The sequence below is a fragment of the Lentzea alba genome (genome assembly GCF_047445655.1).
Classification (GTDB): Bacteria; Actinomycetota; Actinomycetes; order Mycobacteriales; family Pseudonocardiaceae; genus Lentzea; species Lentzea alba_A.
In genome coordinates, this window is the sequence record NZ_JAJAEG010000047.1 from 1 (window position 1) to 56265 (window position 56265).

Genomic DNA, 56265 nt, shown 5'->3' on the forward strand with positions numbered 1-56265 from the left:
TCAGAGCCCTATGGCGCCGTGCGTGCCGTGTCGCTCGATGCGCGCGTATGCCGTGTCGCGCGTTGCGCACGCACCACACACACGACACCGGCCGGGTACCCCCAATTTCAAGCTTAGGCGCCAGGTCTGACAGTGGACTGGGAGTTGCGTTTTCACCCGAACGAGCCGTTCTTTGGAATTGGTTCAACGCCTAGCGTGCAGGGCCATGACCGCGATCATTTCCACCGCGTACAGCCGGGATCTGGGCGACGAACTGCGCAAGACAAGGGAGGCCAGCACGACGCTGGGCTGCCGCGACATGGCCGTCCAGCTGGGGTGGGACCCCAGCAAGGTGTCGAACATCGAGAACGGCAAGGCCCGCGCCTCAGACGTCGACCTCGCCCAGTACCTGGCGACGTGCGGCAAGAACCTCGACTACCTCCAGGAGTTCGGCAACCGGTACCGCCACGCGTTCGACCTGTACTTCGCTCAGGTACCGGGCAACCTGCGCACGCTCGCCATGGTCGAGTCGATGGCCACGAAGATGTCGATCTACGAGATCTTGTCCGTGCCAGGCCTTCTGCAGACGGAGTCATACGCTCGCGCGTTGTTCGTGGAGACCGGGTGCGAGTCGCTGGAGAACATCGAGAAGGGTGTCGAGCGCCGCATGGCGCGGCAGAGCATCTGGCGACGGCCGTACCGGCCAGACTGCGTGTTCTACGTGCATGAACTTGCATTGCAGATGCAGGTCGGTGACGCCAAGGTCATGGAAGACCAGTACCTGCGCCTGCTCTTCAACGCGCACGTCGTGCGAGTCGTACCGGCGAGCGTCAGGGGAGTCGCGTTCCACTCGAAGTGCACGCTGTTCGAGTTCGGCAAGGCTTCACCCCTCGCCTACACGGAGACCGATCTGGCCAAGGTCTTCGCACAGGACAGCTTGGCCGTCACGTGGAGCAAGAAGCTCTTCGAGCGGTTGGATGCGGTGGCCTTGGATGAGGAACAATCGAAGAACAAGCTGGCGGCCTATGTCAGCGGACTTCGAGAGGATCCTCATGACCAGCGATCGGACCTGGCGTAAGAGCTCCTACAGCGGTGGCACGACCGACAGCGACTGTGTGGAGGTCTCCCTGGCTCACGACGCGCTGGTTCGGGACTCGAAGAACGCGAGTGGGGACGTCCTCGCGTTCTCAGCCCCGGCCTGGCACGACCTGATCAGCTGGCTTGGCTCTCGCTGAGGCTTCCTGTTTGGCGATCCGCAGCAACGCCCCGGACGTGCCTATCAGCAGGAACGTCAACCCGGTGGCCACGCTGAAGCTCAGCGAGTCGAACGTCGCCGCACCGAGCGCCGAGGTCAGCATCGCGCCCACCAGGCACACCGCGATCCCGCGGATGTCCTCGTCCTTGGACAGCGCGCGGGCCCGCAGCGCCGCGAAGATCCCGCCGATGAACAGCAGCACGAACGCCAGCAGGCCGAGGTAGCCGTTCTCGATCATCGTCAGCAGGTACTGGTTGTCGAGGATCGTGTACTTGGACGGCAGGAACGTGCCGAACCCGCGGCCCAGCCACGGGTGTTTGGCGATCTCCAGCCAGGCGCCGTCGTAGTCCTTGGTGCGGCCCTGGAACGACGGGTCGTCCTCGATGTTGGAGAACATCGACGTCACCGTGCCGAAGAGGCCCGGGACGACGGCCGAGGCGCCGCCGAGGAACACCGCACCCACGCCGAGCAGCGGCAGGCCGCGTTTGCGCGGGAGCAGGACGCCGAGCACGATGCCCGTCACCACCAGGCCGATGATCGCCGTGCGGGACAGCGACAGGATCGACATCAGGCTCAGCAGCGACAGCGCCGCCCACCAGCGGCCCTGCGGTTCGCCGCGGTCCTTCGCCTGGAACACGAAGTGCGCGGCGAACGGCACGCCCAGCACGCAGACCAGGCCGAACTCGATGGGGTGGTTCACCGTGCCGGCCGGGCGGAAGAAGATCGACCGCGACTCCAGCGCCGAGTAGCCGTTGTCCTGAACACGCAGGCCGGGCAGCGTCACGTACGAGGCCAGGTCGAGGCCGAGGCCGAACTGGATCAGGCCGACGAACGCGCCGAACGTGAGGCAGCCGACCATCACCCGCAGCATCCGGTCCAGGCGGTCGCGGGTGCGGACCGCGTCGCACACGAACACCGCCAGCGCCGCCATCGCCACGATCCGGACCAGCGCCGAGTCCGACACCGACAGCTCGTCGGCCGGCAGGTAGCGGCGCGTCGCGATGGCGTACGTCATCAGGTGCAGGACCACGTAGACCGCGAGCAACGTGCGGACCGCGTTGCGGCCCTTGGCGATCGACAGGTGGTCGACGAGGTGCGCGGCGAACCACAGCACCGCCAGGCACAGCGCCACGAACAACGCCGGTGGCAGTGTGATCGGGACGAACGCGATCGTGAACCTCGCCGGCACGACGAGCAGTGCCAGCAGGTAGAAGATCAGCAGGGTGGCGCCGTCGGCACGCTGCTTCGTCAGTCGTCTTTGGTCGGCCATGCCGGGTCTGGGGGCTTGGGCGCGGGAATGATCACGGTCTTCTGGTGCGCGTTCGGCAGCGGCTGTTGCGGCGGCCGGTGGGCTCCGGGCCCGTTCGGACCGACACCGTTCGGCATCGCGCCGCCCGGCACGGCACCGTTGGGCGGACCACCCAGCGGCTGCGGGTGCTGGCGGGCCGGAGGAGCGGGCGGCAGCGGTGCGCCGTCCTTTTCGGACGCTCCGGCCTCCTTGCGGCGCTTGAGCTTCAGCATGATCGAGTCGGCCGCGAAGGTCGAGGCCAGGGTCAGCAGCAGCAACACGACGGTGGCCGCGCCGACGTACCGGACCTTGCCGCCGATCTTGGCCGACGCGGTCGTCGGCTGCACCAGGGTCTGCGCCGTGATGAACGTCTGTTCTGGAGCGTTCAACGCCTTCTGCTGCCCAGCGAGCTCCGCGATCGTCTTTTCGAGCACCTTGCCGACCAGACCCTGCGCCGCCTCGGCCGAGTCGGCCTCGGTCGTGATGAACAGCAGCGGGCCGCCCACCGGCCCGGTGTTCGCGGTGTAGGTGGCCGTCGAACCCTCGCCCGCGAGCTCCACCGCGGTCTTCGGGTCACCGAGGATCTGGGTCAGGATCTGCGCGGTCGTGGTCAGGCTGCCGTCGAACTGCAGCAGCGGGTTGACCTTGACCACGTCCTCCGGCTTGGTCTTCTCCGAGTAACGTCCGCCGGCCGCGGGGGAGGTCAGCACCAGCACACCGCTCGACTCGTAGCGCGTCGGCACCGAGATGTAGACGTACAGCGCGAGGACACCGGTGAGCAGCACTGCGGGGAGGGCGATGTACCACCGCCGCCGCAGCACTCGTACGGTTCCCCAGAAGTCCATCAAAATCCCCGATCCGCGGCTCGGTCTTGCGAACCCAATGTCCGTAGGGTATCGCCTGCCTGGAAAATCGTGGTGAGCTGCCAACTGTTACAGGCCGTAGCTGCCAAGCGATGAGGAAAGGGAATCCAGGAGGCAGCATGCGTGCAGGACGACTGACCGTGACCGTCGCGGCCATTCTCGTGGTCATCGGCGGGACAACGGCTTACGTCGTCACGGCGGCCAGCGACGCGAACGAACCGCCGGCAGGCGCCGAGCACGTGTCGCAGGCCAAGACCGGTGACCTGCTCTTCGTCGACCTCGCGGGCGGGCAGAACCGGGTCGAGAAGCTCGCCGAGGGCGGCGCGCGCACCCCGACCGAGCTCGCCTGCCAGCGCTTCTTCACCGCGGCCGGCACCAGCGTGTGCCTCAAGCTGTCCGGTCCCGGCCCGTCCTACGCCGCCGAGATCAGCCGCGACGGCAAGCTCGTGAAGACCGTCGCACTGCCCGGCATCCCGAGCCGCGCGAAGGTCTCGCGGTCCGGGAACGTGGTGTCGTGGACCAGTTTCGTCACCGGCGACTCGTACTCGGTGCCCGGCGGGTTCTCCACCCGCACCGGTTTCTACGACGTGCGCACGGGGGAGTCCGCCGAGTCGCTGGAGCACTTCGCCGCCACTGTGGAGGGTGCTCCGCTCACCGCGCGTGACATCAACTACTGGGGCCTGACGGTGGGTTCCGACGACAAGACGTTCTACGCGACGCTCGCCAGCGGTGGCTTCACCTGGCTGGTGAAGGGCGATCTCACCACCAAGAGCGTGACGTCGCTGCGTCGTGACGCCGAGTGCCCGTCGCTCTCGCCGGACGGCACGAAGGTCGCGTACAAGAAGCGCATCGGCCGCCTCGGCCCGTGGGACCTGGCGGTGCTCGATCTTGGTACCAACGCGGAGAAGCGCCTGCCCGGCACGGCGGGAATCGACGACCAGGCCACCTGGCTGAACGCCGACGAGCTGGCGTTCGCGGCGGTGCCCAAGGACGCCAAGCTGCCTGCGGTTCACGTGGTTCCGATCGACGGCTCGCAGCCCGCGAAGGTCCTGATCCCGGACGCGACTTCGCCGTCCCCAGTGACGTGAGGAACGTTCTCGCGAGTCATGTGGACAGTTCGCGGCGGAGCACCTTTTCCAGCTCATGACCGGCGGCCTCCCATGAACGTCCCTCCACACTGGACGCGGCCGCACGGGCGATCGCGTCGAAGTTCGGCGAGGTGACCACGTCGGAAAGCGCACGCGCCAGTGAGTGCGGGGTGGGTGTCGCGTACCGAACGTGGTCGTTGTCCAGGACTACGCGGTTGAAGTGCGCGTCGTTCACCACGGGGATGCAGCCGGCCGCGAGCATCTCGTGCGGCACCAGTGACACGTTGGTCATCGACAGTGACAACCCGGCGAAGCAACGGTTGTAGATGGAGTTCAGCTCGTCCGGCGTGACCAGGCCGTGGTCGACGAACTGCGGGCCGGGTAGCCCGATCTTCTCGCCGTAGACGTGGATGGTGACGTCCGGGTGCTGCTCGGCGAAGACCTCCAGCGCGAGCATGCCGAGCTCGAACGCCCTGCGCGGTGCCTTGCGCCGCGCGTAGAACACGATGCCGTCGCGCTTCTCACTGCCGAGCTGGTAGCGGTCCGCGTCGCAGCCGAAGTCGAAGTGGTCGGCGGGCATGCCGTGCTCGTCGCGGACCTTGTCGGCGAGGAATCGCCCGGCGGTGAAACCGTGCATGCCCATCCGATAGGTGTTCTCCGCCAGCGCGTAGAGCCCGCCCGACGGGTAGAACCACGGCTCGTAGTCCTGCACGAGGTAGAACCTCTTGCCGGCACAGGGATCGTTGAACGCCGGGTACGCGGTGATCCACGCCGTCGCGAACACCGCGTGCGCGTCGGCCATGCCCTCGGTCACGTCGTGGATCGAGCCCTTGAAGAACGGGAACGCGTCCCGCACCACGGGTTCCAGGTCCGCGACCGTGTTGCCGAACGTCTCGTACAGGTACAGCCGGCACTCGTGACCCAGCGACTCCAGGTGCCGGATGAGCCGGAACATGGTGGTGTGGCCGCCGGATCCCTTGGACGGGGGAGCGGTCACCCAGTTGATCGTGAGCTTGCCGTCCTGCGGGATCGGCGGGATGACGACCGGTTTGCGCGACTCGACGTCGGCCTTGCGGACGTCCTCCAGGCGCACCGGCAGGTCCTCGCCCTCGGCACCCAACCGGCGCGTGGCGGCGTTGAGCACGCGGATGCCGAGCTGGCGGGCGCCCTGCTCGCGGACGATCTTGGTGACCTGTCTCAGTCGTCTCACGCGTCGGCCTTCTTCCGCAGCACGCCAAGGATTTCGTGTCTCATCGGGAACACCACGGCCGCGTAGGCGAGGCACGACAGCGTGCCGCCGACGAGGATCTGCAGCAGCTCGCCGTCGATCATGTTCCGCACCGCGAGCACCACGGCGACCATCAGCACGCCACCGAGGAACGGCCGCAGCAGCCGGGCGCCCAAAGCACCCGCCCGCACCCCGTACGGCTTGAACGCGATCAGGTACGCGGGCGTGATGATCAGGACGCCGACGATCACGTGCGCCACCGCGACCCCGCGGATGCCGTCGAGCTTCGCACCCAGCGCCAGCAACGGCACCAGCGCGCCCAGCCACACCAGGTGGATCACCAGGATCGCCCGCGACCGCCCGGCGGAGGCCAGGTAGTCGTAGCCGAGCTCCAGGGCGACTCTCACCGCGCCGAGCAACACCAGCAATGCCAGCGCGGCCGCCGCGGGTGCCCAGCGCTCGCCGTAGACCACGCGGATCAGCGGGTCGGCCAGTGCGGCCAGCAGCACGCACGCGGGCACCGTGACGAGCGCCAGCAGGCCCAGCGCGCGGCCGAACGACCTCTGGAACAGCTCCGGGTCCTCGCGCACCTTGGAGAACGCGGCCAGCGACACGGACCTGACCGGCGCGGAGAACGCCGACACCGGCCAGCTCGCGAGGTTGAACGCCAGCAGGTAGAAGCCCAGCGACACGGTGCCCAGCATCGAGCCGACCACGATGTAGTCGACGTTCATCACGCCGAAGATCAGCAGGCTCGACCCGGCCAGCGGCAGGCCGAACGACAGCAGCTGCCTGGCCTGCTCGCGGTCCCAGCCCGGCCGGAACCGGTCCTTGGTGAGCCAGAACATGATGATCGCGGCGGACAGGTTCTGCGCGATCCGCTGCCACGCGAGGCTCCACGCGCCGAAACCCATCAGCGCCAGCACGACGGCGACCGCGGTGCCACAGACGAACGCGGCCGTGTCGGCGTAGAACTTGTGGTCCTGCCGGAAGTTCCGCTGCATCATCGCGCCCGGCACTGCGGTCGCGCCGGCGATCACCAGAGCGATCGACATGAGCTGGATGACGCCCGTGGCCTCGGGGGTGTCCATCGCGTTCGAGAACCACGGCGCGCCGACCACGCAGATCAACGCCAGCAGCGTGCCCGACGCGAGCGACAGCGTCGTGACGGTCGGCGCCATCTTCTCGACCGGGTCGTTGGTGCGGACCAACGCCGCGCTGACGCCGAGTTCCGAGACGCTCAGCACGATGTTGAGCACGACCAGGGCGACCGCGAAGACGCCGAACTGCTCGGGAGCGATGAGACGGGCCAGCAGGACGCTGAAGCCGACGGCCGCGAGACGTTGGAGCAGGGAGTTGACGGCGCTCCAGCGGATGGCGCTGGAAACCCGGCCTTCGAGCTGCCCCTTGTCCTGTTCGACTGTGCTCACCACTCGCCCCGCCACTTCCAGCGCTGCGTGCCGACCCACAGCTTCGCGCGCTTGTAAGCGTGCGGTGCGAGGAACAACTGAGTACGGCTCAGGAACGACGGGCTGAACTTCTGCCGGCGCGACAACGCCCGGTACTCCGGCAGTTCTTCCAGCTGCGGGTAGGTCTCACGGGCGAAGTCGAGCAGCTCCTTCTCGGTGCCGTCGAGCTGGTCCCGGTCGTGCAACCGAACCGCGCGCCACAGCGCGTCACCCGCAATAGCCTTGCGCGCCAACGGCTTCAGCCTGGCGGGCAGTCCGGGGTTCTCCTCCAGCACGAGGTCGAACACGTCCCGGCGCTGCTCCAGATCGGCGAACACCGACTTGAACGTCGTGCGCATCATGGAGTTCTCGTGGACCCGGTAGTACGCGCCGGGCTTGCCGCTGACGTACCCGATGTCCGACACGGCCGCGATGCGCAGCCACATCTCCAGGTCGCCGGCGTGCGGCAGGTCGGCGCGGTAACCGCCGACCTTCTGCTGGATCTTGGTGCGCACCACGACCTCCGGCGAGGAGATCACGTTGCGGCTGCTGCGGAAGCGGTTCTCGATCCACTGCTCACCGCGCCAGACCTTCGAGGTGGTCGGCAGCTGGGTGACCTTCGGCAACGCGTCGTGGTCGCTGTAGTACACAACGCGGCCGTACACCATGCCCACGTCCGGGTTCTGCTCGAAGACCGCGGCCGCGCGCTGAAGCGCACCGGGCGCCAGCAGGTCGTCCGCGGACAGCAGCACCGTGTAGTCGGCGCTCGCCCAGTCCAGCAGGCCCTCGTTGTAGGTGGCGATGTGCCCCTTGTTCACCTCGTGCCGGTAGCCCTCGACGCGCTTGTCGGCGGCCATCAGTTCGGCCATGACCTCTGGGGTGTTGTCCGATGACGTGTCGTCGATCACAAGCACCCGCACGTCCACACCGGGCTGGTCCAGGACACTGCGTACGCAGACCGGTAGGAAGTGGGCGTAGTTGTAACAGGGGATCACGACGTCCACTGTGGGAAGCGTTGGCACAACCTAGCTATCGGTCTGGCGCCGCTTTCGTTAGCCCCGCAACGTTTTGGGCCCATCGGGCGATGTACGGGTGACCGGAGTAAGGGGAGTCATGGACCACGTCATCCTGACGCGCTTCAACCTGCCGTCGAAGGGCGCCGAAAGTTACGTGCGGGCGAAGGAAGGATGGCTCACCGAACGCGTCGCGCTGTTCGAGCGCTACTGCCTGCCATCGGTGCTCGCGCAGACGGACAAACGGACGCGTTGGCTCATCTATTTCGACCCCGAATCACCGAAATGGCTCAAGGACAAAATCGCCGAACACGGTGACGCGTACACGCCCGTTTACCGTGCGGAAGTCTCGCGGGAAGAGCTCAGATCGGACATCCGGTCGCTTTTCTCCCAGACCGGCGACGAGCTCATCACCACGAACCTGGACAACGACGACGGTCTCTCCGTCGACTTCGTGGAACGGCTCTGCGCCGCGCCCCGGCCGACGACCACGGCGGCGTACTACCTGGTCAACGGCCTGATCAAGTCCCCGGGCGGCCTCTACCACCGGGTGGACCGGCACAACGCGTTCGTCTCGGTCCGCGAGACCTGGGACGAGCCGGTCACGTGCTGGGCGCACTGGCACAACCACATGCACCTGCACTTCCCGGTCGTGGAGCTGGGCGGCGCGCCGGGCTGGCTGCAGGTCGTGCACGGCGGCAATGTGTCGAACCGCACGCGGGGCCGGCTGGTCTCGCCCGAGCCCTACAAGGCGGCGTTCGGCGACTCGCTGGACGACGTTGCCGAGCCGGGGCTGGGAGCGGTGGCGCAGGACCGTCTGGTGTCTCAGCCCGTCCGGTTCGTGCGCGACTCCGGCCGGGTGGCCGCGAAGAACGCGGCCATGAAGGTGCTCGGCAAGGGTGGCTTCGAGGCCATCAAGCAGAAGCTTGCCGCTCGCGGTTGATTCCGCCTGTTCCGCTCACGAGCGCTTTTCTCGTGAGCGGAACAAGCCCAGATCGCTTTGATTCAACGCAGCTACGACGAGGGTGACGGTGAGCGCACACAGCGCCACCGTCACGCCCGTTTCAAAGCTCGCGTACTGCAGCAGCAGTCCAAAAGCGACGGATGAAACGAGACGGCCCAGCGCCTGACCCGTCTGGACCACGGAAAGCCCGGACGCCCGCAGTGACTCCGGCGCCGACTCGCTCACCTTGGCCGACAGCACGCCGTCCGTGGCCGCGTAGAACAGGCCGTGCAGCAGGAGTGCCGCGATCGCGATGCCCATCCCGCCTTCCGGGATGAACAGCAGCGCGTACACGCCCAGCAGCAGCCCGTGACCGACGAGGAACATCCGCCAGCGGCCCATGCGGTCCGCGAGCTTCCCGAGGGGCGCGGCGGCCGCGAGGAAGACGACCGCCGTGCCGAGCGGGAGCAGAGGCAGGTAGCCGAGCGAGATGTTCGTGGCCTTCTGCACCAGCACGTACACGAACGCGTCCGAGACGGTGGCCAGGCCGAGCATGCCGGCCGAGATCGTGGTGCGGCGGAAGTGCTTGTCGGTGAGCAGGTTGAGACCTGCCTTGAACGACGGCCGCGGCCCCTTGGGCTTCTCCTTGACCGGTGTCTCGCGCACGAACGAGATCAGCACGATCAGCCCGATGACCGCGAACGCCGCGGACACCGCGAAGATCGGCCCCGGCACCATCCCGATCTGGGCGAGCAGCAGGAACGTGATGAGCGGCCCGAGCAGCGCGCCGAACGTGTCCATGCTGCGGTGCACGCCGAACGCCGCCCCGAGCCGGTCCTCCGGCGTGGCCAGCGAGATCATCGCGTCGCGCGGTGCCGTCCGGATGCCCTTGCCTGCCCGGTCCGCCGCCATCAGTGCGCCGATGCCGAACGGTGAGGCGCCCACCAACGGGAAGAACACCTTGGTGGCGGCGGAAAGCCCGTAGCCCGTGGCCGCGACGGCCTTGGGCCTGCGGAACTTGTCCGAGATGCCGCCGCCGACCAGCCGGAGCACTGCGGTGGCACCCGTGTAGATGCCGTCCAGCAGGCCGAACTGCGCGTAGCCCAGCTGGAGGGTGAAGAGCAGGTACACCGGCAGGAACGCCGTGATCATCTCGGCCGAGATGTCGGTCAGCAGGCTGACCGTGCCCAGCGCGAAGACCGTGCTCGGCAACCGTTTGCGGAAGTCGGTCTTGGCGGGGCGGGAGGAGGCGACGTACATGAGACCTACCAGCTGAGCGTTTGGTGCCACACCTCGAGCGACAGCAGCGTCCAGATGCGCGGCTGCTCGTTGCGGTCACCCGAGTCGTGGTCGTCGAGCAGCGAACGCACCGCGGCCCGGTCGAAGGTCTTGCCCACGAACGACGTGGGGCCGGTCAGCAGGTCGTAGGCCATGTCCCGCAGGCCGTCGCGGAACCAGGCGTCCAGCGGCACCTTGAAGCCCGACTTGGGGCGGTCGACGATGTCGGCCGGCAGGTGCTGGCGCGCCACCTCCTTGACGACCCACTTGGTCCTGCCGCCGCGCACCTTCACGTTGCTGGGCAACGAGAACGCGAGCTCGGCGACCCGGTGGTCGAGGAACGGCGGGCGCAGCTCCAGCGACGCGGCCATCGACATGCGGTCGCCGCGTTCCAGCAGGTTGTCCGCGAGCCACGTGTGCGAGTCGGCGTAGAGCATGCGCCGCAACGCGTCCCCGCGTCCGTTCTCGTACGGTGCCAGCACGGACCGGGTCGCCGGCCCGCCCAGCAACGCGGCGCGTTCCGCTACGGTGAACGGCGCGAACCAGCCGCGCATCCGTTCGGCGTAAGTGGGTTCGGCGATCGCGCGCAACGCGATGCCCAGCCGGGCCTTGGACGCCGGCAGGGCCTTTTCCAAGCGCTTCAAAGCAAACGAAGGCGCGGCACCGGCCAGACGGGTAGCGGTTGCGAAGCGGTACTTCGGGTAGCCACCGAACAGCTCGTCGCTGCCCTCACCGGACAGCACGACCTTCACGTCCCGGCGAGCCAGCTCGGCGAGCCGGAACACGGCGACGTCGGCCGGTTCGGACAGCGGCGCGTCGCGGTGCCAGGACAGCTTCGCCCAGCTGTCGCGGAAGTCATCGGCCGTGACGACCACGTTGTGGTGCACGCTGCCGACGATCCCGGCCACCTTCTCGGCCCAGTGCAGCTCGTCGACGCGAGGGTCGCCGAAACCCGCGGAGAACGTGTGGAGGGGCGCGCCGTTGCGTTCGCGTGCCACCAGCGCGGTGATCAGCGACGAGTCCACGCCACCGGACAGGTACGCGCCGACCGGCACGTCCGCCACCAGCGCGTCGCGGACCGACGCCGTGAGCGCTTCGTCGACCAGCCGGACGGCCTCTTCCGGGGTGACCGAGCGGATCTGCGACTCGCGCGGCAGCTCCCAGTACGCCTCGGTGCGCACCTCGCCGTTGGCGGAAACGACCAGGTGGTGGCCCTGCGGCACCTTCCGGACGCCGCGAACCAGCGTGTAGGGCGCGGGTACCGACCGGTGCGCCAGGTAGTCGTGCAGCGACTCCTGGTCGACCTCGGCCGACCCGATCGCGGGCAGCAGCGCCTTGATCTCGGACGCGAAGGCGAACATCTTCGGGTCCGAGTAGTAGTACAGCGGCAGGATGCCCAGACGGTCGCGGAACAGGTGCGTCTCGCCGGTCTTGGCGTCGTGGATGGCGTACGCGAACTGGCCGCGCAGCTTCTCGACCCCCGCCGGGCCGTGCTGTTCGTACAGCGCCAGCAGCACCTCGGTGTCGCCGTTCGTCTTGAACGGGTACGCGAGCGCGGTGCGCAGCTGCTTGTAGTTCAGGATCTCGCCGTTGAACGCGATCTGCGTGGTGCCCGACGCGCCCGCCATCGGCTGCGGCGAGCCGGCCAGGTCGATGATCGACAGCCGGGTGTGGGCGAATCCGATCGAGCCGTCCGACCAGAAGCCGCTGTCGTCCGGGCCGCGGTGGTGCAGCCGCTTCGCCATCTCCGCGAGCAGCTCGCGCGAGACCGGCGCGCCGTCGAACCGTCTGATGCCTGCGATTCCGCACATGGTTACCGGTCCTCCGCGAGCTGCATCAGTTCACGGGCGCGGGAGTCCCACGACGCGGTCAGCACGGCCGCACGCCGTTCAGCGGGGGTCTTCAGGCCGCCGTCCTTCAACGTCAGCCTGATCTGGTCGATGAAGTCCGCCTCGCCCTTGGCGATCCGGATGACGTCTTCGTACCGCTCGACCTCGGGGAAGTCCGTGGACACGACGGCCAGGCCGAGTGCCAGGTACTCCTTCATCTTGATCGGGTTCGCGTGCTTGATCCAGTCGTTGTCGAGCCACGGCATCAGCGCCACGTCGAACCCGGAGCCGTAGCCGGGAATCGTGTCGTAGGTGCGGAAGTCCAGCCAGTGCACGTTGGGGTACTTCTCGTACCGCTCCATCGAGCAGGTGGCGTCACCGATCAGCACCACAGACGCCTCGGGGAACTCCTGCGCGACCCGTTCGATCAGGTCGAAGTCCACCAGGTAGTCGTCGAGGCTGCCGAAGAACCCGATGCGCGGCCCCGGAATCGAGGCGATGTCCGCGGGCAGTTCGTCGCGGCGGGTGAAGTGGTCGACGTCCACGCCGTGGTCGAGGAAGTGCGCGCGGTTGCCCGTCAGCTTGGATTCCTCTTCCTGGAGGGCGCGGGAAACGTAGAGCACGGTGTCCGAATTGGACAGCAGCTGGTTCTCCAGCGCGGCGATGGTGCCCTGGTCGGCCTCGGGGAACGCCGAGTGCCGGTCCGAGCGGTTGAAGACCAGACCCCTGTGCCGCATGGGCTTCACGACATCCCATGCCGTGGGGATGGTGGCGACGACGACCGGCGTGCCCATCCGCAGGAAGAAGCACACCGCGCGAACCTGGGTGCGGACCAGCACCGAGTTCAGCTTGCGCAGCCACGGCTTGCCGTAGAACGGCAGGGGAGCGGGCGTCATCACGTAGAAGTTCGGCGTCTCCGGGATCGGCTGGCGCACCAGCATCGCGACGCTCTTGGCCTTGCGGAAGATCCGGCGCAGGAACTGGGTGCTCTTGCCGGGTGAGGGCATCCGCAGGCCGATGCTGTTGACCAGCAACACCTTGCGGTGCTTCGCGACCCGGCGCAGCAGCTGGAAGTCCGAGTGCGCCCGGTTGTGGTACCACCAGTCCTGCGCGGAGAAGCACAGGTAGGCGGGCCCTTCCGAGGCCACTTCCTCCGGCCAGCGCCGCATCCCGAAGAGTCCCTTCAACGCCGTGCGGTGCTTCGGCGAACGGGAGCGCAGGCCCTCGTTCACGACCATCGCGAGCCACATGAAGAACGCGGCGAACCGGCCGTGCTGCTCGCGGTGCAGCCGGACCTTGTTCGCGGTGAGCATCGACCACAGCCGGGCGTTCGTGGAGACCTCGCCGCCGATGTGCGTGGCGGTGGCGCGGGGCTCGAACCAGACGCCGCCGGCTTTGATCATGTAGTCGGTTTCCTCCGAATAGAGGAAGTACCGTTCGTCCAAAAGGCCGTGCTGCTCGATGACTTCCCTTTTGATCAGCCACGCGCAGCCCGTGGCCCAGTCGGCGGCGTGCGCGCCCTGGTAGGCCACGTCGCCGACGACCGTCTCGCCGAGCCCGATCCGGCCGGCGCGGCCGCCGCCGATGAGCGCCTCGGCGAAGGCGCCCAGAGCGCGGGGCTTGCGGCGCAGCGAGTGGTGCAGGGCGCCGTTCTCGTCGACCAGACGGGGAACGACGATCGGCCGGTCGGCAGCGCGGAGTGTCGCGATGGCTCCGGGGTGCAACCGGATGTCGGCGTTGAGCACGAGAACGTCGTGTCCGGGGGCGGCTTTGATGCCCAGATTCACGCCCGCGGCGAATCCGGCGTTGACCGGGTTGCGCAGGATTTCCACGCCGGGGCGAGTGGCGGCCGCCACAGTGCCATCGGTGGAAGCGTTGTCGACCACGACGACCTTGACGTCGTCGGGCAGCGAGTCCAGGCATCCGGCGATGACCTGTTCGCTCTGGTAAGTGACGATGACCACCGCGACAGGTGACCGCTCCACAACCGCTCCTCGCTTTGGGGCTTGTGCCCGCTACATCGAGCGTTTTGGAACCTCCGTTACGAGATTCAGCGGAGCTGTAACCGTTTTGCCCTCTGGAGCGAGAACAAAGGCGTGACGTCATCGCCGCACGTGTTGATCATCGTGCAGAACCTCCCCGTGCCGCTGGACCGCCGGGTGTGGCTGGAATGCCGCGCTCTCACCGCCGCGGGTTACGAGGTTTCGGTGATCTGCCCCAAGGGACCTGGTGATCCCGCTTACCAACTTCTCGACGGAGTGCACCTGTACAAGTACGCTCCGCCGCCCCAGGCCGAAGGTGTGCTGGGGTACGCGTGGGAGTTCCTGTACTGCTGGGTGCGCACGGCGTTGCTGAGCGTGAAGGTGCGCGCACGCCGGCGGTTCGACGTGATGCAGGCGTGCAACCCGCCGGACACGTACTGGGCGCTCGCGCTGCTGTGGCGGCTGGGTGGCGTGAAGTTCGTCTTCGACCACCACGACCTCAACCCCGAGGTGTTCCTGTCGCGGTTCGGCGAGCCCAAGGGTCTCGCGGGCAAGGCGCAGTACCGGATCCTGAAGTGGCTGGAGCGCCGGACGTTCCGCACGGCCAACCGGGTGACGTCGACCAACACCTCGTACCAGAAGATCGCGTGGACGCGCGGTTCCGTGCCGCCCGAGCACACCAGCGTCGTGCGCTCCGGCCCGGACACCACCGTGATGAGACCTGTCGAGGGCGTGGACGAACTCCGACGCGGCGGCAAACATCTCGTTGCGTATCTCGGAATCATGGGCCCGCAGGACGGCGTCGACGGCGTCCTGGAAGTGGCTCGCAGGGTCGTTTTCGACCGCGGCCGCACCGACGTCCGGTTCGCGCTGCTGGGCTTCGGCGACTGCCTCGAAGACCTGAAGAAGCAGGCCACGGCGTGGGGGCTCGACCCGTACGTCGAGTTCACCGGACGTGTTGGGCCCGAACAGATCACCCGTTACCTGTCCACGGCCTCCGTCGGGCTCGGCCCGGATCCGTTGTCGCCTTTGAACGACGTGTCCACTATGAACAAGACCATGGAGTACATGGCCTACGCGCTGCCGGTCGTCACGTACCGGCTGACGGAGACCGTGGTGTCCGCCGGCGAGTGCGCCGTCCTGGTCGAGCCGGGTGACGTCGAGGCGTTCACCACGTCGCTGCTCGACCTGCTGGACGACGCGGAACGCCGCGCGCGCCTCGGCTTCGAGGGCCGGCGCCGCTGCGAGGCGGTGCTCGACTGGCGCCCGCAGGCCGAGAACTACGTGGCGGTGTTCGACGGGCTGACCGGCTTCGTCTCGCGCGGCCCGTTCCCCGAAGGCAGGCCCTCGCTGGCTGCGGGCACCGACCAGTGGGGCAACAAGATGATCGACGTGAGCGACGACGCCGTGCTCCGCGCGTTCGCCGTGAACCGAACGGGAGAATGATGTTCGTCAGAAGGATCGCGGTCGTCGGCACCGGCTACGTCGGTCTGACCACCGGCGCCTGCCTCGCGTCCCTGGGCCACGCGGTGGTCTGCGCGGACGTCGACGCCGGGAAGGTCGAACGGCTGTCGCGCGGCGAGGTCGACATCCTCGAACCCGGTCTCGCCGAGCTGGTCGCGGAGGGTCTCGCGTCCGGCCGGTTGTCGTTCGTGCTCGGGGCCTCTGCCGCGGTGGCCGACGCCGAGGTTGTTTTCCTTTGCGTGCCAACGCCGATGGGTGTCGGTGGCATTGCGGACCTTGCGGCGGTTGAGTCCGTTGTGGACGAGACGCGCGACCTGCTGCCGTCCGGTTGTGTGATCGTCAACAAGTCGACCGTGCCTGTCGGTACCGCTGTGCGGACCGCGGAGTTGTTGCGGCGTGACGACGTTGCCGTCGTGTCGAACCCCGAGTTCTTGCGCGAGGGTTCGGCGGTTCGTGACTTCCTGAACCCGGACCGGATCGTCGTGGGTTGCGACCAGCAGGACGCTGCTGAGCGTGTGGCGGCTCTGTACGCACGCCTTGGCGCGCCTACGGTTCTGACCGACGCGGCTTCGGCCGAGATGGTCAAGTACGCGGCGAACTGCTTCCTGGCGATGAAGCTCTCGTACGTCAACGCGGTCGCGGAGCTGTGCGAGCGGCTCGGCGCGAACATCACCGACGTGACCGAGGGCATGGGCTACGACAAGCGCATCGGCCAGGCGTTCCTGTCGCCCGGCCCCGGCTGGGGCGGCTCCTGCCTGCCCAAGGACACGCACGCGATGCTCCAGGTCGCGGACGCCGCCGACTTCGAGTTCCGCCTGCTGCGCGCCACGATCGACACCAACGAGCGCCAGCGCCAGCGGATGGTCGAGAAGGTCCGTCTCGCCGTCACCGGCAAGCGCGGCGGCTCACTGTCGCACGTGCGCCTCGGCCTGCTGGGCCTGACGTTCAAGGCCGGGACGGACGACCTGCGCGACTCGCCGGCTCTCGCGGTTGCTGCGTTGTTGCGTCAGGCGGGTGCTGAGCTCGTGGGGTACGACCCGGCGTTGTCGGGTGGCACGGACCTCGGCTCGGTGTCCCTTGTGGACGATCCGTACCAGGTCGCGAAGGACGTCGACGCGCTGGTCGTGCTGACCGAGTGGCCCGACTTCCGCTCGCTGGACTGGGCTCGTCTGGCCGAGACCGTGCGGCAGCCCGTCGTGGTGGATCTGCGGAACATTTTGGACCCGGACGTCATCCGCCGCGCCGGTTTCACCTGTACGTCCCTGGGGCGTCGCTGAGGTCCATTTGAGACTGTCCATTTAGCTCAATGGTGTGACCTGGCGCGCGGTTTTGGTGTGCTAGCGCTTTGATCTCCGGCAACACCCGGCGGGATCCGCTCGCCGGGGTTTGTCGGGGAGGTTCCCACCGATGGGTGCACTGATGGACACGGTCATGGGTCTCGTCAACCAGGCCAGCGGTCTGCTCGGCCAGGTTTCTTCGCTCGCGCAGGGCCTGCTGTCCGCTCTCCCGCTCTAACGAGGCAGGTCCGGCCCGTAGTTCGTGATACCCGCGAACAGATCGGTCTCCGGCAACGGGGCGTTCGTCGTGTCGAGGTCGCGGAAGTAGTGCTCCTGCACCCCGAACGCCCCGTGCACCTGCTGGCTGGCGTGGCACTGCAACGCCTTGCGCTTGATGTCCGCGACCTCGCTGATGTCGATCGTGGTGGACCCGTCTTTCGCGGTGAGGTAGAGCTTGGCCGGGATGCCGGTGCGGTAGACAGCTAGTTTCGCCACCCGGATCACGTGCATGTGGTCGCGGTGCGAGCTGTAGTGCGTGACCACGACCTGGGGCCGGTAGTGCTCGATGAGCGCGGCCAGCCGGCCCGCCGCGGTCTCCACGGGGATCGTGCAGAAGCCGCCTTCCGGGGCCTCGCCCGTGCTGCCGGAGTCGTGGTATCCCAGCAGTTCCAGGTCGGCGACGTTGAGTGCTTCGCAAGCGGCTTGCAGTTCCAGTTTGCGGTGCGCGGCCACGGCTTTGGGGTGGTGGCCGATCTCGCCAGGGGTGGCTCCGCTCGGTGCGTCGTCGAACTCGCCGTTCGTCGCGGTCACCACGACGGTTCTGGCGCCGAGTCTGGCGTAGTGGGCGAGCATGCCGCCGGTCGTCGTCGACTCGTCGCCGGGGTGGGCGTGAACGGCGAGCAGGGTCCTGGGTCCGTCGAACTGCACGCCGGGGAACGTACCTGGTGTTTATTCTCGCCCGCGTGACCGACTTGCCGTCCGGCTCCAAGCCGCTTGAAGTTACCCGAATGCCGTCCGGCCTGAAGCCGCTCGAGCTCGCCCAGCACCTCCGTGACCAGATCACGCGGGGGCACACGTACGCCCGGTCGCGGAAGCATCGGTTCCGGTGGAAGTCGGTGGCCGTGCGGCTGACCACGCTGGTCCTTTCGGCCGCGTCGACGATCATCCTCGGGTTGCAGAACCTCGATCCCTGGACTGGGACGGCGTTCTCGCTGATCGCGGTGGTGACGGTGGTTTCCGCGCTGGAGCCGTTCTTCGCTTGGCGGTCGTTGTGGGTGTTGATGGAGGAGGCCAGCTACAAGTTCCACCGGCTGCGTGATGATCTCGACTACTACCTGGCTTCGCGGCCGGCTGAGGAGGTTGATCCGGAGCGGGTGCGGGCCATGTTTCAGCAGTATCAGGAGATTTGGGATGGGCTCAGCTCGCGCTGGTTGAAGTTTCGGGAGAACGCGTAGGGGTGGGTGCCCCGTGCGGGCGGGGTGGCTTGCGTGGGCTGGCGCGGGTTCAGCGGAGGGTCGTCTGCCATGCGGGCGGTCGCCTTGCGAGGGTGGGCGAGTGCCGTGCGGGCGGGTTGGCTTGCGTCGGCTGGCGCGAGTTCCAGCGGAGGGGTCGCCTGCCATGCGAGCGGTCACCTTGCGAGGGTGGTTGCTCAGGCCTTGGACGAGCCGGGTCAAGTCATCGCCGCTTCGCGACGATTGCGATTGGGGCTTGACCTTGAGCCTCTTGCGAGGTGCTTGTCGGCCTTGAAAAGCCGGGCACATAACGCGCCCGGCCGATCCGAACACGGTAGCACCTCGCACTCAAGGTCAAGCCCCAATCGCCGGGCTGGGCACGTCATCACCGCAGCTCAGCGCGGCATCAGGCCTACCCGGCTCGCTTCGCATCGCCGCTGGCGGCAGGGCGGCTCGGCTTCGCCATTGCGTGCGGGAGGAGGCGTGTCGGGCTCGCCTTCGGCCTCGCGGTTGGCGGGAGGGCGGCTCGCCTTCGGGCTTTGCCCTGCGTGGGATCAGGCGGTTCGGGCTCGGCTGCGCCATCGCTTGCGTGCGATCACCCCCACCCGACGAGTGGCGTCGAGCGTGCGATCACCCCACCCGAGTGTTCTTGAAGGTGCGATCGCCCTACCCGAGTGGGTCTGGAGCGTGCGATCACGGCATCCGAGTGGCGTGGCGTGTGCGGTCGTCTCACCGAGTGGCGTGGCGTGTGCGGTCGTCTCACCCGAGTGGCGTGGCGTGTGCGGTCGTCTCACCCGAGTGGCCTGGCGCGTGTGATCACCCCACCCGAGTGGCCTGGCGTGTGCGGTCGCCTCACCCGAGTGGCCTGGAGCATGCGATCGCCCCCGCCAGAGTTGCCTGGCGAGGGCGATCGAGGGGTGTAGCTGAAGGTCAGGGCGAGCCTGCGGGCTTGCCCTTCGCGTCGGGGGCGTTCATGTCCAGCAGGAAGTTGTCCTGCCAGACGGCCCACTTGTAGCCGACGCCGTTCGAGGTCACGTATGCCGCGCCCCAGCCGCTGCCGGTGAAGCGGTTGTTGATGGAGCGCATGTTGCGGCCGTACTGGTTGCCGTGGCTCGATTCGAGGCCGAGCTGGTAGCCGCCGCCCTCCAGGAGGTTGCCCTCGACGGTGACGTTGTCGATGTCGCCGCCGTAGGTCTGGATGAAGAGGGCGCCTGTGTCCTGGCCGGTTGAGCAGTCGATTCGGTTGTTGCGGAACGTCAGCGTGCGGCCGGCGTTGCGGTCCAGCGGGAAGTCGCGGACGGTGGCGCCGTCGTTGTGCGCGTCGCCGGCGGTGCGCAGGCCTCGGACGTAGTTGCCCTCGGCCAGGCCGCTCAGGGAGTTGCCGGTGTTGTAGAAGCAGATGCCGGAGCCCATGCCGGTGATGTAGTTGCGCTGCAGGGTGCCGACGCCCAGGAACGCGCAGGACTTCGCGATCGTCGACGCGGAGAGCTTCGAGCCGTCGATGTTCGAGTCGCGGATGGTCACCGGGGAGCCCGTGACCTGGCATGAGTTGCTGCCGCACGGGCCGTTGGTGGTGACCAGCGGGGCGGCCTCGTTGAGCTTGGTGGGGCGGATGCACGACTTCTCGATCGTGATGTTGCCCGCGAAGAGCGTCAGGGACTGCTCGATCCGCTTGCCGGAGATGACGGTGCCCGCCGCGGGGGAGCCGGGGCCGGTGTAGACGGGCAGGGCGTCGCAGTTGAGGCCGTGAGCCGCGAGGCCGGTGTTGCCCTGGGTGAGCTTCCAGCCTGGCGAACCCGCCGGCGCGGGGGTGCCGGGGTTCACCGGTGGCTTCACGGGGCCGTTGGTGGCGGACTGGGTCACCGAACTGGAAGGAGCTGCCGAGCTCGAAGGGGCGGAAGAGGAACTGCTGGTGGTGCTGGTCGAGGTGGCGCTGGTGCTGTCCGCGATCGGGGTTGGTTGGGCCGCCTTCGTCGGGGAGCAGGCGGCCAACGCGATGACCCCACCGGTCAGCAGTACGGCCAATCTCAGTTTCACGCTGGATCTACCTCCACGCGCGTTCACGACGGGGGACCGTGAACCGCTCGTTGATTGTGTCGTCGGCCGTTGCGGAATGTGTACAAAACTCGTGCGACGGAGTTCGTACCAGCCGTTGAACGGACAGCACACTGCACGTGCGGAGGGGTGGAGTCAAGCGGATCTCGTTGTGCCGCAACATCATCTTCCGGGCGGGCGGGAATACTCCATCCGTGTGAGCAGGCAGATCACGGTTTTATCTCCGAGCCATATGATTCTTTGATGTGTGAGATCAGCGACCCAGGAATGTGGCGCGGCCGGGACCGTCCGTGAGGAAGCTGTGCACAGCGCGTGGCAGGTCTTGGGTTTCGTACAGCGCGGAGGCGATCGTCGTGACGTGAGCGTCCGCTTCCGGAACGCCACCGTGTTCGAAATGCGCGAGGACCTGCTTCGTCGCGGCGTGCGCCTGGGTGGGGCCGACGGCGAGCGAAAGAGCGAACTGTTCGGCGGCCAGCGCGAAGCCCTCGTCCGGCAGCACGCGGTTCACGACGTTCCAGCGTTCCAAGGTCGCAGCGGAGTACAGGTCGCCGGTCATCACGAACTCCTTCGCGCGACCCACGCCCGCGCGGGCGGCCAGGCGTTGCGTGCCGCCCATCGTCGGGGTCAGACCGACGACCTTCTCGACCAACCCGAAGCGAGCACTCTCCGCGGCGACGATCAGGTCGCACGCCACCGCCAGCTCGAAAGCCCAGGTCAGGCACAGGGCGTGGGCGGCGAAGACGGTCGGGATCGGCAGCGTGGCGAGGCGTTGCGGCAGCAGGATCATGCGGTCGAACAGCGCCTGCGCGTCCTCGCGGTACTCCTGGGCGGCGAACAGCGACACGTCGACGCCGCCCGAGACCACGCGACCGGTGGCGTTGATCAGCAACGCCCGCGCGTCCCCGAGCTCGTCGAGGGCGTCGTGGAACTCGGCGTCCAGGTCGAGCGCGTAGAGGTTGAGCGGCGGCGCGTCGATCGTGATGATCGCGAGCTCGTTCTGCCGGGTCAGGTGGATCTTCAAAGCGGTTTCCTCACAGCCAATCTCGGCGCTTGAACATCACGTACAGGGCGTAGGAGAGGGCGAAGATACCCAGCGTGGACACCCAGAAGCCCCACTTCTGCTCAAAACCGGGGTAGGGCACGTTCATGCCGTAGTAGCCCGAGATCGCGGTCGGCACGGCGATGATCGCGGCCCAGCTGGTGACCTTCTTCATGATCGAGTTCAGTCGGTTGCCCTGCACCGCGACCTGGGCCTCGCGCAGGTTCGTCACCAGCTCGCGCATCGAGTCGGTCAGCTCGGCGGTGAACAGCGTGTGGTCCTTGACGTCCTGGTAGTACGGCATCATCGCGTCGTCCACGATGGAGTGGTCGCGGTGCATCAACGAGCCCAGGACCTCGCGCATCGGCAACGCGACCCGGCGCAGCAGCACCAGGGACCGGCGCAGCTTCAGCGCCTTGCGGCCGACGTGCGGTTTCTCCTGGTAGATCTTGTCCTCCAGCGCCTCGATGTCGTCGTCGAGCCGCTGGGCCGCGCTGTAGTGGCCGTCCGCGATGTCGTCGAGCAGGCCGTGCAGCAGGAAGCCGACGCCCGAAGAGGCAAGAGAAGGAGCGCTGTCCCACCGCCGCGTCACGCCGTCCAGCGAGTACGACTCGTTCTCCCGCACGGTCACCAGCGCCTGCGGGGTCACGAACACGTCAACCTCGCACGTCTTGATCTCGTGATCCGATCCGTACTCGACCGCGTAGACGCTGAGGAAGAGATGGGTCGGGTAGCGGTCCACCTTGGGGCGCTGGCGTTCGACGAACGCGTCCTCGATCGCGAGCTCGTGCAACCCCAGCTCGTCGCGCAGCAGACCTATCTCCTCCTGCGACGGCGCGCAGAGGTCGAACCACACCACCGCCGAGGGATCTTCGAGATGATGGGCCACGTCGGCGACCGGGAAGCCGTGGTCCACGAGTTCGCCGTTGCGGTACAAGCGGGTCCGGCTCATGGGTGACAAGCCTACGTAGATCTACTCAGATGTGAGGATTGACGCCCAACTCCCGCTACCCTCGATCCGGTGAAGGTGGACCAACCTCAACGCATAGGCGACTACCTGCTGCTGGGCAGGCTTGGTCGTGGTGCCATGGGAACGGTCTACCTGGGGCAAGGCAGCGACGGACGGCAGGTCGCCGTCAAGGTCGCCCGTGCCGAGCTCGCCGACGATCCGCGCTTCCGCGAGCGGTTCCGCCGCGAGGTGCAGATGGCCCGCGCGGTCGGAAGCGCCGGCACCGCGGCGGTCGTCGACGCGGACACGCGCGCGCCGCGGCCGTGGATGGCGACGGAGTACGTGCCCGGCCCGACGCTGCAGGAGGCCATCGAACGCCACGGCCCGCTGCCCGAGCACCACCTGCGCAGGCTGGCCGAGGGGCTCGCCGAGGCCCTGACCGCGATCCACCGCGCGGGTCTCGTGCACCGCGACCTCAAGCCTTCGAACGTGCTGCTGGGCGCGGACGGGCCGCGCGTGATCGACTTCGGCATCTCGCGCGCGATGGAGCACACCGCGCTGACCGAGACGGGCATGGTCTTCGGCACGCCGGGCTTCCTGTCGCCCGAGCAGATCACCGGCCAGGAGGTCGGTTCGCCGAGTGATGTCTTCGCGTTGGGTGCCGTGCTCGTCTACGCGGCCACGGGCAAGGGCCCGTTCGGCGAGGGGCCGACCGCGACATTGCTCTACCGGGCCGCGCACGGCGAACCGGACCTCGACGGCGTGCCGAAGCCGCTGCGGCCGCTGGTGCAGAAGTGCATGCACCGCGACCCGGCCAAGCGTCCGGAACCGGCCGAGGTGACGAAGCTGATCGCGCAGGTCGTGACGCCGAAGCCGCCGACCTCGAAGCTGCCCGCGCCGATGACGCCCGCCGCGGCGACGTTCTCGACGTCGCGGATCGTGCCGATGGCGTGGGGCCTGACGAACCTCGCCGCCGCCCTGCTCGCCGCCGCGATCGCGGACCCGGCCGCCAAGGCCAACGGTGCCACGCAGCTGCTGGCGCTGGCCGCGTTCTGCGTGCTGGTCGTGCGCGCGGTCCGGTTCTTCGGTGCCGCCGCGCGCCGCAAGGTCGTCATCGAGATCAGCCGTGAGGGCATCGCGACGACGCGCAACGGCAAGTTCCACCAGTACTGGTGGTACGAGCTCGCACGGGTGCGAGTCGTGCCGCACAAGAAACGGCCATGGGTCGTCGTCTGGCTGAAAGATCCTGCGCCGCGCCGCTTCTTCGGTGCACATCACGGCGGTGTGCGGGTCTTCCCGATCGCCCACGAGCGGACCAGGCGGCGGCGCGAGCGCGATGTCGCCGAGCTGCGCGCCGCCCTGGCCTGGTACCTGCCGCGGTCCTACGACGGCCGCTGATCGGTCCACTCGTAGGTGACGGTTACCGAGGTCGGCCTCGTGCCGTTCACCAGCGTGACACCTGCGACGTCGGCCTCCTCCATGCCGGACACGCGCCCGGTGGCGGGATCGACGGTGAACAGGAACCGGCCGCCCTCGGCCGACACCTTCCCGTTGTCCCAGCGGATCTCAGGGGACTCCGCGAGCCTGCGGTACAGCGCGGCCCTCTCCTCGTTCGTCGTGAACGGTGACAGCAGCGCGTGCGCCGCGGCCGCGAGCTTCTGCTTCGGGTCCGCCGGCAGCGGTGTGGAGAGGCTCTCCTCCTTGCACGGCGTGGCCGCGCAGAACGTGGTCCACAGGCGCGGGAGGCTCAGCTGGCCCACGCTCTTGTCCGGTGCCGGCTGGGCACCCGACATCGGCCGCCGCTGGCCGGTCTCCCTGCGGTAGACGACCACCATCTCGCCGGGCGCGGTGGGCACCCACGCGTTGTACTCGAACTCGACCTGGAGCGTGCCGATCTCGGAGAGGCCGAACGCGGTGCTGGGCAGCACCTGCCAGATCCTGTAGGTGATGTGCTGGTACCTGCCGGTCGGCTTCGGACCGATCTCCAGCAGTGTCGCCGCCTCTTGCAACGAGGTGGCGGGTTTGGTCGGCAGGGTGGCGGGCGCGTCCCGGGAGGCGGGCCGCAGCGTCACCACCAGCCCGGTGATCATCACCACCGCCGCGGCGGCCGCGGCGATGCCGACCCAGCGACGCGAGCGCTTCGCCGGCGGCTCTGCGAACAGCTGCTCGCGCAGACGGGCCAGCCGCACGTCGTCGGCGGACCGCACGGTGTACAGCTCGGCGAGGTCGTCGTCCAGCACGTCACGCATGTTCCACTTCCTTCAGCTTGGCGCGCAGGCGGTGCAGACGGGACCGGGCGGTGCCGGGGTTGAGACCGAGCGCTTCCGCGGCCTCCTGCACGCTGAGCCCCGCCAGCGACACGAGCAGCAGCAGGTCGCGGTCGCCGCTCTGCATCCGCGCCAGCTGGCCGGCGATCCGCCGCAGGTGCGACCGGGCGTCGATCCGCGTCACCACCGTGTGCTCCAGCGTCTCGGCGACACCGAGGTCGACGCCGTAGCGTTCGGCGGTGCGCAACAGCCTGGTCTCGCGCTTGGCGTGGCCGCGCAACAGGTTCGTCGCGATGCCGTAGAGCCAGCCGACCACGCTGCCCTTGCCGGGGTCGTAGCTCTCCTGGCCGCGCATGGCAGCCAGGAAGGTCTCGCTGACCAGGTCGTCAGCAACGTCGACACCCACCCGCCGCGCCAGATATCGGTGCAGCGGCTGAGCGTGCTCGTCGAACAGCTCCGCGAACATCACGTCCCCAGTTGGCTTCCCGCGGCCGCCGTGTTGCAGTGACCTGAATCACAGTGGACGGGCTCCACATGATGATCCCATGACCAACTGGACCGTGACGGCCGCTGACGCCGCGCGCTCGCCGCTCAACCGCGAGTACAACGCGGAGATGATCAGCCGCTACTGGGGGCGGCCCACGAACGACGCCGAGATCGACGCCTACGAACGCGACGAGCAGGACCACGACGTGCCGGTGTTCCTCGTGGCGTCCCGCGACGGCGAGGAGGCGGGGTGTCTGGGCATGCGCTTTCTTGATGACGGCACCGGTGAGCTGACCCGGATGTTCGTGCGGACGCCGTTCCGCGGACAGGGAGTGGCCACGGCGTTGCTCAAAGCGATGGAGACCGAGGCGCTCGAACGTGGCGTCACGGTGCTGCGGCTCGACACGCGAAACGATCTCGTCGAGGCACGAAACCTGTACGCCAAACACGGTTTCGCGGAGATCGACCGCTACAACGACGCGCAGTACGCCGACCATTGGTTCGAGAAGAGGCTAACGTCCTTCGATTCTCCTGCGATGCATTGACCAGGTCGGGATGACGCTCGCCAGGAGGCATTGAACATGCGGTTGCGTCCACTGGTGATGGCGCTTGCCGTCACCGCGGCACTGGTGGTGACCCCGGCCTCAGCGGCTCCCGCCGGTCGGGTGCTGGGTTACGTCGCCAACAACGGCGGCGGGGTGTCGGTGATCGACACGGCCACGAACGCGGTGTCCGAGACGATCGCTGACAGCGGCGGAAGTTCGCCCTACATGGCAGCGGTCGCGTTCGACGGAACTCGCGGTTACGTGACGAACTCCGTACACAACACGTTGACTGTCATCGACACGCCGACCAACACGGTCGACAAGTCCGTTCCCGTCGGGAGCCACCCGGCGGGTGTCGCGGTCGCCCCGGGAGGCGGCTTCGTCTACGTCACGAACTACGGTGACGGCACGGTTTCCGTGGTCGACGCGGCCACGCTGACGGTCACCGCGACCGTCACGGTCGGCCAGAACCCGGACGGCGTGGTCGTCACCAAGGACGGCACGGCCGTTTACGTGACGCACGACGTCGTGGGCCCGAGCAAGGTCTCGGTCATCGACACCACGTCCAACACCGTTGTCACCACGATCAACGTCGGCAGCACGCCGACCGCGGTCGCGGCCTCGGCGGACGGGACGCGGATCTACGTGGTCAACAAGGGCTCGGACAACATCTCCGCCATCGACGTCGCCACGCGCACCGTCGTCGGCACCGCGACCGTCGGCTTCGTCCCGCACGGCATCGCGTTGTCGCCCAACGGGACTCGCGCGTACGTGACGAACAGCGAGTTCGACTCGGTGTCCGTCGTGGACCTGACGGCGATGGTGGAACTGCAGAAGATCGTCGTCGGTGACCGCCCGATCAGCGTGGCCCTCACGCCGGACGGTGCGTCCGCCTACGTCACGAACTTCAACAGCAACACCGTCTCGATCATCGACACGGCGTCCAACACGGTCAGCGGCTCCATCGCCGTCGGCCAGCGCCCGGTGGGCATCGCGATCAACTTCGTGCCGCCCGCCGCGTCGAAGCTCGTGGCCGGCAGCGCCCAGCTGCAGCTGCGCCTGCTCGGCTTCACGGTCCGCTCGCTCGACGCGACGCTGACCGAGAAGCACACGGGCACGCCGATCGTGGGTCAGAAGCTCGTGTTCCGCACGGTCAAGGGCAACCCGCTGTGCACCGCCACGACGAACTCGTCCGGCAAGGCCACCTGTGATGCTCAGGTGTCTCTGCTGGTGGGTCTGTCAACGCTGCTGCAGGGCTTCACGGCCTCGTTCGCAGGAAACAACGAGCACGGTGGAGCCTCGGCGCACGGGAACATCAGTTTGCTCTAGACAGCTCAGTCATCGGAGTTGTCACGGTTGTTACATCCCTTGACTCGGACGAAATGCCCGGCATAGCGTCCGAGTCATTGGATGTCTTCCGGTGACCGCCGCCCCGGATCACGAGGGGAGTGTCCGTGGCGGTGAGAACGCTGGCCGTGGTTGCTTTGACCGCGGGCTTGGTGGTGGTGCCGCCTGCGCAGGCCGGTGAACGCGGTCCGCAGGCGGTCGTCAGTGCTTCTGGTGGGAGCGTCACCCTGGCGGTGACGCACAACGGCAAGACGGTCGTGCAGCCGTCACCGGTCGGGATCAAGACCGAGCGCGCCGACCTGTCGACCGGTCTCCAGCCTGCGGGGAAGTCGAAGCGGGCGATCTTCGAGCGCTACCGCACGTCGTCCGGCAAGAAGCTGGACCGCACCGTGCGCGCCACCGAGACGACGTACCGGTTCGTGGCCGGTGAGAACAAGCTCAACCTCGTGGTGCGCGAGTCTGCTGACGGCGTCGCGTATCGATACGAGCTGCCGCAGAACACCGGTGCCGTGACGGGGGAGGCGTCGGCGTTCGTGCTGCCGGCGGACTCCGTCGCGTGGCTCGCGAAGTTCCGGCGTGACTACGAGAACCCGTTCCTGCAGATGACGGCCGGGACCGCGGAACCGGCCGAGTACATGCACCCGGCGCTGTTCGACGTCGGCGGCACCTACGCGTTGATCACCGAGTCCGATGTGGACGGAAGGTACTCGGGTGGTCACCTGGTGCACACCGGTGGCGGCAGGTTCCAGATGAAGCTCTGGGACGAGAAGGTCGCGGTCTCCGGTTCGTTGAAGACGCCGTGGCGCACCATGATCGTGGGCTCGCTGGCCACCGTCACCGAGTCGACGCTGGTGGACGACCTCGCGCCGGCCTCTCGCATCCGCGACACCTCGTGGATCAAGCCCGGCCCGGCGGTGTGGACATGGCTCGCCGGTGGCCGCGGCGTGCAGCAGGATCTGGCCCGGCAGAAGGAGTTCGTCGACTACGCGGCGGCGCGCGGCTGGCCGTACGTCGTGGTCGACGCCGGCTGGTACGACGACCCGAACTGGCGGCAGACCAGCTACATCCCCGAACTCGTGCAGTACGCGAAGGCACGCCGGGTCGGCATCCACACGTGGGTGCGGTTCAGCAGCGTCGACACCCCGGAGAAGCGCGCGGACTACCTGCCGTGGCTGCAGAAGTGGGGCGTGCAGGGCCTGAAGATCGACTTCATGGACTCCGACGGCCAGGACCGCTACCGCTGGTACGACGAGATCCTGCCCGAGACCGCGAAGATGCACTTCCTGCTCAACTTCCACGGCGCCACGCTGCCGCACGGCATCCACCGCACCTGGCCGCACGTCATGACGACCGAGGCCGTGCACGGCGCGGAGAAGTCCAGCGGCCTCACCACCTCGCACATGACCGCGTTGCCGTTCACCCGCAACGTGGTGGGCGGCATGGACTACACGCCCGGCGGCTTCCACCGCACCCGCGCCAACACCGACGCGGGCGAGCTCGCGTTGTCCGTGCTGTACGAGTCCGGTATCCAGAACCTCGCCGGCCGCCCGGACGCCTACGACGCACGTCCGCTGGTGCGCTGGTACCTGGAGCAGACGCCGACCGCGTGGGACGAGACGCGGCTGCTGTCCGGGCGTCCCACCGAGAGCGTCGTGATGGCACGGCGTTCTGAGGACCGTTGGTTCGTCGGTGGCGCGATCGCGGGCGAGGCCCGGACGCTGGACCTGCCGACCCTGGGCAAGGGACGCTGGCTGGTCGAGGTCGTGCGGGACGGCGTGGCCGGGCTGGTCAAGGAAACCCAGGTCACAGACCAGAAGCTGACCATTCCGGCGGCGAAGGACGGCGGGTTCGTCGCACTGGTCTGCCGCCCGGTTCGCGACACCTGCGCCCGGCCCACGTACGGCATCCCGTCGACGACGGTCGTGACCACGCCCGCGCTGGCGTCGGTGCAGCCGGGGCAGATGTTCGAGATGAGCAGCACCTTCACGAACACCTCGACCGACCCGCTCTACGACGTGTCGTTCGCGCCGCGGGTGCCGTCCGGCTGGACCGCGTCCGCCGGGGTGCGGGCGTTCCGGGTCGCGCCGGGTGAGTCGTTGAGTGGCAAGTGGACGGTTCGCGTCGGTCCGAATCCGGTGGTGGGGCTGACGGACGTGCCCGCGGTGGCGCAGTTCCGGCCCTACCACCGCTTCAACTCCAGCGTTGAAGCGGAGAAGGCGACTCGGACGCACGTCTGGAAGCCGTTGCCTGCCGGGCAGTCCTACGTCGCCGGCAACGATCGTTCCGTTGAGGGACGGACGTTGACGACCGGCGGTGTGCGGTTCGGCAAGGGCATCGGCACGACGCCCGCGGACAAGGTCTTCTCCCTTGAAGCGTGTTCGCGGTTCGAGGCGACGGTCGGCGTGGACGACGAGGTCGACGGCCGAGTGGACCGCGCGGCCGGTGTCGGTGGCTCGGTCACGTTCGTGGTCGTGGGTGACGGACGCGTGCTCTACGAGAGCCCGCTGCGCAAGTCCGTCGACGCGCCGCTGCCGGTCAGCGTGGACGTCGGCGGCGTGAAGTCGTTGACGCTGCGGGTGACCGACGGCGGCGACGGCACGAGCCTGGACAACGCGGTGTGGGGCGACGCCAGGCTGTCCTGTTAGGGATGTGCGACGGGAACGCGGCGGGCTTCCGCCGCGTTCTCCCGCACGTGCCGGAATTCCGGCACCATCAGCCAGGCCATCAGCAACCCGATGCAGCCCATCACGACCGGCGCCCCGGTCCACATCTCCCGCACGCTCGGCATCCTTCCCGCGGAGATGCCCGCCACGAGGAAGTACGTCAGCCACAGCACGAACGGCGACGCGAACGCGTAGATCCGGTACTGGACAAGGCGATCCTCACCGGGCTTGAGCCACACCAGCAGCACGTCCGACAACAGCCCGCCGACGACGAACGCCGCGAACATCTCCAGCTGCGTTCCGGTGGTGATGACCGCCCCGAGCCCGCCGATCACGAACGACACGAGGGTGGCCGTGCCGAACGGCAAGCGCCACCGCCGTGCCGCCGCGAGCACCGGCAGGAGCCAGATCAGGTTCGTGATCGCCACCGCGGCCCCGAGGCGCCCGGCCGGCGGCTGCGAGAAGCCCGGTACGAACGTCCAGGCCTCCACGATCCGCTCCGGCGACCACTGCGTGGCATCGGCGTGGGGGAAGAAGATGAGCACCAGCGACGGGCAGAACGCCAGCGACAGCAACGCGGGGAACGTCGGCCGGTCGCGGCTCAGCCACGCCGTCCGCAGCGGCGTCGCGAGGATCACGACCATCGCCACGATCAGCCCGAGGTGGGTGGGGCTGAACACGATCTCCAGGTCGGTCTCGATGCCGAACACGGTGTGCCACACGTAGTCGCCCACGCCGAACAGCGCGAACGTCGGCAGTGCCACCACCGCGGGCCCGTACCCGGCCGGAATCGCCGCCAGACCGCGGCGTCCGGACCTGTGACCACGCCAGACCAGCCACAGGATCCACGCGCCGGTCGCCGTGAAGCCGGAGTAGTAGACGCCGTGCCACGGCGTGAAGAACGACTCCAGCTCGGTGAGATTGCTGTGCGCCCAGGCGTCGAGGAACAACCCGATCGAGAACCACGTCCCGAGCAGCACCGTCACGAGATCGGTGCGCGCCGACGCGAAGAAGCGGCTTTCTGTGAGCATGCCTCCACGATCAAGGCAGGCCGGGGTATCGAACGGCCAGGGTCAGGCCGTCCCAGTGCGGTCCCGTTATGCGGCTTGCGGGACGTAGATCTGCTGTGCCTGCACGAAGTCGAGGCAACCCTGCCGGGACGCGACGCCGTGGACGACCTGCCAGCCGGCGGGCACCTGCAGCACCGCGGGCCAGATCGAGTACTGGCCCGCTGGGCTGACCAGCACCAGGAACATGGTGTGAGCCTGTGCGAACGGGGATGTCATGACCTCAGGGTGACGCGGACCACCTATGGTCCCGCTATCCCGGCGCTCAAGCTCCCTATCACGACGCCCAGCTACGCGATCTTGTCGTTCGTGTGGTTACGTGGGCGCGTGACTGTGGAACAGGTGGTCCTCCTGGCCGAGGACGGTTCGGCCATCGGTGTCGAGGACAAGGCCGTCGTGCACCACGCGGACACCCCGCTGCACCTGGCTTTTTCGTCGTACGTCTTCGACTCGGCCGGCCGCATCGTGCTGACCAGGCGCGCGTTGCACAAGAAGACGTTCCCCGGCGTGTGGACGAACACCTGCTGCGGTCACCCGTTGCCGGACGAGGACATGGCACAGGCCGTGTTGCGGCGTCTGCAGGACGAGCTGGGCATGAAGTGCTCCGAGCCGGAGCTGCTGCTGCCGCGCTTCCGCTACCGCGCCGAGATGGACGGCGTCGTCGAGAACGAGATGTGTCCGGTGTTCCGGGTGCTCTCCGACGACGAGCCCACGCCGAACCCGGACGAGGTCGACTCGGCTGATCGCGTGCCGTGGGCAGAGTTCTCCGAAAGCGTTCTGGACGGCACGCGCGAGATCTCGCCGTGGGCCCGGTTGCAGGTCGCCGAGCTGGTGAAGCTGGGGCCCGATCCGCTGGCGTGGCCCGTCGCGGACCGGGCGGGGCTGCCTAGCGCCGTTCGACTCGCATGACGGACTTCTTGAGCCGGTAGGTCGTGTCGCACGCCGGCACGGCCTCGCCGACCTGCACGAGCCGCCACCGTTGCAGCACCGCCACCAGCGCGACCATGATCTCGGTCCGGGCGAACGAGTCGCCGATGCACTTGCGGAACCCGGAGCTGAACGGGATGTAGGCGTGCCGTGGCGACTCCGCGGCTCGCTCCGGCAGCCAGCGGTCCGGGTCGAACTCCTCCGGGCGCGAGAACGAGCGCGGGTCGTGGTGCAGCAGGTGCGGGCTGTAGAACACGTCGGCGCCGGCCGGGATGTCCTGCCCGGCCACGGTCGTGGCGCGGTTGGCGTAGCGGCTCGTGAGCCAGATCGCCGGGTACCGCCGCAGCGCCTCGGTGATCACTCGGCCCGTGTGCTCCAGCGCGGGCAGGTCGGCGTGCTCGACGAGCCGCTCGCCCACCACGTCGTCGATCTCGGCGACGACCTTCTCGCTGATCTCCGGGTGCGTTGCGAGCACGTGGAAGAGCCACACCAGCGTCTCTGCTGACGTGGCGGTGCCGCCGAACATCATCGTGAGGATCTCGTCGTGCAGCTGCGCGTCCGACATGCCCGCGCCGTCGTCGTCCACCGAGGTCATCAGCATCGACAGCAGATCGCCGCGATCACCGGGCGCGGCGCGGTATTCCGCGATCGTGTCGAGCACCAGGCCGGACAACGCCCGCCTCGCGGTGGTGTAGCGGCGGTTCACCGGCAGTGGCAGTCGGTGGACCCACTTCACCGGCAGGTACGTGCGTCTGCCGATGCCCGCGACCAGCTCCGGCAACGCGCGCGACAGCACGCCGGGTGCGTCGACGTCGGTGGTGATGAGCGTCTTGGCGAGGATGGCCGCGCTGAGCGCGTGCATCTCTTCCGGCATCGACAGTCGCAGGCCAGGCAGCCAAGACGTTGCCTTCTGGGAGGCGATGCCGGCCATCGCGGCGGTGTAGCTCGCGATGCGCTGGTGGTGGAACGCCGGCTGCGCCATCTTGCGGTTCTTGCGGTGTTCGGCGCCGTCGGAGGTGCCGATGCCGTTGCCGACGACCTCGCGGGCGGTGTCGATGAGCGCGCCGCCCTTCCCGAACGCGGAGAGCTGCGTGATCAGCACCTCCCTGACCGCGTCCGGGGTGGTGACGAGGTAGGCGTCCTTCGGTCCGAGCCGGAACCGCACGACGGGGCCGAGGTCGCGCATCTCGGTGAGGAACTCGATCGGGCGACGCAGGAGGTCGAGCGCGTGCCCTGCCAGGGGAAGGCCGCCGGGAGCGGTGATCACGGGTCAGTCCTCCGGTCGGTACGGGACGGTCGGGGTGGCCCAGACGCTGGTGGTGCGCCCGGTGTAGCGGCTGGAGCAGGACGTCCACTCGATCAGGCCGGCCACGAAGTCGTTGAGAGCGCGGATGAACTGCCGGATGTCCTTGCGCCTGCCCAGCGGTGAGGCGAGCACCGCGTCGGCGGCACGGTCCGTGCGGGCGTTGGCGTCCTTGAAGAACACGCACGCCTGGGTGACCGCGTCGTTGAGTGAGCAGCCGGTTTCGGTTGCGATCACGCGGACGAGGTTCTCGTCGTCCCCGTCGTTGTGCTCCTTCGGGAACGACAGGACGTCCTGGCAGGCGATGACCCGCTCGACGTCGCACCTGACCAGCTCGGCCATCAGGGGATCGGAGAGGGAGTCGCTCACATCGATCCCGAGACTGATTTCGATCAGCACGTGGTCAATGAGCTGGCCGATTGTGAGGTAGCGCGAAATGAGATAGGTGCCGACGTCTCGTGGAATGTCACCTTGGATTAGTTTTCGGGCGTGTGCGGCGCATCCTTCTCGATAGGCCGAAACGGCGGCGGTCAACCGGGACATCTGTCGCGGATCGGTGTGCGACGCAAGTCGTGCCCAGATATCGGCGATCAGCGGATTCCAGTGATCCGCCCAGTCATCGTCCCGTTCCGTCATCGTCGCGCAGATGCCCGCGAACTCGCCGAGCAGCCTTTCGTTGCAGGCAGGGAACGCGATGGAGGCCAGATAAGGGTAATCTTTGGCTGCAAATGAACGGCGTTCCTCGCTCGTTCGGTATGGGCCGAACCTGTCCATCCAATCATGGAACGGACCTGCGACAACGCGGTAGTGAGAGCTCTGTCGAACGGGGTAACAGCGATCTAAAACCGGCATTTCCATGCGCAGCATCCATCCGATCTACGGCCGGGGAGTGGCTGAGAGTAAATGCGCTCACGTTGTTCCGTAAACGACGTCGTCTCATATCGGAGTGGTCGTTGACAACGCACGGGCTTGAGCCCTCATCATTACCGCATGACCACCGCGCCCATTTCCACCGCGACCGCCGCACGCGCTGAACTGACCGCGCTGCTGCGCGACGTCGAGGTGGGTTTGGCCGACCACCTCGCCCTGGAGTCCGCCCGCCGGGCCCATCCCGACCCTCGCGGCGCGCTACCCGTGCTCGACATCGCGGCGCTGGTGCACGCCGGCGGCAAGAGACTTCGGCCGCTGTTCTGTCTCACCGGGTTCCTGGCCGCCGGTGGGGTGCCGGGATCGTTGCCCGTGCCTGCCGCGATGGCGGTCGAACTGCTGCACATCGGCGCGTTGATCCACGACGACGTGATGGACGACTCCTCGTTGCGGCGTGGTGCGCCGACAGTGCACGCCCGGCATGCGTTGGAGCACAAGGAGAACCGCTGGCGCGGCGAACCCCGCCGCTACGGTGAGGCGATGGCGATCCTGGCCGGCGACCTCGCCTGGACCTACGCCGACGGCCTGATGGCGGGCTACGGCGCCGACGTCGCCCGCGAGTGGTGCGAGATGCGCTCCGAACTCTGCAGCGGGCAGGCCCTGGACGTGGTCGCGGCCGCCGAGTTCGCCGCCGATCCCTTGCTGGCCAGGCACATCGCGGTGGTGAAGTCCGGCCGCTACACGATCCAGCGGCCGTTGACCCTGGGTGCCTTGATCGCCGGGCGGCCGGACTTGGCCCCGGCCTTCGCGGTCTACGGCGAGGCGCTGGGGGAGGCCTTCCAGCTGCGCGACGACCTGATCGACGCGTTCGGCTCCAGCGACCTGAGCGGCAAGCCCGCCGGGCTGGACTTCGCGCAGCACAAGATGACTTTGCTGATCTCGTTGGCCATGCGGCACAACGCGGAGGTGCGCGCACTCGTCGAACGTCAGGCGTTCGACGAGCTGCGCGACCACCTCGTGGTCTCCGGCGCCCTGGAGGCCGTGGAGGACCACATCGGCGATCTGGTGCGGACCGCCCGCACCGCGATCGCCGAGGCCCCGATCAGCGACGAGTGGCACGACGAGCTCTGTGTGCTCGCCGTGCAGGTCGCTTATCGAGACCGATAGCGCGCTAACTCACCACTCCAGCGAGCCGCCGTTCTGGTACTCGATGACGCGGGTCTCGAAGAAGTTCTTCTCCTTCTTGAGGTCCATCATCTCGGACATCCACGGGAACGGGTTCTCACCCAAATGATTCGGGCCGGTCTCCCACACCGGCTCCAGGCCGAGCTGCGCGCACCGGCGGTTCGTGATGAACCGCATGTACTGCTCGCAGGAGTCGGCGTTGAGACCCAGGATCCCGCTCGGCATCGTGTCGCGACCATAGGCGATCTCCAGCTCGCACCCCTCCGCGAGCATGGTCCGCACCTCCTTCTGGAACACGTCGTTCCACAGGTGCGGGTTCTCGATCTTGATCTGGTTGATCGCGTCGATGCCGAAGTTCAGGTGGATCGACTCGTCGCGCAGGATGTACTGGTACTGCTCGGCGATGCCGACCATCTTGTTGCGCCGGCCCAGCGACAGGATCTGCGCGAACCCCGTGTAGAACCACATGCCCTCGAAGACCACGTAGAACGCGACGAGGTCCTTCAGGAACGCCTGGTCCGTCTCGGGCGTGCCGGTGCGGAAGTCCGGGTCCTCCAGGTGCTGCGTGAACTGCAGCGCCCACGCGGCCTTGTCGGTGATGCTCGGGATCTCGCGGTACATGTTGAACAGCTCGCCCTCGTCCAGGCCGAGCGACTCGCAGATGTACTGGAACGTGTGCGTGTGCACGGCCTCCTCGAAGGCCTGGCGCAGCAGGTACTGCCGGCACTCGGGGTTGGTGAGGTGCCGGTACACCGCGAGCACGATGTTGTTGGCCACCAACGACTCACTCGTGGCGAAGAAACCGAGGTTCCGCTTGATCATGCGGCGTTCCTCGTCGGTCAGCCCGTCCTTGGATTTCCACAGGCTGATGTCGGCCTGCATGGACACCTCGGTGGGCATCCAGTGGTTGTTGCAGCCGTTGAGGTACTTGTCCCACGCCCAGTGGTACTTGAGCGGCAGCAGCTGGTTGACGTCGGCGCGGCAGTTGATCATCGCCTTGTCGTCGACACTGACGCGGGCCGCGCCTGCTTCGATGTTGCTCATTACTGGCACGCCTCACAGTCGGGGTCGGTGATGGAGCAGTTCGGGTCGGTCACGGCGACGGGGGAGACGGCGTTGAGCTTGCCGTCGGTGCCCTGCAACGTGGACTTCTCCACGTGCGTGGCTGATTGCGTCCGCAGGTAGTACGTGGTCTTGAGGCCGCGCACCCACGCCAGCTGGTACAGCTCGTCGAGCTTGCGGCCGCTGGGCTGAGCCAGGTACAGGTTCAGCGACTGCGCCTGGTCGATCCACTTCTGCCTGCGTGAGCCCGCCTCGATCAGCCACGAGCTGTCGACCTCGAACGCCGTGGCGTACAAGGCCTTCAGGTACGGCGGCACCCGGTCGATCGCGCCGAGGCTGCCGTCGTGCAGCTTCAGGTCCGAGATCATCTGCTCGTCCCACAGCTTGCGCTGCTTGAGCGCCCGCACCAGGTCCGGGTTGATCACGGTGAAGTCGCCGGACATGTTCGACTTCACGTAGAGGTTGCGGTACAGCGGCTCGATCGACTGGTTCACGCCGGTGATGTTCGCGATGGTCGCGGTCGGTGCGATCGCCATGACGTTCGAGTTCCGCATGCCCTTGCGGGCCTTCTCGCGGACTTTGCCCCAGTCCGTGGTGGACTCGCGGTTCTGCTCCAGCTCACCGTCGCCGCGGGTCTGCGCGAGGATCTCCACCGAGTCGATCGGCAGGATTCCCCGGCTCCACAACGATCCCTCGAACGACTGGTACGCACCGCGTTCTGCGGCCAGGTCAGCGGACGCCTCGATGGCGTAGTAGCTGATCTCCTCCATGCTGCGGTCCGCGAACTCGACGGCTTCTTCGGATGCCATCGGCGTGCCGAGCGTGAACAGCGCGTCCTGGAAACCCATCAGCCCCAGGCCGACCGGCCGGTGCTTGAGGTTGGAGTTCTTGGCTTCCGGGATCGTGTAGTAGTTCACGTCGATCACGTTGTCGAGCATCCGCACCGCGGTCCGCACGGTCTTTTCCAGCCGCGCGTGGTCGATGCCCTGCTCGGTGACGTGCTGCGCGAGGTTGACACTCCCGAGGTTGCACACCGCGACCTCGTCGATCGTGGTGTTGAGCGTGATCTCCGTGCACAGGTTGCTGGAGTGCACGACCCCGCTGTGCTGCTGCGGCGAACGCAGGTTGCACGGATCCTTGAACGTGATCCACGGATGCCCGGTCTCGAACAGCATGGTCAGCATCCGCCGCCACAGGTCGACGGCCGGGATCTGCCGGAAGACCTTGATCTCGCCGTTGGCCGCCTTCTCCTCGTACGCCCGGTACTTCTCAGCGAACTCCGTGCCGAACGCGTCGTGCAGGTCCGGCACCTCGTCCGGCGAGAACAACGTCCACTGCCCGTTCGCCCGGACCCGGCGCAGAAACTCGTCCGGCACCCAGTTCGCGGTGTTCATGTCGTGTGTGCGGCGGCGCTCGTCACCGGTGTTCTTGCGAAGGTCGAGAAACTCCTCGACGTCGATGTGCCACGTCTCCAGGTACGCGCACACCGCGCCCTTCCGTTTTCCTCCCTGGTTGACCGCTACGGCCGTGTCGTTGGCAATCTTGAGGAACGGCACGACGCCCTGCGACTTGCCGTTGGTGCCCTTGATGTGCGCGCCGATGCCGCGCACCGGAGTCCAGTCGTTGCCGAGCCCGCCCGCGAACTTGCTCAGCAGCGCGTTGTTGGAGATGCCGTGGAAGATGGCGGCGAGGTCATCGTCCACCGTGGTCAGGAAGCACGACGAGAGCTGCGGGCGCGTGGTCCCGGAGTTGAACAGGGTCGGCGTCGAGCACATGAAGTCGAACGACGAGAGCAGCTCGTAGAACTCGATCGCGCGGGCGTTGCGGTCGTCCTCTTCCAGCGCGAGGCCCATGGCGACGCGCATGAAGAACGCCTGCGGCAGCTCGTAGCGGCGGCCGTCGTGGTGCAGGAAGTAGCGGTCGTACAGGGTCTGCATGCCCAGGAACTGGAAGTTCAGATCGCGGTCAGCGTGCAGCGCCGCGCCCAGACGTGCGAGGTCGAAGGAAACCAGACGTGGGTCGAGCTGGCCGAACTCGATGCCGTAGCGGACGAAATCGGCGAAGTACGACGGGTAGCGCGCGGTCATCTCGGCGTGCGACAACGGGATGCCGCAGGCCTCGGCGCGGAGCTTGTCCAGCAGCAGGCGGGCGCTGACGTAGGAGTAGTCCGGGTCGTGCTCGACCATCGTGCGGGCGGCCATGATCGGCGCCAGGGCCAGTTCGGCGTCGGTGATGCCGGCGTAGAGATTTCGCTTGGTCTCGGCCAGAACCGCCTCGGCCGACGCGTTGGGCAGGTCGGCACAAGCTTCGTTGATCACCTCAGAAAGGCGATCCAATGGGGTAAGGCGGTCGGGCACGCTCTCTCCTCGCGAGCTCGGCCCGAGGGAACGCATGCGCACGCCAGCAGAGGACACCACTGGTGCACACAGCCGCCCTCCCTCGGGGCACCGTGTCGTGCGCGCAGGCTTGCGCGCACACCAGTGGCAGGTCTTCGGACTCGTGGGCGCCGAACTCGCTCCTACCGGCCGTCGCTTCCCAGGTCGCGAGACCCAGTGCTTCGTTGACGGCTTTCGTTCCCACTCACCGCTGCGGGGCAGTCCCGGACTCTCGCCGGGTTCCCTCTTGCCTCACCGACCCCGTTGCGCCAAGTCGGTGAACCACCAGCGCGGCAGATACTACATGTAGGGGTGGGGTCTGGATCACCACCCAACATGGGTGTGTCGTGAGTATGGTGATCTACGTGGATGATGTTCGGCCGCGGGTCGTCGCAGGTGCTCTCGTCAGCGGAGGGCTTGCTTCGGCGTCGCTGATCGTGGGGGCCGCGGCGCCGGTGACGAGCGGTGTCCTGGCCGTGTCGGCGGTGGTGGTGTTGATCACCACCCGGCGATCAGGGTCGCGCCGAGGGTGATCATCACGGCGGCGATCACGCCGTCCAGGACGCGCCACGAGCGGGGCTTCGCGAACAGCGGGCTGAGCAGGCGGGCGCCGAAGCCGAGTGCGACGAACCAGGTGATGCTGGCGGTGACCGCGCCGACGCCGAAGAGCCAGCGGCCGGCCGCGATCGAGCCGAGCAGCAGGACCGTGTCCAGGTAGACGTGCGGGTTCAGCCACGTCAGGGCGATGGCGGTGAGCACCGGGCGTCGCGACCCGCTGTTTTCGACGTGCATCGCGGACGGGCGGAACGCGCGGCGGGCGGCCAGAAATCCGTAGCCCAGCAGGAAGATTCCTCCGATGACGGCCGCGATGGTGATCGCCTGGGGCCAGCGGGAGACGATCGCGCCGAACCCGGCGATGCCGACCGCGACCAGAAGTGCGTCGGAGAGTGCGCACACGGCGACGACCGGAACCACGGCCTGACGTCGAAGTCCTTGGCGCAGCACGAAAGCGTTCTGCGCGCCGATCGCGACGATCAGGGTCATCATGGTGCCGAAGCCGAGCAGCAGGTCCTTCATGTCTCCAACGGTATTTACGCCGTCTTGATGAGACCAGCTAAAGATTCTTAGGTATCATTAGCAACCGTGATGGATCTGGACCTGGTGCGCACGTTGCTCGCGGTGGTCGACGCGGGCACGTTCGACGCCGCAGCCACTGCGTTGCACGTCACCCCTTCCGCTGTCTCCCAACGCATCAAGGCGCTGGAGCAGCGAACGGGCCGGGTGCTGCTGGTGCGGGCGCGGCCGGTGCGGCTGACGCCGTCGGGGGAGGTGCTGGTCCGTTACGGTCGGCAACTGCTCGCTCTCGATCAGGACCTCGAAGCCGCGCTCGGTGAGGACGCCGTCGTGCGGGTGCCGATCGCGGTGAACGCCGACTCGCTCGCGACCTGGTTCCTGCCCGCGCTGCAACGGGTTCCGTCAGATCTGAAGATCTCCTTCGACCTGCACCGCGAGGACCAGGACCACACGACGGCGTTGCTGCGCCAGGGTCTCGTGATGGCGGCGGTGACGTCCTCGCGCGAGCCGGTCGCGGGCTGTTCGGTGCGTAAGCTGGGCAGCATTCGTTACGCGGCAACGGCAAGTCAATCCTTTGTGGACAGACATGCGGAAGGTCCGGCGAAGTCGTGGCTGCCGGACGCGCCGGTCGTGGTGTTCGACCGCAACGACGACCTGCAGGACCGGTTCGTGCGCACCCTGACCCGCGGCCGCGGCGCGTCGGACCACCGCCACTACGTGCCGTCGTCGGAGGTCTACGTGCGGGCGATCGTGGCCGGGCTCGGCTGGGGAATGGTGCCACCGCAGCAACTTCAGGACGGCCTGGTCGACCTCGCACCCGGCCGCACCGTCGACATCCCGCTGTACTGGCAGCAGTGGAAGCTCGACTCACCGGCGTTGACGGCGGTCGCCGACGCGGTGGCCGCAGAAGCAGCGGTCGCGCTCCAGTAGGAGTTACCCTCAGTGACATGACCGGACGAGAGCTCGAGTTCGAAGACCGGTTCACCACGCTGGACCGGTGGCACCCCCACTACCTGCCGCACTGGAGTTCCAGGTCGGCCACCGCCGCCCGCTACCGCAACGACGACGGCCTCACGCTCCGCATCGACGCCGACCAGGACCCGTGGTGCCCGGAGTACGACGGCGACACCAGGGTCTCCGGCCTCCAGACCGCCCTCACCGAGGGCCAGTCCCGCTTCCGCCCGGACCTCGAAGTGCGCGAGAAGCAGCAGGACCTGCGGCTCTACACCCCCACCTACGGCCGGTTCGAGATCAGGTGCAAGGCGATCGACGACCCCAACTGCATGGTCGCGCTGTGGATGATCGGCCTGGAGGACGTGCCGGAGCACTCGGCGGAGATCTGCATCGCGGAGATCTTCGGCAAGCACGTGTGGCCCGCGAACACCGGCATCGGGATGGGTGTGCACCCGTTCGGTGATCCGAGGATCAAGGACGAGTTCGAGGTCGTGGACGTGCCGATCGACGCGCGCGAGTTCCACGTCTACGGCGCAGACTGGCAACCTGGCCGGGTCGACTTCTTCGTGGACGACGAGCTGGTCAACACGGTTCGGCAGGCGCCGGACTACCCGATGCAGTTCCAGCTCGCGGTGTTCGAGTTCGGGCCGGAGCGGTCCGGGCGGTATCCGAAGCAGTTCGAGATCGATTGGTTCAGGGCCTACCGATGAATCTCAACGGCAAGACGGCAGTCATCTACGGCGGCGCCGGCACCATCGGCCGTGCGATCGCCAAGGCGTTCACCGAGGCGGACGCCGACGTGCACCTGGTCGGCCGCACGGAGGAGTCGCTGCGCAAGGCGGCGGACCCGCTCGGCGCCAAGTGGACCGTGGTCGACGCGCTGGACGAGTACGGCGTCGACCAGCACGCGGCCACGTTCGAGCGCATCGACATCTCGGTGAACGTCATCTCGGACAACGACGTGCAGGGCATCCCGTTCCACGAGATGGACGTGGACGACTACCTCAGCCCGGTCGTCACCAGCGTCCGCTCGAAGTTCCTCACCGCCCGTGCCGCCGCCAGGCACATGATCAAGCAGAAGAGCGGCGTGATCATGTTCTTCGGTGGCACCGGTGACGCCCAGGTACACCGCCGCTGGCACCTCGGCGGCCTGGTCACGGCGTTCGACGCGGTCGAGGCGATGCGCCGGCAGCTGGCCGCGGAGCTCGGCCAGCACGGCGTCCGGGTCGTGACGCTGCAGACCGGCGGCATCCCCGAGACGATCACCGACGCGGCCGTGCGCGCCCAGGTCGAGCCCGACATCGTGCGCGAGACGGTGCTGGGCAGGGCGGCCACGCTCAAGGACGTCGGACGTGCGGCGGTGTTCGCGGCCTCGGACTGGGGGCGCGCGATGACGGGAGCGCAGGTCAACATCACCTGCGGGAGCGTCTTGAGCTGAACCTGTCAGAAACCTTGGGGGATCCTGTCGGCTTCCTGAACCCAGGAACCGCACAGGTTCACCCCGGCGTTGGGCGGTATGTGCTGATTCCACGACTCGCCGCCACCGGCGGTTCACTCGCTGTCGTCGCGACGGTGGCGATGGTCGGTCTGCTCGACCTGACCGTCGGCCCGCTCCGCCGCACGATCAGCGAGTACGCGCTGGGCGACTACCGCCCCGTCTTCGACGCCGCCGTGCTGCTGCTCGCCATCGGTTCCCTGGCGATCCTCGCCGCGCTCGTCCACAAGGGACTGACGAAGTGGCGTTCGACCGGTGCGATCGCGCTGATCCTGTGGTCGGTCGGCCTGTTCCTGGTGGTCGCGTTCCCCAAGACGAACTGGGCGATGGGCACCAACGAGGTCAGCGGCAGCATCCACCGGTTCGGCAGCATGATCGCGTTCGTCAGCCTGCCGATCGCCATCATCGCGCTGGCCAGGCCGTGGCTGAAGGACCACGTGTGGGGCAAGCACGCGAAGTGGACGATGGCGTCCGGTCTGCTGAGCGTTGTCGCGTTCATGCCGATCCTCTACGCCATCGCGATGGGTGTGGCCTCGGACGTTCGGTGGTGGCGGGTGTTCCCGTTGGGCTACATCGAGAGGATCTTGCTCGCCGCGGAGGTCGGCGCGGTGCTCGTCGTCGGGCTGTGGGCGATCGCGGCAAGTAGGGTTGCGCCATGGCGAGTTGGGGAGACCTCGCGGATTACGTCCGCGCCGAGTACGACGTCATCCACGACGAGGACGAGGAGCTGAGGATCCTCTTCACCTTCGGGGACGAGGAGGAGGACGACGACGAACGCACGCAGGTCGTGATCATCGTCCGTGAAGTGCTCGACAAGATGCACGAGTGGGTGCAGATCGCCTCCCCGTGCGGGTTGGCCTCGGAGGTGAACCTCCGGGACGTCCTGGAGGAGGTCGGCAAGTCCACCGTGGCGTGCGGCCTCGCGATCATGGGGGAGCACGTGGTGGTGCGGCACTCGTTGCCGCTGGCCGACCTCGACATCCACGAGTTCACCGACCCGCTCCAGCTGCTCGCCGGCACGGCGGACATGCTCGAAGAACAGTTCTGGGGAGGAGACGGGTACTGATGTACGACTTAGGCCCTGCGACAGAACAGATGGCGGCGTTGGTGCGCAACGTGTCGGACGGCGACCTGAAGGCCCCGACACCGTGCCCCGAGTACACGGTCGGCGACCTGCTGGACCACATCAACGGTCTGTCGGTCGCGTTCACGATGGCCGCGCTGAAGACCCCGCTGGAAGGCGCCGGATCCGGCGACGCGTCCCGGCTGCCGCTGGACTTCCGCGAGTCGATGCCGGCCAGGCTCTTCGAGCTGGCGCAGGTGTGGCGCTCGCCCGACGCGTGGGAGGGCATGACGGCCGCGGGCGGTGTCGACCTGCCGGGTGAGGTCGCGGCGGCGGTCACGCTGGACGAGATCGTGCTCCACGGCTGGGACCTCGCCCGTGCCACCGGCCAGCCCTTCGAGGTCGCGCCGGAGCACCTGGAGGTGGTCCACGGCTTCGTGTCGTCGATCGGCCCGGACGACCGCGACGGCTCGCTGTTCGGAGCGGCGGTGGAGGTCGACTCGAACGCGCCGCTTTTCGACCGTGTCCTGGGACTCAGTGGGCGCAATCCCGCCTGGAGCGTAGGTTAGGCTCTCCTAACGTGAGAGCGATTACGGTGCAGGTTCGGGCAGGTTTGGGCGTCGGACGCCTCGCCGCCGCGGTGGATTCCCTCGTGGCACTGCATCCCGAACTGTGTCGTTCCGGCTTCTCGCACGTCGAGGTCGCGGACCCCGCCGCCGCCACGGACGCCGCACTGGCGCGGGCGGAGGCGGGGCTCGACCTCCAGGCCGGGGTGCTGATGCAGGCCGTGTGGCTGGACGCCGGACCTGATCGTTCCGGCCGGATGGTGCTGGTGCTGCACGACATCGTGGCCGACCGGATGCCGCGGATCCTGCCCTGGCTGGTGCAGGCGTGGAAGCAGCCGGCGCTGGTCAGCTGACGCGCTCGGCGACGAACACGAACTCGTAGCCCGGCCGGTCCGGCGCGTCCAGCACGTCCACGACCTGGAATCCGCACGCCACCAGGCTTTCCGCGACCTCGTCGTACGACCGGAAACGCAGCGTCGAGTCCGAGGCGATCTCCGTGCCGTCCGGGAAGCGGTAGGTGTGCCGGAACGACACGAGCGGCAGGCTCACGTCGAGCATCTCGCGGTACTCCTCCACGCCGTCCAGCACGCGGCGAGTGGGTTCCGCCCAGCGTTCCCACGCCCGCGCTTCCGGCCGCCGAGTCTCGAACACGAAGTGCCCGCCGGGCTTCAGCGCACCGTGCACGCCCCGGAGCGTGGCCTCCCAGTCGTCACCGAGGAACACCTGCGCCACGTTCCCGGTCATCGTCGCGAGATCGACCTCCAGCGCAGGCAACGAAGTCGCGTCCCCGTGAATCCACGTGACCCGCGAATCCTTGGCCCGCGCGATCTCCAGCGACGCCAGCGCGGGATCCACCCCGACAACGGTGCGCCCGGACTCGGCCAGCAGCACGGCCAGACACCCGGTGCCGCACCCGACGTCGAGCACGCTGGAGGCCCCGACCTCGTCCGCGATCCCCAGATACAGCTCCAGATCGTCGCGCGGCCCGTCGAAGACGTCGTAGATCCGCGCCAGCCGCGGGTCGCTGAAGATCAGGTCAGGCATGCCACATCCTCGGTCCGACGACAAAAGGCCTCAACAGCCCGATCACTTCAAGATCCGGCCGCCCGTTCAGTTCTTCCTCCGCGACGCGGCGCGCGATCCCGGCCAGGAAATCGGCCACCTGCACCCGTGCGTCGTACTGCGAGTCCACCAACGTCAGGCTTTTCAGTCGCGGTGCCAGCTGCTGGAGCTGCCGGATCCGGCCGACCGTCAGCGACAGCTGCTGGTCGTGCACGATCGACACCGGCCCGCCCCACTGTGCGACGGCCCGCAGGATCGCCGGGAACAGCGGGTCCAGCGTCCCGCGCGGCCCGCGGGCGCGCAGCAGGTCGTTGTAGAGCTCCAAAGGTCCCGACACCTGGCCGAACTCCGCGCGCACCCGTGAGGCCAGGAACCGCCGCTTGTCCACGAGCTGCACGCGTGCCCGACCCGCCAACGGGCCGTCGGGGCCGAGGAACCACAGCAGCACCCACCGGTTCTTGGCCCGCAGCAAGTGGTTCGCCTTGTACTCGACAGCCGGCGACTTGATCATCTCCCGCAACGAGGCGACACACGAGGCAGCCTCGGAGTGCGTGAGGCCCACCCCGGCGTGCGCGAAGACCGCGGTGACCCCGCCGACGAGCTTCTCGCCCTCGGAACCCGACTCGTCGCAGGCGATCTCCATCAGGACATCCGGAAAACGGGTCCGCGCGCGCGGAACGGCAGGTGCGCGCCCGCGGGTATCAAGAAAGCGTGCTCGCGCCGGATCCGCAGGACATCGCACCACCCGTCGGTGATGACCAGGACCGGTCCTGCGGAAGGGAAGTCGGAGGCGCGTTCGAGCAGGTCGATGCCGGGCTGCAGCACCGTGCCGCCGCGCCCGCGCACCGAAACCCGGCCCGCGATGTCCTCAACGGGCACGTATCCCGCGTCATATGCCACCGCATCACAGAAAACCACGCGTGCGGCAGGCACGTCACGTGCCGCGGCATAGGAGGCGATCGCACCGAGCGCCTTGCCCAGCAGCTTGGGATCCATCGACCCGGACGTGTCGAGCACGACCCCGAACGTGGGACGTGACTCCAGCGACTCCGGCCGCACCCAGCCAGGCCGTGGAATGTCCGGAGTGGACGCTTGCCGCCGCGACGCACGGGCGTAGGTGCGCCGCTTTTCCACGGCGGGAACGAATTCCTCGAACCACCGGGCCAGCTGGGCGTCCCACGACAACGGCGGATGCTCCAGCGCGCGGATCTCCTCGACCAGTCCGGCGGGCAAGAGACCGCGCGAAGACGTGTGATAGCTCAACCCGGTCAGCAGGGCACGCCGGTAGAACTCGTCCAGGTCCGTGACGTCGGCGGGACCGCGCAGAGGTTCCCCGAGCAGGTCACCGCCCTTGCCCCGCAACGTCATCAGCTTCCGGTAGCGCCGCAGGTCGACCGCGATCCGGTCGTAGACGGACTCCGCCGACAGTCCGCGCAGCTCCGGATCGTGCAGCACGCCTTCCGGCGCAGACCCGACACCCATCTCGACCAGCCAGCCGTTGACCACGAAGTCCGCGGCGATGTTCCACAGGTACGGATCTCGCCCGCCGACCCGGTCGCAGTGGCGCAGCGCGGCATGCAACATCTCGTGCGCCAGCACGAAACGCCACTCGTCCCGCTTCAGCCCGGCGAGCGGGTTCACGTAGATCTCGGCAGAGGCCGTGGACACCGCCGCGATCGAGATGTCCCAGCCCCTCGCCAGTTCCGCGTCCGCCACGACCTTCATCACCGACGCCAGCGCGCCCAGCAGCGGGTAGTTCGACACGAACCAGCTCAGCGCGAGATCCCACTCGGTCTTCATCGGCCGTGTGTCGGACAACGACGACCGCGCGCCGCCCGCCACGTCGATCGCGGCCACCGCGGCGTTCGACAGGCCAGTGGCGAACCGCTGTGCCCACTTCTCGGGCTCCTTCGACGCCTCGCCGCGCACGCACCTGCCCGGTTCCCAGGAGAACGGGCGCGTGCCGAACTTCAGCGCGGGCTGGAAGTCGAGCACGTCGTCACAGGAGAACGTCCCAAAACCCAAGTGCAGCAAGCAATGTGCGAACACCCACGCCCACTCGTCCTCGCTCGCCTTACGCGTCGGATGGGCCAGCAGAAACCCGTCCAGCGAGATGTCCGCCCACGGGTGTGCGGAGTCGCGGCGCACGTACGTGCTGAGGGCGGCGAACAGCGGATGAGAGTCGATCCGCTGGTCCGCCGCCGCAAATGCCAGCGCGGCGGGGTCGATGCGAGCCTTCTGGCGGCGGCTCATGCCCTCGCCGCTACCAACCGCGGCAGATCGCGGGTGACCTCGACGAGGAACCACGCGGGCAGCACGGGGTTGCCGTCGTCGTCGGCCGCGATCACCATCTGCGCGATCTCCAGCGACAGCTCGGCCAGCTCCAGCAGCAGCGCCTTGCCGCGGTGCGCGAGCTGCTTGCCCGCCGCCGACGCGTGTGCCTTGTCGTGCGGCAGTTCCTTCACCAGCCGGGCGCGGAACGCCTCGCCCAGGAAGTACAGCAGGTCCCGGTCGGCCGGCGCGGACGGCCAGCGGACGTCCCCGCGCAGCACGGCCTCCAGCCCGTACGCGTGCCGCACGGTCTTCACGAACGCCTTGAACATCGAGGCGTGGTTCGCGGTGAGCGTGCCGAACGCCAGCACGCCGAGGATGTCCTCGGAGATGTCGTCGCTGAACGAGTGCAGCGCGTCGGACAGCATGTGCCAGCCACGTGGCGTCGAGAACGTCTCCTCGACCTTCGGCGCCGCGCTCCACAGGTGGTCCGGGCGTTGCGTCAGGTACTCCAGCACCCACGGGTGGATGCCGTTCTCGCGCGCCCACCCCAGCCAGTCGCGGGCCGACGCTGTCAGGTGCACGTGCACCATGCGGTTGACCAGCGCGGACGCCATCGGGCGCGCCAGTGCGTTGTCGACCGCCCGGTTGCCGGCGCCGATCACGATGGAGCCCTTCGGCAGCTCGTAGGAGCCGATGCGGCGGTCGAGGATCAGCGAGTAGAACGCCTTCTGCACCTCGGGGCTGCTGGCGTTCAGTTCGTCCAGGAACAGGCAGTACGGGTCGTGGCGGGCGATCGATTCCGGTGGGGCGAACCGGGATCGGCCACCGACCAGTTCCGGAACTCCGATGAGGTCCTCCGGCGCGAGCTGCGTGCCCAGCAGCGTGACGCACTCCAGGCCCAGCTCGGCGGCGAACTTGCGCACGAGCGAGGACTTGCCGATACCCGGTGCTCCCCAGAGGAAGACCGGTCGGACGACGGCGACGTGCAGCAGCACCTCCGGAAGCTGTGCTGGTGTCACGGTGACTGTGGATCTCATCGCAGGTGAGGATGCCCGATCGGGCCAGTTCCGGTCGCGCGAATTTGTTGACAGGCGCAGTGGTCTAGTGCTGTGATTCATCGCACAACTGATAGGAAACCTTCCTAACTAAATCGCCGCCACCCTGCTGTTCCCCATCACAGGAGGCACCCTGTGGCCAGATCCCTGTTCCTGGTCCTACCGGCAGCGCTAGCGCTCGCCGTGCCCGCTGTCGCGATCGCCGCCCCCACGCAGTACCAGGCGGAGAACGCGACGATCTCGAACGGCCTCGTGGAGTCCAACCACGCCGGCTTCACCGGCTCGGGCTTCGTGAACTACGACAACGAGGTCGGCAGCTCCGTCGAGTTCACCGTGACCTCGCCCAGCGCGGGTCAGGCGACGCTCACGTTCCGGTTCGCCAACGGCACCACGGCCAACCGCCCGATGGACATCTCGGTGAACGGCTCGCTGGCGGCGGACGAGCTCTCGTTCCCCGGCACGGGCGCGTGGACGACGTGGCAGACCCGCACCACCACGGTCTCGCTGAACGCCGGCACCAACACGATCAAGACGGTCGCGACGACGTCCAACGGCGGCCCGAACCTGGACCGCGTGGACGTCGAACCGCCGTCGGGCCCGCCGGACACGGTCGCGCCCTCGACGCCGGGCAACCTGCGCTCCACCGCGCAGACCTCGTCGTCGATCACACTGGCGTGGGACGCGTCCACGGACAACGTGGGCGTGACCGGGTACGTGCTGTCCAACGGGCAGACCGCCACCGGCACCACCCACACCGTCAGCGGACTCACCCCGGACACGTCGTACACGTTCACCGTGCAGGCACGTGACGCGGCCGGGAACCTGTCCGGCGCGTCGAACTCGCTCACGGTGAAGACCACGCCCGGAACCCCCGGTGGTACCAGGCCGCACGACATCAACGGCCTGCTGCGTGTGTGTGGTGTGCAGCTGTGCAACCAGTACGGCAAGCCCATCCAGTTGCGCGGCATGAGCACGCACGGCATCCAGTGGTACCACCAGTGCTCCAAGTCCCAGTGGTGGGACGCGCTGGTGAACGACTGGAACGCGGACTTCATCCGCGTCGCCATGTACATCCAGGAAGGCGGGTACGAGACCAACCCGCGCAAGTTCACCGACATGATGCACGGGTACATCGAGGAAGCCACGCGTCGCGGCATCTACGTCCTCGTCGACTGGCACCAGCTCTCGCCGGGTGACCCGAACTACAACCTGTCCCGCGCCAAGACGTTCTTCACCGAGATCGCTCAGCGGCACAAGGACAAGACCAACATCATCTACGACATCGCGAACGAGCCGAACGGCACGTCGTGGGCTCGTGTGAAGTCCTACGCCGAGCAGATGATCCCGGTCATCCGCAACATCGACCCGGACAGCCTCATCGTCTCGGGCACGAACGGCTGGTCGACGTTCGGCCACTCCGACGGCGAGGACCCGTCGGTGGTGCTGAACAACAAGGTCAACGCGACCAACTTCATGTACTCGTTCCACTTCTACGCCAACTCGCACAAGCAGGCGTACATCGACGTCCTGAACCGCGTCTCCAGCGCTGTTCCGGTGTTCGTGACCGAGTTCGGCACGCAGACCGCGTCCGGTGGCGGTTCGAACGACTTCACGACGTCGCAGAAGTACATCGACCTGATGGCGCAGAAGAAGATCTCGTGGGCCAACTGGAACTACTCCGACGACGGTCTGTCGGGGGCGGTGTTCAAGACGGGTACGTGTTCCGGCACGAACTTCTCGGGCACCGGTGTGCTGAAGGAAGCCGGCGTGTGGGTGCGCGAGCGCATCCGGACCCCGGACAACTTCCCGACGAGCTGATGTTCGCGTCACGATTGGTTCGTGACTGACACAGCGGGCGCAGATGGAGCAGTGCGGAGGACCGGCGGGTTCTCCGCACTGCTCCTTGCTTTGTGCTACCTGGTCATCACGGGGCTCTACATCGCCGCCGGGGCGGTTCCGCCCGGCGAGGACGGAGCCGCGTGGCTGGCGTACTTCGCCGACAAGACCCTGGTCTGGACGCTCATCATCTTTCTGTCGGTGCTGACCGATATCCTCTTCTTACCGGTGGTCGTGGCGCTGGTCCGAGAACTGCGCCGCTCGCTGCCCCTGATGCTCGGTGCCGGGTTCCTGGTTCTCTTCGTCGTGCTGGACCTGGCAGTCGCGTGGCCGAACTACGCGGCCCTGGTGCGGATGAGCGTCCTTCCGGACCAGGCCTCGCTGGCGGCCGCGGCCACTCATGCGTCGTCGGTGCTCGGCTCGGGGCTGTTCGCGTTGTACGCGATCGGCGTTCCGGCGCTGGGCATCGCGTTGATCAGTGTGGAGCTGCGCGGGCTGACCCGTTACATGGGTGTGGTTACGGGCGTTGTCGGTGTGGCCGCGGTGATCGGCGTGGGTGTGCTGGTGATCGTCGTGTCCGTGCTGACGATCGCCTGGGTGATGTTGGTCGGGGTCTGGTTGCTCAGGCTCCGGTGACGGGCCACGTGTGCACGGGCTCGTTGGCGTGCATCAGTTCCACGTAGGACTTGAGCATCGTGCGCAGTGCGTCCGCGCGATCCAGGTGCGTGTGGTCGTAGTGCCGGTGGAACTCGCGTGCCTGCCAGGTCGCGCCGTTCACGCCGGTGAGACAGCGCTGCTCGATCACACCGAGCAGCCGGTCGCGCTCAGCCGAGTCGACCCCCCAGCGGATCAGGCCCTCGTGCGCGAGAGGAAGGAGGCGCCGCAACACCAACTCCACAACGGGCACGGTGCCGACACCGGGCCAGTACATCTGCGCGTCCAAGCCGTTGCGGGAGGCGGCGTTGAAGTTCTCCTCCGCGGCCTGGAAGCTCATCTGCGACCACAGTGGACGCTCGTCCTCCGCCAGCGCGCGGACGAGGCCGAAGTACAGCGCGCCGTTCGCCAGCGTGTCGACGATGGTGGGGCCGGCGGGCAGCACCCGGTTCTCGACGCGCAGGTGCGGGCGGTCCCGGACCACGTCGTACACGGGGCGGTTCCAGCGGTAGATGGTGCCGTTGTGCAGCTTCAGCTCGCTGAGCGCCGGCGTGTCGCCGTGGTCGAGCACGGCGAGCGGGTCCTCGTCGTCGCAGATGGGCAGCAACGCGGGGAAGTACCGGACGTTCTCCTCGAACAGGTCGAAGATCGAGTTGATCCACCGCTCGCCGAACCACACCCGCGGCCGCACGCCCTGCGCCTTGAGCTCGTCGCCACGGGTGTCGGTGGCCTGCTGGAACAACGCGATGCGGGTCTCGCGCCACAGCTCCTTGCCGAGGAAGAACGGCGAGTTCGCGCCCACCGCGACCTGCACGCCGGCGATGGCCTGGGCGGCGTTCCAGTAGGCGGGGAACTGCTCGGGCGACACCTGCAGGTGCAGCTGCGTGCTGGTGCAGGCCGCCTCGGGCACGATCGAGCTGGCCGTGAGGTGCAGCCGCTCCACGCCGTCGATGGAGATCTGCAGGTCCTCACCGCGCGCGGCCAGCACCTGCTCGTTGAGCAGCGCGTACCGCGGGTTGCTGGACAGCTGGTCGGGCTGGACGTGCTTGGTCCGCAGCGTCGGCAGGATGCCGTTGATGACCATGTGCGCGCCGACCTCGCGCGCCTTCTCCTCGGCGGAGTTGAGGCTGCGCCGCACGGTCTCCTCGAACGAGGTGATGCCCCCGCCCGCGAGCCGTCGGGGCGCCACGTTGATCTCGATGTTCCACTGGCCGAGCTCGGTCACGAAGTCGGGGTCGTCGATGACCTCGAGCGCCTCGTGGTTCTTCATCGCCGGGTCGCCCTGCTCGTCGATGAGGTTGATCTCGATCTCCAGGCCGGTCATCGGCCTCTCGAAGTCGAACCTCGACTCACGCAGCATCCGGGCGAACACGTCGAGGCATCGCCGCACCTTGGTGCGGTACCGCGTGCGGTCCTCGCGCGTGAACTCGTGCTTCGCGACGTCCTCGCCCATGGTGGCCTCCCGACGGTCGAGGGTTCACCCCACCACTGTGCACCATGGTTGATCAATCCGACACCCGTGTGTCTTGTTCCGGAACGGCGGGCCGCCCGGGGGACGACCCGGGCCGCACCTCCGAGTTCAAATGACGTACCAGCGCGTGCCCGTCGCGCAGTCGGTCAGATCCCCGAACGTCCCGGGAGACCCGCTGCTCGTGTGCAGGCACTCCGTGGCCTCCACGCCGTGCCTGATGTGCCTCGGCGAGCCAGGGGCGACGGCGGGGATCGTCCAGGTGGACGACGGCGTGCCGCACGGCATGGTGAAGACCTCAGCGCCGTCAGAGGCGAGGCACAGCCCGGTCGCCAGGTGCTTGAACCGGCCCGGAGCGTAGTTGTCCCAGTCCTGCCAGGACGTGCCGTCGCAGTCCGCCAGACCGACCTTGCGGTCCGAGTTGGCGTCCAGGCACTTGCGCGTGTCCTCGTGCTGAATCCGGTAGACCTTCGTGATGCCGCCCTGGTCCTGCGCCGCCGAGGCCGGGACGGGTGCGATCAGCATCGCGCCCACCGCTGCTACCGCCCCCACGCCGGCGACCGTCCGAAGAATTCCCCTGAATTCCATGGTCAATTCCCGTTGGTGATAATCACGGATTTGTCGCGTCGAGGGAGAACGGCGGGCCGCCCCTGGGGGAGACGGCCCGCCACACCCCCAGGGTCAGGCTGCGGGGAGCACGCTCCAGCGCGTGGCCTGATCGCAGTCGATCAGGTAGGCCCACCTACCAGGCGTACCGGCGTTCGTGTGCAGGCACTTGGTGGTTTCCACCGCGTGCCGGAGGAGCTTCGGAGAGCCGGGGAGACTGGTCCACCCGGACGACGGCGTGTCGCACCTGTCCATGAGGAAGACCTTCAAGCCGTCCGATGCCAGGCACGCGTTGTACTCCACGTTGCGGAACCTGCCAACGCCCTTGGACGTGAAGTTCACCCACCTCTCGTGGGCGGTGCCGTTGCACTCGAGGCCGACCTCGTACTTGTCGTTGCCGGCCAGGCAGACCCGCGTGCTTGCGTGCAGGATGTTCACCTCCGCTGCGGCGCTGACCTCGTCCTGTGCTGCCGGAGCCGCCGAGGCAGGTGCGATCAGCATCGAGCCCACTGCCGCGACCGCCACTCCCACGCCGGCGACCCGGCGCAGCATTCCCTTGAATTTCATCAGTGATCCCTTTGGTGATAATCGAGGATTTTGTTTGAATGACTGTCAGGCCGGGACCTTGTACTCCTCGCACTTGACGTACTGGTCGGCTTCGTTGGCGATGCAGATGTGGACCCAGCCAGGACCGCCGGCGAGGTCAACAGGCAGGTTCCAGGTGTCCGACGAGATGTCGTTGCAGTGCAGGCTGGTGCTCCTCTTGGAGCGCTCGAACCCCTGGCGGTCGTAGGCGAACGCATAGAGCCGGCGGCAGTAGCTGGCCTTCAGCGTGTAGTCGACGTCGACGGACCGCTGGTGCCAGCGGATGGTTCCGGATCCGATGGTGGCGCCGTAGACGACTTCGAACTTCGTGGAGGGGTCGGCGGTGACGGATGCGCCGGCCGAGCCAGGTGCGATCAGCATCGCGCCCAAAGCCGAGACCGCCGCCACGCCGCCGGCAACTCGGCGGAGCATTGCCTTGAATTCCATGGAGAATCCCCTTGGTGATAATCGCGGATTTGTCGCGTTGAGGGGGAACAGCGGGCCACCCCTGGGGGAGGCGGCCCGCCACACCCCCGGTCTCAGACGAACACCCAGCGCGCTGCTTCCCTGCAGTCGATCATGTAGGCGAACCTTCCGACCACGCCGCTCTTCGTGTGAAGGCATTTGGTCGGTTCATCCCGGAGGCTGACGAGTTTCGGGTTGGTCGCGGTGGTCTTCCACTGAGAGGAATCGGTGCCGCATTCCAGGAGGAAGACGTTCTCGCCGTTCGAGGCCAGGCACATCCTGGGGGAGATGAAGAGGTCGGACCTGAACACCCCGGCGGAGTCGTTGGACCACCGCTGTGAGGATGTGTCGTTGCACTCCGCCAGGTAGACCTGGTTCGCGAGGTTGGCGGCAAGGCAGTTGCCGGTGTTCGGGTGCTTGATGGTGTAGAGCGCCGTGACGCCCATCTCGCCCTGCGGAGCCGGAGCGGCCGAGGCCGGTGCGATCAGCATCGCGCCCGAAGCCGCGACCGCCGCCACCCCACCGGCGGCTCGGCGCAGCATTGCCTTGAATTCCATGAAAAAATCCCCTTTGCGGTGATCGCGCTTTTCGTCGCGACCTGAGGGGAATCTAGAAAAACCGATCTACAGGTCACCTACAGAGCACCTACAGCGAGCCGTTCCCGCACGGTGGCGACGCTGCTACGCTCCGGAGCCGTTGCTTGGACCGGGTGGGGGAGCCTTGGTTACTACAGCGACGTTCGCGGTCCTGGGACCGCTGCGCGTCACGAACAACGGCCTGCGGCTGTCGCAGGCCAGCCAGCGCCAACGGGCGCTGCTGGCCGCGTTGCTGGTCAGGCCGCATCAGCCGGTCGGGTTGCCGGACATCGTCGAGGCGCTGTGGGGCGAGCGCCCACCCGCGTCGGCGGTCGCGAACGTGCACACGCACGTGAGCCGGTTGCGGCAGGACCTGGCGGGCATCGGCCTGACGGACCGGGTGGTCACCGACAGCGGCAGCTATTTGCTGCGTCTCGAACCGGACGAGCTCGACAGCACGATTTTCCAGGCGACCGCCGAACGGGCGCGCACCGCGATGCAGGCAGGCGATGCCAACAAAGCTGTGGCGCTTTGGGAAGAGGCGTGGAAAACGTGGCGAGGTGCGCCGCTGGAGGACGTCGAGCGGGCCGGGTGGCTTGAGGTCGAGGTGGTGCGGCTGGAGGAGATGGCCGCCTCCGCCCGTGAGGACTTCGCCGACGCGCGGCTCGCGGCCGGGCAGCTCAGCACCGCCATCACCGAGCTGGGTGCGTTGGTGCGGCAGTATCCGCTCAGGGAAGGGCTGTGGCGCAGGCTCATCCTCGCCCAGCACCGGGCCGGCCGGCGGGCTGAGGCGCTGGAGACCTACCGGGCGCTGCGAGGCGTGCTGGTCGAGGCGCTCGGCGTCGAGCCGTGCGACGAGGTGCAGCTGCTGCACCAGGAGGTCCTCAGAGGCACGCCCGCGGCATCCCAACGCGTCGTGCGGCCGATGCAGCTGCCGTCCGATTGCGAGAACTTCACCGGACGCGCTGCCGAGACGGCGGAACTGGTCCGGTTGCTCACCGACGAACGAAGATCCGGCGTGGTCGCCGCCATCACCGGCAAGGCGGGGGTCGGCAAGACGGCGCTCGCGGTGCGGGTGGCGCACGAGGTCGGCGCCGGTTTCCGCGGCGGGCACCTCTACGTGCGGCTGGGCGGTACGTCGCCGTCACCGCGCGACCCGGCGACCGTGCTCGCGGAGCTGTTGATCGCGCTCGGCGTGCACCCGCACGCCGTGCCGGACGACCTGGAGGCACAGGCCGCGCTGTACCGGTCGCAGCTGGCCGCGCGGCAGGTGCTGATCGTGCTGGACGACGCGGCGGGCATGGCGCAGGTCCGGCCGTTGCTGCCCGGTTCGGCGGGGTCCGCGGTGCTGATCACCAGCCGGGTGCAGCTCGTCGAGACGGCCGGGGCCTACACGGTGCGGCTCGACGTCCTCGGCGCACAGGACGCCGTGCGGTTGCTGGCGTCGATCGCCGGGCCGGACCGGGTGAGCGCGGATCCCGGCGCCGCCGCCGAGGTGGCGCGCTACTGCGGCAACCTCCCGCTGGCGTTGCGGATCGCCGGCTCCCGGCTGGCGCGGCGCGCACATTGGACGGTCGGGCGGCTCGCCGACCGGTTGGCCGGTGAGGGCACGCGGCTCAACGAGCTGCGGATCGACGACCTGGAGGCGCGCGCCAGCCTCGCGCTGAGCTACCAGACGTTGACGGACGACCAGCAGCGCGCGTTCCGGCTGCTGAGCCTGCTGGACGTGCCCGACTTCCCCGGCTGGGTGGCCGGTCCGCTGCTGGACGTCGAGGTGCCGGACGCGGAGGAGATCACCGACAGCCTGGCCGACGTGCACCTGCTGGAGTCCGCCGGTCCCGGCCGCTACCGGTTCCACGAACTGCTCAGGGTGTTCGGGCGCGAGCGCGCGCTGGAACAGGAGGAGGCCCGCACCGAGGCGCTGCGAAGAGCCTTCACGGCGTGGCTCGACCTGGCCGTGCGGGCGGAGGCCGACCTGCCGTGCCGGTTCCTCAAGGTGCGGTTGCCCGA

54 protein-coding genes and 1 riboswitch (1 of these 55 only partly in view) are annotated in these 56265 nt (G+C 67.9%); of the genes, 24 read left to right on the forward strand and 30 right to left on the reverse strand.

The window, feature by feature from the left end; translation table 11 throughout:
• Positions 1–205 precede the first annotated feature (205 nt).
• Both LFM09_RS45550 and LFM09_RS45555 read left to right on the forward strand, forming a co-directional pair.
• Positions 206–1057: a helix-turn-helix domain-containing protein gene (locus LFM09_RS45550; RefSeq protein WP_414102882.1), complete on the forward strand. Its 852-nt coding sequence runs from the start codon at positions 206–208 to the stop codon at positions 1055–1057.
• A complete protein-coding gene (locus LFM09_RS45555) occupies positions 1032–1214 on the forward strand; it encodes a DUF397 domain-containing protein (RefSeq protein ID WP_414102884.1) in 183 nt (60 codons plus the stop codon). Before LFM09_RS45550 ends, LFM09_RS45555 begins: the two co-directional genes overlap by 26 nt.
• Here the strand turns inward: LFM09_RS45555 and LFM09_RS45560 are convergent.
• On the reverse strand, positions 1167–2504 hold the full coding sequence (locus LFM09_RS45560) for an O-antigen ligase family protein (protein ID WP_414102885.1): 1338 nt from the start codon (positions 2502–2504) through the stop codon (positions 1167–1169). The genes LFM09_RS45555 and LFM09_RS45560 overlap by 48 nt on opposite strands.
• The gene (locus tag LFM09_RS45565; protein WP_414102886.1) at positions 2483–3367 is read right to left on the reverse strand and encodes a hypothetical protein; all 885 of its coding nucleotides are present in this window, start codon (positions 3365–3367) and stop codon (positions 2483–2485) included. The genes LFM09_RS45560 and LFM09_RS45565 overlap by 22 nt, the downstream gene beginning before the upstream one ends.
• Positions 3368–3504: 137 nt before the next feature.
• On the opposite strand from LFM09_RS45565, the gene LFM09_RS45570 reads away from it, so the two are divergent.
• Positions 3505–4473, forward strand: a complete 969-nt coding sequence (locus LFM09_RS45570; protein WP_414102887.1) for a hypothetical protein — start codon at positions 3505–3507, stop codon at positions 4471–4473.
• A gap of 16 nt (positions 4474–4489) precedes the next feature.
• On the opposite strand, the gene LFM09_RS45575 is transcribed toward LFM09_RS45570, so the two are convergent.
• From LFM09_RS45575 to LFM09_RS45585, 3 genes are read right to left on the reverse strand one after another with little or no spacing between them, the layout of a single operon-like run.
• Positions 4490–5683, reverse strand: coding sequence for a glycosyltransferase family 1 protein (locus LFM09_RS45575; protein WP_414102888.1), 1194 nt, complete (start codon positions 5681–5683; stop codon positions 4490–4492).
• Positions 5680–7131: a lipopolysaccharide biosynthesis protein gene (locus LFM09_RS45580; protein WP_414102889.1), complete on the reverse strand. Its 1452-nt coding sequence runs from the start codon at positions 7129–7131 to the stop codon at positions 5680–5682. The genes LFM09_RS45575 and LFM09_RS45580 overlap by 4 nt, the downstream gene beginning before the upstream one ends.
• Positions 7128–8153, reverse strand: coding sequence for a glycosyltransferase (locus LFM09_RS45585; RefSeq protein ID WP_414102890.1), 1026 nt, complete (start codon positions 8151–8153; stop codon positions 7128–7130). Before LFM09_RS45585 ends, LFM09_RS45580 begins: the two co-directional genes overlap by 4 nt.
• 109 nt (positions 8154–8262) lie before the next feature.
• Here LFM09_RS45585 and LFM09_RS45590 point away from each other — a divergent pair, with 109 nt between their 5' ends.
• Positions 8263–9105: a glycosyltransferase gene (locus LFM09_RS45590; protein ID WP_414102891.1), complete on the forward strand. Its 843-nt coding sequence runs from the start codon at positions 8263–8265 to the stop codon at positions 9103–9105.
• 15 nt (positions 9106–9120) lie between these two features.
• On the opposite strand, the gene LFM09_RS45595 is transcribed toward LFM09_RS45590, so the two are convergent.
• Genes LFM09_RS45595 through LFM09_RS45605 form a run of 3 tightly spaced genes read right to left on the reverse strand, consistent with a single transcriptional unit; the run spans position 9121 to position 14197 of the window.
• Positions 9121–10365, reverse strand: a complete 1245-nt coding sequence (locus tag LFM09_RS45595; RefSeq protein WP_414102892.1) for an MFS transporter — start codon at positions 10363–10365, stop codon at positions 9121–9123.
• A 5-nt stretch (positions 10366–10370) separates the two neighbouring features.
• Positions 10371–12194 (reverse strand): asparagine synthase (glutamine-hydrolyzing), encoded by a 1824-nt coding sequence (asnB, locus tag LFM09_RS45600; RefSeq protein ID WP_414102893.1) that lies wholly within the window; start codon positions 12192–12194, stop codon positions 10371–10373.
• A 2-nt stretch (positions 12195–12196) separates the two neighbouring features.
• Positions 12197–14197 carry a glycosyltransferase gene (locus LFM09_RS45605; RefSeq protein WP_414102894.1) on the reverse strand — a complete coding sequence of 667 codons (2001 nt, stop codon included), beginning with the start codon at positions 14195–14197 and terminating at the stop codon, positions 12197–12199.
• Between the two features lie 111 nt (positions 14198–14308).
• Here LFM09_RS45605 and LFM09_RS45610 point away from each other — a divergent pair, with 111 nt between their 5' ends.
• On the forward strand, positions 14309–15640 hold the full coding sequence (locus LFM09_RS45610) for a glycosyltransferase family 4 protein (protein ID WP_414102895.1): 1332 nt from the start codon (positions 14309–14311) through the stop codon (positions 15638–15640).
• Positions 15640–16935, forward strand: coding sequence for a UDP-glucose dehydrogenase family protein (locus LFM09_RS45615; RefSeq protein ID WP_414102896.1), 1296 nt, complete (start codon positions 15640–15642; stop codon positions 16933–16935). Before LFM09_RS45610 ends, LFM09_RS45615 begins: the two co-directional genes overlap by 1 nt.
• Positions 16936–17169: 234 nt before the next feature.
• Here the strand turns inward: LFM09_RS45615 and LFM09_RS45620 are convergent, their stop codons facing one another.
• Complete coding sequence (locus LFM09_RS45620) at positions 17170–17862, reverse strand: PIG-L deacetylase family protein (RefSeq protein WP_414102897.1); 693 nt, start codon at positions 17860–17862, stop codon at positions 17170–17172.
• A 35-nt stretch (positions 17863–17897) separates the two neighbouring features.
• On the opposite strand from LFM09_RS45620, the gene LFM09_RS45625 reads away from it, so the two are divergent.
• Entirely contained in the window at positions 17898–18389 is a 492-nt protein-coding gene (locus LFM09_RS45625; RefSeq protein ID WP_414102898.1) for an SLATT domain-containing protein, read from the forward strand.
• Between the two features lie 927 nt (positions 18390–19316).
• On the opposite strand, the gene LFM09_RS45630 is transcribed toward LFM09_RS45625, so the two are convergent.
• Positions 19317–20222 (reverse strand): hypothetical protein, encoded by a 906-nt coding sequence (locus LFM09_RS45630; protein ID WP_414102899.1) that lies wholly within the window; start codon positions 20220–20222, stop codon positions 19317–19319.
• Between the two features lie 10 nt (positions 20223–20232).
• On the opposite strand from LFM09_RS45630, the gene LFM09_RS45635 reads away from it, so the two are divergent.
• Positions 20233–20685 carry a hypothetical protein gene (locus LFM09_RS45635; protein ID WP_414102900.1) on the forward strand — a complete coding sequence of 151 codons (453 nt, stop codon included), beginning with the start codon at positions 20233–20235 and terminating at the stop codon, positions 20683–20685.
• A 9-nt stretch (positions 20686–20694) separates the two neighbouring features.
• Here LFM09_RS45635 and LFM09_RS45640 read toward each other — a convergent pair whose 3' ends face one another.
• Positions 20695–21462, reverse strand: coding sequence for an enoyl-CoA hydratase/isomerase family protein (locus LFM09_RS45640; protein ID WP_414102901.1), 768 nt, complete (start codon positions 21460–21462; stop codon positions 20695–20697).
• Between the two features lie 10 nt (positions 21463–21472).
• A complete protein-coding gene (locus LFM09_RS45645) occupies positions 21473–22432 on the reverse strand; it encodes a magnesium transporter CorA family protein (RefSeq protein WP_414102902.1) in 960 nt (319 codons plus the stop codon).
• Between the two features lie 69 nt (positions 22433–22501).
• Here LFM09_RS45645 and LFM09_RS45650 point away from each other — a divergent pair, with 69 nt between their 5' ends.
• On the forward strand, positions 22502–23827 hold the full coding sequence (locus LFM09_RS45650) for a serine/threonine-protein kinase (protein ID WP_414102903.1): 1326 nt from the start codon (positions 22502–22504) through the stop codon (positions 23825–23827).
• Here LFM09_RS45650 and LFM09_RS45655 read toward each other — a convergent pair.
• Both LFM09_RS45655 and LFM09_RS45660 read right to left on the reverse strand, forming a co-directional pair.
• On the reverse strand, positions 23812–24678 hold the full coding sequence (locus tag LFM09_RS45655; RefSeq protein WP_414102904.1) for a hypothetical protein: 867 nt from the start codon (positions 24676–24678) through the stop codon (positions 23812–23814). The genes LFM09_RS45650 and LFM09_RS45655 overlap by 16 nt on opposite strands.
• Complete coding sequence (locus LFM09_RS45660; RefSeq protein ID WP_414102905.1) at positions 24671–25162, reverse strand: RNA polymerase sigma factor; 492 nt, start codon at positions 25160–25162, stop codon at positions 24671–24673. Before LFM09_RS45660 ends, LFM09_RS45655 begins: the two co-directional genes overlap by 8 nt.
• Positions 25163–25241: 79 nt before the next feature.
• Here LFM09_RS45660 and LFM09_RS45665 point away from each other — a divergent pair, with 79 nt between their 5' ends.
• From LFM09_RS45665 to LFM09_RS45675, 3 genes are all read left to right on the forward strand, one after another.
• A complete protein-coding gene (locus LFM09_RS45665) occupies positions 25242–25727 on the forward strand; it encodes a GNAT family N-acetyltransferase (RefSeq protein WP_414102906.1) in 486 nt (161 codons plus the stop codon).
• Between the two features lie 36 nt (positions 25728–25763).
• Positions 25764–27056, forward strand: a complete 1293-nt coding sequence (locus LFM09_RS45670; protein ID WP_414102907.1) for a YncE family protein — start codon at positions 25764–25766, stop codon at positions 27054–27056.
• Between the two features lie 125 nt (positions 27057–27181).
• Entirely contained in the window at positions 27182–29719 is a 2538-nt protein-coding gene (locus tag LFM09_RS45675) for a glycoside hydrolase family 97 catalytic domain-containing protein (RefSeq protein WP_414102908.1), read from the forward strand.
• Here the strand turns inward: LFM09_RS45675 and LFM09_RS45680 are convergent.
• Both LFM09_RS45680 and LFM09_RS45685 read right to left on the reverse strand, forming a co-directional pair.
• Positions 29716–30768, reverse strand: coding sequence for a hypothetical protein (locus LFM09_RS45680; RefSeq protein WP_414102909.1), 1053 nt, complete (start codon positions 30766–30768; stop codon positions 29716–29718). The two genes, LFM09_RS45675 and LFM09_RS45680, sit on opposite strands and share 4 nt — an antisense overlap.
• A 66-nt stretch (positions 30769–30834) precedes the next feature.
• Positions 30835–31023, reverse strand: a complete 189-nt coding sequence (locus tag LFM09_RS45685) for an MbtH family protein (protein ID WP_414102910.1) — start codon at positions 31021–31023, stop codon at positions 30835–30837.
• Positions 31024–31137: 114 nt separating this feature from the next.
• Here LFM09_RS45685 and idi point away from each other — a divergent pair, with 114 nt between their 5' ends.
• Entirely contained in the window at positions 31138–31713 is a 576-nt protein-coding gene (gene idi, locus LFM09_RS45690) for an isopentenyl-diphosphate Delta-isomerase (protein WP_414102945.1), read from the forward strand.
• Here the strand turns inward: idi and LFM09_RS45695 are convergent.
• Positions 31691–32998 carry a cytochrome P450 gene (locus LFM09_RS45695; protein ID WP_414102911.1) on the reverse strand — a complete coding sequence of 436 codons (1308 nt, stop codon included), beginning with the start codon at positions 32996–32998 and terminating at the stop codon, positions 31691–31693. The two genes, idi and LFM09_RS45695, sit on opposite strands and share 23 nt — an antisense overlap.
• A gap of 3 nt (positions 32999–33001) precedes the next feature.
• A complete protein-coding gene (locus tag LFM09_RS45700) occupies positions 33002–33808 on the reverse strand; it encodes a terpene synthase family protein (protein WP_414102912.1) in 807 nt (268 codons plus the stop codon).
• Positions 33809–34024: 216 nt separating this feature from the next.
• Here LFM09_RS45700 and LFM09_RS45705 point away from each other — a divergent pair, with 216 nt between their 5' ends.
• Entirely contained in the window at positions 34025–35068 is a 1044-nt protein-coding gene (locus LFM09_RS45705; RefSeq protein WP_414102913.1) for a polyprenyl synthetase family protein, read from the forward strand.
• A gap of 9 nt (positions 35069–35077) precedes the next feature.
• On the opposite strand, the gene LFM09_RS45710 is transcribed toward LFM09_RS45705, so the two are convergent.
• The 3 genes from LFM09_RS45710 to LFM09_RS45720 form a co-directional block, all read right to left on the reverse strand.
• Positions 35078–36130, reverse strand: coding sequence for a ribonucleotide-diphosphate reductase subunit beta (locus LFM09_RS45710; protein WP_414102914.1), 1053 nt, complete (start codon positions 36128–36130; stop codon positions 35078–35080).
• Positions 36130–38541, reverse strand: a complete 2412-nt coding sequence (locus tag LFM09_RS45715) for a ribonucleoside-diphosphate reductase subunit alpha (protein ID WP_414102946.1) — start codon at positions 38539–38541, stop codon at positions 36130–36132. The genes LFM09_RS45710 and LFM09_RS45715 overlap by 1 nt, the downstream gene beginning before the upstream one ends.
• Positions 38542–38612: 71 nt before the next feature.
• A riboswitch (cobalamin riboswitch) is annotated at positions 38613–38825 on the reverse strand.
• 196 nt (positions 38826–39021) lie between these two features.
• The gene (locus LFM09_RS45720) at positions 39022–39600 is read right to left on the reverse strand and encodes a LysE/ArgO family amino acid transporter (RefSeq protein WP_414102915.1); all 579 of its coding nucleotides are present in this window, start codon (positions 39598–39600) and stop codon (positions 39022–39024) included.
• Between the two features lie 69 nt (positions 39601–39669).
• Here LFM09_RS45720 and LFM09_RS45725 point away from each other — a divergent pair, with 69 nt between their 5' ends.
• The 7 genes from LFM09_RS45725 (at position 39670) to LFM09_RS45755 (ending at position 44028) form a co-directional block, all read left to right on the forward strand.
• Entirely contained in the window at positions 39670–40527 is an 858-nt protein-coding gene (locus tag LFM09_RS45725; protein ID WP_414102947.1) for a LysR family transcriptional regulator ArgP, read from the forward strand.
• Positions 40528–40544: 17 nt separating this feature from the next.
• Entirely contained in the window at positions 40545–41261 is a 717-nt protein-coding gene (locus LFM09_RS45730) for a glycoside hydrolase family 16 protein (protein ID WP_414102916.1), read from the forward strand.
• Entirely contained in the window at positions 41258–41989 is a 732-nt protein-coding gene (locus LFM09_RS45735) for an SDR family NAD(P)-dependent oxidoreductase (protein WP_414102917.1), read from the forward strand. Before LFM09_RS45730 ends, LFM09_RS45735 begins: the two co-directional genes overlap by 4 nt.
• 80 nt (positions 41990–42069) lie before the next feature.
• Positions 42070–42777 carry a DUF998 domain-containing protein gene (locus LFM09_RS45740; RefSeq protein ID WP_414102918.1) on the forward strand — a complete coding sequence of 236 codons (708 nt, stop codon included), beginning with the start codon at positions 42070–42072 and terminating at the stop codon, positions 42775–42777.
• Entirely contained in the window at positions 42702–43112 is a 411-nt protein-coding gene (locus LFM09_RS45745) for a hypothetical protein (RefSeq protein ID WP_414102919.1), read from the forward strand. Before LFM09_RS45740 ends, LFM09_RS45745 begins: the two co-directional genes overlap by 76 nt.
• Positions 43112–43678 (forward strand): TIGR03086 family metal-binding protein, encoded by a 567-nt coding sequence (locus tag LFM09_RS45750; RefSeq protein ID WP_414102920.1) that lies wholly within the window; start codon positions 43112–43114, stop codon positions 43676–43678. Before LFM09_RS45745 ends, LFM09_RS45750 begins: the two co-directional genes overlap by 1 nt.
• Positions 43679–43689: 11 nt before the next feature.
• The gene (locus LFM09_RS45755; RefSeq protein ID WP_414102921.1) at positions 43690–44028 is read left to right on the forward strand and encodes a hypothetical protein; all 339 of its coding nucleotides are present in this window, start codon (positions 43690–43692) and stop codon (positions 44026–44028) included.
• Here LFM09_RS45755 and LFM09_RS45760 read toward each other — a convergent pair.
• Genes LFM09_RS45760 through LFM09_RS45775 form a run of 4 tightly spaced genes read right to left on the reverse strand, consistent with a single transcriptional unit; the run spans position 44021 to position 48048 of the window.
• Positions 44021–44719, reverse strand: coding sequence for a class I SAM-dependent methyltransferase (locus LFM09_RS45760; RefSeq protein ID WP_414102922.1), 699 nt, complete (start codon positions 44717–44719; stop codon positions 44021–44023). The two genes, LFM09_RS45755 and LFM09_RS45760, sit on opposite strands and share 8 nt — an antisense overlap.
• Positions 44712–45380, reverse strand: a complete 669-nt coding sequence (locus tag LFM09_RS45765) for an NAD-dependent protein deacetylase of SIR2 family (protein WP_414102923.1) — start codon at positions 45378–45380, stop codon at positions 44712–44714. Before LFM09_RS45765 ends, LFM09_RS45760 begins: the two co-directional genes overlap by 8 nt.
• The gene (locus LFM09_RS45770; RefSeq protein ID WP_414102924.1) at positions 45380–46990 is read right to left on the reverse strand and encodes a DUF2201 family putative metallopeptidase; all 1611 of its coding nucleotides are present in this window, start codon (positions 46988–46990) and stop codon (positions 45380–45382) included. Before LFM09_RS45770 ends, LFM09_RS45765 begins: the two co-directional genes overlap by 1 nt.
• Positions 46987–48048, reverse strand: a complete 1062-nt coding sequence (locus LFM09_RS45775; RefSeq protein WP_414102925.1) for an ATP-binding protein — start codon at positions 48046–48048, stop codon at positions 46987–46989. Before LFM09_RS45775 ends, LFM09_RS45770 begins: the two co-directional genes overlap by 4 nt.
• A gap of 153 nt (positions 48049–48201) precedes the next feature.
• On the opposite strand from LFM09_RS45775, the gene LFM09_RS45780 reads away from it, so the two are divergent.
• Both LFM09_RS45780 and LFM09_RS45785 read left to right on the forward strand, forming a co-directional pair.
• Positions 48202–49884: a cellulase family glycosylhydrolase gene (locus LFM09_RS45780; protein WP_414102926.1), complete on the forward strand. Its 1683-nt coding sequence runs from the start codon at positions 48202–48204 to the stop codon at positions 49882–49884.
• Positions 49885–49905: 21 nt separating this feature from the next.
• The gene (locus tag LFM09_RS45785) at positions 49906–50538 is read left to right on the forward strand and encodes a hypothetical protein (RefSeq protein ID WP_414102927.1); all 633 of its coding nucleotides are present in this window, start codon (positions 49906–49908) and stop codon (positions 50536–50538) included.
• Here LFM09_RS45785 and LFM09_RS45790 read toward each other — a convergent pair.
• The 5 genes from LFM09_RS45790 to LFM09_RS45810 all read right to left on the reverse strand — a co-directional run bounded on the left by LFM09_RS45790 (position 50525) and on the right by LFM09_RS45810 (position 54237).
• The gene (locus tag LFM09_RS45790; protein ID WP_414102928.1) at positions 50525–52009 is read right to left on the reverse strand and encodes a glutamate--cysteine ligase; all 1485 of its coding nucleotides are present in this window, start codon (positions 52007–52009) and stop codon (positions 50525–50527) included. The genes LFM09_RS45785 and LFM09_RS45790 overlap by 14 nt on opposite strands.
• A 126-nt stretch (positions 52010–52135) precedes the next feature.
• Entirely contained in the window at positions 52136–52576 is a 441-nt protein-coding gene (locus tag LFM09_RS45795) for a ricin-type beta-trefoil lectin domain protein (RefSeq protein WP_414102929.1), read from the reverse strand.
• A gap of 129 nt (positions 52577–52705) precedes the next feature.
• Positions 52706–53197: a hypothetical protein gene (locus tag LFM09_RS45800; RefSeq protein ID WP_414102930.1), complete on the reverse strand. Its 492-nt coding sequence runs from the start codon at positions 53195–53197 to the stop codon at positions 52706–52708.
• A 45-nt stretch (positions 53198–53242) separates the two neighbouring features.
• Positions 53243–53662, reverse strand: coding sequence for a hypothetical protein (locus LFM09_RS45805; RefSeq protein WP_414102931.1), 420 nt, complete (start codon positions 53660–53662; stop codon positions 53243–53245).
• A 92-nt stretch (positions 53663–53754) separates the two neighbouring features.
• Complete coding sequence (locus LFM09_RS45810; RefSeq protein ID WP_414102932.1) at positions 53755–54237, reverse strand: RICIN domain-containing protein; 483 nt, start codon at positions 54235–54237, stop codon at positions 53755–53757.
• Between the two features lie 163 nt (positions 54238–54400).
• Here LFM09_RS45810 and LFM09_RS45815 point away from each other — a divergent pair, with 163 nt between their 5' ends.
• On the forward strand, positions 54401–56265 hold the 5' portion of the coding sequence (locus tag LFM09_RS45815) for a BTAD domain-containing putative transcriptional regulator (RefSeq protein ID WP_414102933.1). It continues 1012 nt past the right edge of the window; 1865 of the gene's 2877 nt are visible here — the first part of the coding sequence; its start codon is at positions 54401–54403; the stop codon falls past the right edge of the window.

Excerpts from the sequence above, each read along its gene's own strand:
- LFM09_RS45705 (WP_414102913.1), top strand. The coding sequence starts at position 34,025 with ATGACCACCGCGCCCATTTCCACCGCGACCGCCGCACGCGCTGAACTG.
- LFM09_RS45570 (WP_414102887.1), top strand. The coding sequence starts at position 3,505 with ATGCGTGCAGGACGACTGACCGTGACCGTCGCGGCCATTCTCGTGGTC.
- LFM09_RS45685 (WP_414102910.1), bottom strand. The coding sequence starts at position 31,023 with ATGACATCCCCGTTCGCACAGGCTCACACCATGTTCCTGGTGCTGGTC.
- LFM09_RS45615 (WP_414102896.1), top strand. The coding sequence starts at position 15,640 with ATGTTCGTCAGAAGGATCGCGGTCGTCGGCACCGGCTACGTCGGTCTG.
- LFM09_RS45730 (WP_414102916.1), top strand. The coding sequence starts at position 40,545 with ATGACCGGACGAGAGCTCGAGTTCGAAGACCGGTTCACCACGCTGGAC.
- LFM09_RS45800 (WP_414102930.1), bottom strand. The coding sequence starts at position 53,197 with ATGAAATTCAAGGGAATGCTGCGCCGGGTCGCCGGCGTGGGAGTGGCG.
- LFM09_RS45775 (WP_414102925.1), bottom strand. The coding sequence starts at position 48,048 with ATGAGATCCACAGTCACCGTGACACCAGCACAGCTTCCGGAGGTGCTG.
- LFM09_RS45720 (WP_414102915.1), bottom strand. The coding sequence starts at position 39,600 with ATGAAGGACCTGCTGCTCGGCTTCGGCACCATGATGACCCTGATCGTC.
- LFM09_RS45550 (WP_414102882.1), top strand. The coding sequence starts at position 206 with ATGACCGCGATCATTTCCACCGCGTACAGCCGGGATCTGGGCGACGAA.
- LFM09_RS45560 (WP_414102885.1), bottom strand. The coding sequence starts at position 2,504 with ATGGCCGACCAAAGACGACTGACGAAGCAGCGTGCCGACGGCGCCACC.
- LFM09_RS45745 (WP_414102919.1), top strand. The coding sequence starts at position 42,702 with ATGGCGAGTTGGGGAGACCTCGCGGATTACGTCCGCGCCGAGTACGAC.
- LFM09_RS45670 (WP_414102907.1), top strand. The coding sequence starts at position 25,764 with ATGCGGTTGCGTCCACTGGTGATGGCGCTTGCCGTCACCGCGGCACTG.
- LFM09_RS45645 (WP_414102902.1), bottom strand. The coding sequence starts at position 22,432 with ATGAGCCGGACCCGCTTGTACCGCAACGGCGAACTCGTGGACCACGGC.
- LFM09_RS45665 (WP_414102906.1), top strand. The coding sequence starts at position 25,242 with ATGACCAACTGGACCGTGACGGCCGCTGACGCCGCGCGCTCGCCGCTC.
- LFM09_RS45805 (WP_414102931.1), bottom strand. The coding sequence starts at position 53,662 with ATGGAATTCAAGGCAATGCTCCGCCGAGTTGCCGGCGGCGTGGCGGCG.
- LFM09_RS45790 (WP_414102928.1), bottom strand. The coding sequence starts at position 52,009 with ATGGGCGAGGACGTCGCGAAGCACGAGTTCACGCGCGAGGACCGCACG.
- LFM09_RS45765 (WP_414102923.1), bottom strand. The coding sequence starts at position 45,380 with ATGGAGATCGCCTGCGACGAGTCGGGTTCCGAGGGCGAGAAGCTCGTC.
- LFM09_RS45725 (WP_414102947.1), top strand. The coding sequence starts at position 39,670 with ATGGATCTGGACCTGGTGCGCACGTTGCTCGCGGTGGTCGACGCGGGC.
- LFM09_RS45700 (WP_414102912.1), bottom strand. The coding sequence starts at position 33,808 with ATGGACAGGTTCGGCCCATACCGAACGAGCGAGGAACGCCGTTCATTT.
- asnB (WP_414102893.1), bottom strand. The coding sequence starts at position 12,194 with ATGTGCGGAATCGCAGGCATCAGACGGTTCGACGGCGCGCCGGTCTCG.
- LFM09_RS45680 (WP_414102909.1), bottom strand. The coding sequence starts at position 30,768 with ATGCTCACAGAAAGCCGCTTCTTCGCGTCGGCGCGCACCGATCTCGTG.
- LFM09_RS45735 (WP_414102917.1), top strand. The coding sequence starts at position 41,258 with ATGAATCTCAACGGCAAGACGGCAGTCATCTACGGCGGCGCCGGCACC.
- LFM09_RS45810 (WP_414102932.1), bottom strand. The coding sequence starts at position 54,237 with ATGGAATTCAAGGCAATGCTGCGCCGAGCCGCCGGTGGGGTGGCGGCG.
- LFM09_RS45715 (WP_414102946.1), bottom strand. The coding sequence starts at position 38,541 with ATGCGTTCCCTCGGGCCGAGCTCGCGAGGAGAGAGCGTGCCCGACCGC.
- LFM09_RS45710 (WP_414102914.1), bottom strand. The coding sequence starts at position 36,130 with ATGAGCAACATCGAAGCAGGCGCGGCCCGCGTCAGTGTCGACGACAAG.
- LFM09_RS45555 (WP_414102884.1), top strand. The coding sequence starts at position 1,032 with ATGACCAGCGATCGGACCTGGCGTAAGAGCTCCTACAGCGGTGGCACG.
- LFM09_RS45655 (WP_414102904.1), bottom strand. The coding sequence starts at position 24,678 with ATGCGTGACGTGCTGGACGACGACCTCGCCGAGCTGTACACCGTGCGG.
- LFM09_RS45760 (WP_414102922.1), bottom strand. The coding sequence starts at position 44,719 with ATGCCTGACCTGATCTTCAGCGACCCGCGGCTGGCGCGGATCTACGAC.
- LFM09_RS45565 (WP_414102886.1), bottom strand. The coding sequence starts at position 3,367 with ATGGACTTCTGGGGAACCGTACGAGTGCTGCGGCGGCGGTGGTACATC.
- LFM09_RS45660 (WP_414102905.1), bottom strand. The coding sequence starts at position 25,162 with ATGTTCGCGGAGCTGTTCGACGAGCACGCTCAGCCGCTGCACCGATAT.
- LFM09_RS45770 (WP_414102924.1), bottom strand. The coding sequence starts at position 46,990 with ATGAGCCGCCGCCAGAAGGCTCGCATCGACCCCGCCGCGCTGGCATTT.
- LFM09_RS45750 (WP_414102920.1), top strand. The coding sequence starts at position 43,112 with ATGTACGACTTAGGCCCTGCGACAGAACAGATGGCGGCGTTGGTGCGC.
- LFM09_RS45595 (WP_414102892.1), bottom strand. The coding sequence starts at position 10,365 with ATGTACGTCGCCTCCTCCCGCCCCGCCAAGACCGACTTCCGCAAACGG.
- LFM09_RS45590 (WP_414102891.1), top strand. The coding sequence starts at position 8,263 with ATGGACCACGTCATCCTGACGCGCTTCAACCTGCCGTCGAAGGGCGCC.